Below are 57,671 nucleotides of genomic sequence, written 5' to 3' on the forward strand. Positions count from 1 at the left end.
TCAACCACTTCGGCGGGCGTCACGTGGTTGAGGGGTGCACAAAGTGGGGCGTCCGCCGGACCTTGAGCACGGTTCAACCACTTCGGCGGGCGTCGCGTGGTCGAGGGGTGCACAAAGTGGGGCGTCCGCCGGACCTTGAGCACGGTTCAACCACTTCGGCGGGCGTCACGTGGTCGAGGGGTGCTCAAGGTGCCTCGCCTTGGGCGGTCGGCCGCGTTGTGGGTGAGTTTTTCGTCGCCTGGACCCGAAAAACTCACCGCTAGCGCAAGCTCCGGGCATCACGGACCTCAGCCACAACCCGTCAGCCGCAGGCAACGTGCACCTCGGTCGCCGACCGCACCATCCCCCTCAGCCATCTGCTTGGCGCGCGCGAAGCTTTCAGTCGACCGCCGGAGGCGGTCGAGGTGGCGCGGCGGGCCAGGTGAGCGACTCGGCCGGCCACGTCGCGCTGTGGCTGGGCGATGCGGTGGCTGAGGGGGATGGTGCGGCCGGCGACCGCGTTCTCCGTTGCTTGGGGCTGACGGGTTGTGGTTGCGGTCCGGGAAAGGCGCCGCGACGGTGGGCCGTTGCTTGTGGCTGGCTGGCTGGTGGGTTGTGGTTGCCGTCCGGGAGCGACACCGGCGGGCTCGCAGTTGCTGGGGGTGACGGGCATTGGGTGCGGCGAAAATAGGGCGCTTCGGTGATCGGGCTGTACAGACCGACTGTTAGTACGCGGACGGAGCGGGCGTGCTGCAGCGTGACGGAGGCGCCGAAAAGGGCTGCTGGTAGGCGTAGTAACAGTCGGTGTGTACGCAACCGGCGGATCCAACTCATACGCCGGAGCGGCCGCAGCCCCGGCGTCACCCACACATCGAGCAGGAGAGCCTCATTTGATGGGCTGACCCATCCCCCTGCGGGCCAACCCACCGCATGCAGCTAGCTCACCCGCCCTTTCGCTGGCCGGCCCACCGCGCGCCCCCCTCCCAGCCACCCGCCAGCCCCGTCCCGCCCACCGCGCGCCCCCTCGCAGCCAACCACCAACCCCGTCCCCACCCCCTCCGCCATTTCGACGGATATCCACTCAAGTCCGCCCCGGTTCTCCCCTCAAAATACGAGGGGAGAAGGGACCATCTTCGGGGATATCCGTTCAAATTGCCCTCGGCCGGTACGACGGTGTGGGCGCGCCGGGGTGGACGAGGCGGCAGATGCGCGGGCGCTCGGGAGGGCAGTGTGGGTCGGCAGGTGGGCGAGGGTCGGCGGGTGGAACCGGGGCGGTGGGTGGAACCGGGGACCGTGGGTGGAACCGGGGACGGCGGGTGGGACGGGGGCGGGGGGGGTGGGACGGGGTTAGGGTCGGGGGGTGGCTAAGAGCAGGCAGGGGGCGGGGACGCCGGCGACGGTGGCTTTGACGAAGGCGAAGATCGAGTTCAGTACGCACGCTTATGACCACGATCCGGCGGCCAAGTCGTACGGGCTGGAGGCGGCCGAGGCGCTGGGGCTGGAGTCGGAGCAGGTGTTCAAGACGCTGCTGGTCGAGGTCGACGGCAAGCTGACGGTCGGCGTCGTACCGGTGGACAAGCAGCTCGATCTCAAGGCGATCGCCGCCGCGGCCGGTGGGAAGAAGGCCGTGATGGCCGACCCGGCCGCTGCCGAACGCACCACCGGGTACGTCGTCGGTGGGATCAGCCCGATCGGTCAGAAGCGCCCGCTGCCAACGGTCGTCGACCGTACGGCGGCCGACCACACGACCGTCTATGTGTCGGGCGGCCGGCGGGGACTCGACATCGGCCTCTCCCCCGCCGACCTCATCACGGTCACGAACGCCCGTACGGCGGCTATCGCACGCTGACGTTCTGGACCAGCGCGGTCCCGTTGTAGACGTTCATCCCGAACTGGCCGGATTTGTGCTCGGTGTCGACGGCGTCGATGAGCTGCTTACCGTCGAGCGCCACCTTGATGTTCGACCCGGCGGTCTGCACCGTGAAGTGGTAGGTCCGCCCATGCTCGACCTGCAGTGGAGCCGTCGCAATGTCGCGACCCGGCCGCCAGAGCTTCACCACGTTGGCCGCCGCATCGACGTTGACCGTGTAGTGCTGCGAGGCGTCCTTGGTCGCCCGGAAGGTGAGTGCGGCCGCGACGCCGTCGACCAGCTGGACGTCCCCATCCAGCGTGAAGTCCGAGCCGGTCGCCGTACTGAGGTAGAAGGCGTCACCGGGTGACTTGCCTTGTTTGCCATCGGCAACGTCTGCCCACTGACCACGGGCGGCATACCAGGGACCGTCCAGGTTGGTGTGGAGCGTCGCCTCACCGAGCGGCCGCCAGATCGAGGCGAGCTCGTGGATGGTCAGCGAGTCGAGCCGGAGCCGGCCCTCGGTGAACAGTTCGAGGCCGTCTCCACCAGGCAGGCCGTCGAAGTTCACGTTGTAGCTCTGGTAGACGTCACCATCGTTGCCGAAGACATCGAGTTGCCCACGGTCAACGAGCAACCGCACCCGAACCTTGCCGCCGCTCGGCTTCAGCGCGACCCCGTTCAGCTGCTGCGACCGAGCGTCGTACGCGATGTCGCGATCGAACCACCCATCAGGCCCGGTGTGCAGCCGGAACCCGAACCGCTGCACATCCCGTACGTCGACCACCGCTTCGAGCTCGTAGGTGTTGACCCGCACCCCGGACAGCAGCTCGCGGGCAGCCTTCGCGTCGAGACTCAGGTTCTTCCAGGTCCGCGTGTTCTCCCGCAATGTGTCGATCTCGGGGACCGGGTTGGCGACGACGCGGATGCCGTCAGCGCTTCGGCGCAGTTTGAGATCCACCGGGAACGAGGCGTTGCCCGTCCAGATCGAGCCGTAGTTCTCGCCCTGCCAGGCCATCGACACAACGCGGTCGCCCTTGAGGTTGGAGAAGTTGAGAGCCGCGTAATACCCAGCTCCAGCGTGAGTGTCGGTCTGGTTGATCTTCTGCGGCACACTCCAGTCGGAGTGGAACGCCGTACCGTCCCAGTCACCGACGTAGTACTCGCCGCTGCCGGCATGCAGGACCCAGTGGTACTCACCCTCGAGCGGCATCCGGATCATGTTCGGGCACTCGAACAGCCAGCCGGCCTTGAACCGCGAGGCAAAGGACCAATGCAGCAGATCGGTCGAGACGAAGAAGTCGACTCCGTTGCCGCCGGCATCGGACCAGACGACCATCCCCCAGTGCTGCGACACCGGGTCCCAGAACACCTTCGGATCGCGACTGTCCCCATCCGGTACGACGACCTTCCGGCCACCGTCGTACGTCTGGAAGGTGTTTCCGCCGTCCAGACTGTAGAAAACGGTCACCCCGCGAGTCCCGGAGTACACGAGGACCGGGTCGTGGTCGCCGTTCTTGAGGCCGCTCACGTTGCCGCAGTCAACGACTCCGCCACCCGACCACAGGTCGCCTGGATGGATCGAAGGGTCGAGCGCGATCGGCCGCTGCTGCCAGTGCACGAGATCGGTGCTGGTCGCATGCCCCCAATGCATCGTGTCCCAGTGCAAGGCATTCGGGGCGTGCTGGAAGTACAGGTGATACACGCCGCGGTAGTACAGCGGCGCGTTCGGGTCGTTCATCCAGCCGCTCCGTGGGCTGAAGTGAAACTGCCCGCGGTTGTCCTCTTGGTAGTTCGTACCGGCGTAAGGGAAAGAGGTCATGAGTCCACCAGGTTGGGCGGGGCGTCTGGGTCGCCGGGGCGCAGGGCCCCGGTCATGAGAGAGACCACCTGGCTCATCGACGCGTCCTCCGGGCGTACGACGGCAGCGCGGCGACCGAGCCGGTGGACGTGGATACGGTCAGCGATCTCGAACACCTGCGGCATGTCGTGACTGATCAGAACCACCGGCAGTCCGCGGTCACGGATCCGCCGGATCAGGTCGAGCACCTGGCGCGACTCCTTCACACCGAGCGCGGCCGTCGGCTCGTCCATGATGACCATCTTGCTGCCGAACATCGCGGCCCGGGCGACCGCGACGGCCTGCCGCTGGCCTCCGGACAACGTCTCGACGAGTTGGCCGATGTGCTGCACGGTTTCGATGCCCAAGGCATCGAGTTGCAGCTGTGCCTGTTCCCGCATCGCACTCCGGTCGAGCAGCCGGAACACCGATCCCAAAGGCCCGGTACGGCGTACCTCCCGGCCGAGGAAGAGGTTCGTGGCAATGTCCATCGCGGGGGCCAGGGCGAGCGTCTGATGGACGGTCTCGATCCCGGCGTGCCGAGCGTCGAGTGGTGAATGGAAATGCGTCTCGGAACCGTCGAGCAGGATCGTGCCCTCGTCCGGGATCAACGCTCCCGAGAGTGCCTTGATCAGACTGGACTTGCCGGCGCCGTTGTCGCCGACCACGGCGAGCACCTCACCGCCGTACAGGTCGAAGTCGGCACCGTCGATGGCGGTCACCCGGCCGTACCGCTTGACCAGGCCACGGGCCTGCAGAGCGGGCGTGGTCATCGCGACCTCCTACGGACGACCTGGTCGAAGGCAACGGCCGCGATCACGAGCACGCCGGTGGCGACGTCCTGGTAGAGGCTGTCGATCCCGGCCTGGGTCAGACCGCTGCGCAGAACCGCGACGATCAGCGCACCGACCACCGTGCCCATCACGCTGCCGCGACCGCCGAAGAGGCTGGTGCCACCGATGACGACGGCGGTGATGCTGTCCAGGTTGCCGGTCTGAAAGGCGTTCGGGTCCGCGTTCGGGATCCGGCCGAGGGCCTGCCAGGCAGCGAAGGCGTAGATGACGCCTGCCACCAGGTAGACGCTGAACCGGGTCCGGCCGACGTGGATACCGGTCAGCCGGGCTGCCTCCGGATCGTTGCCCAGGGCATAGACATGTCGACCCCAGGCTGTCCGGGTGAGCGCGTACCAGGTGATCGCGAACATCACCACGGCCAGCGTCATCCCATGCGTCACCTTGATCTGGCCGAACAGGTAACCACCCTCACCGAGGATGCCGAGCAGGTTGTCGGTGACCGGGTAGGAGTTACCTTCGGAGTACAGCCGACCCGCTGCCAGTACGACGGTCAGCATGCCGAGGGTGACGATGAACGGCGGCAGGTTCAGCATCGTGACCAGACCACCGGAGATCGCGCCGAGTGCCGCGCACACGATGAAGCCTGCGATCAGAGCCACCACCGAGTTGCTGCCATCGGTCACCAGCCGCGCGAGCACCATCGTGCCGAGCACCATGATCGCCGCGTTCGCCAGGTCGATCCCACCGGTCAGCACAATCAACGTCTGCCCCAGCGCAAGCGTCGCCACCACCAACGACTGCTGCACCACAAGCGAAAGGTTGTCCACAGTAAGGAACGTCGACGTCGTCACCGCGAACACGATGATCGCCAGGATCAGCGCGGCCAGTGGTCCTAGCGCTGGGTTGTGCAGGAGCGCGTCGGTCGAGCGGTTCCGAAGCGATGGTGCCGCGTTGTCGCTCACCTCAGCCCCAGCAGTTCTGGGCGCCCCAGGTGGTGTCCTTGCTGTCCAAGCCGGGGAGGGGCTTGTCGGTGATCAGCTGGGCACCGGTGTCCTGGAAGCCGGTCGGCTTCTTGCCGTCCTTGGCGAAGGCAACGACTGCGTCGACACCTTGCTCGGCCATCTTCTTGGGGAACTGCATGACGGTGGCCAGGTACTTGCCGGCCTTCACGTCTGCGACGCCCTGGCAACCGCCGTCGATCGAACCGACCGCCACCTTGCCGGCCAGGCCCTTCGCGGTCAGCGCGGCGACGGCACCGCGAGCGGCGGGCTCATTCAGGGTGTAGACCGAGTTCACCGTCGCGTCGCGCTGGAGCAGGTTCTCCATCGCGGCCTGGGCTTTGTTCTGGTCACCGTTGGTCGGCGCCGCGCCGATGATCGCGGGATCGCCGTCCTTCAGGCCCATCCCCTGCAGGAAGCCCTTGTGGCGCTGCTCGTCCACCGTGCCACCCGGCGTACCGTCCATCATCAGCAGCCGCGGCGCGGTCGGGCCGAGCGTCGCCTTGATGTACTTGCCCTCGAGCTCACCCGCGGTCGTGTTGTTGGTCGCGTACGTCGCGTCGACGGCATCCTTCGGATCGGTCTCGGTGTCGAGGGCGATCACCAGAACGCCCTTCTCCTTGGCCTGTTTGAGCGCACCGAGGATGCCGGTCGAGTTGCTCGGCGTGATCAGGATGCCCTTCACGCCCTGCTGGACGAGGTTCTCGATCGCGGCGACCTGGCCCTCGTTGTCGCCGTCGAACTTGCCGGCCACCGCGATCACCTCGGCGCCGGACTGCGCGGCGTGCGCCTTGGCCGACTCGCGCAGCTTCACGAAGTACGGGTTGGTGTCGGTCTTGGTGACGAGCCCGATCTTGACCGGGCCGCTGCTGTCACCGCCGCCGCCACTCCCGGACTTGGTCTGCGTACACGCCGCCGTGGCCAGCACGGCCACGGTCAGTAGGACAGCGGGGACGGTTCTTCTCACGGGTCAGCCCTCCCGAGCAATGTGTCAGCCCGCGTCGCAGGACCCGGGCGCCGGTCTGACACCGGAAGGTAGACCGGTCCGATCACTGGTTTCCTGCTTTGCGCAAACACTTGCGCAAAGCACTCTGGGCAACGACCATACGACGGATGGTCACCATGACCGAGGTCGCCCGCGCCGCCGGAGTGTCGGTCAGTACGGTCTCGCATGTCGTCAACGGCACCCGCCTGGTCGCCCCGGCGACCCGTGAGCGGGTCCAGCACGCGATGGACCTGCTCGGCTACCGGCACCAGCCGACCGCGCGCTCCCTCTCCGCGGGCACCAACCGGACGATCGGCCTCGCCATCACGGTGGCCACGAACCCGTACTGGGTCGAGCTCATCCAGGGCATCGACCGCGAGGCCACCCGAGCCGGCCTGAACCTGATCATCGTCGACACCCGCGACGACGCCCGGCACGAGTCGGTGGCCGTCGCGAACCTACTGGCGCACCGCATCGAGGGCCTGATCACCGCCCCGGCCGACGGCTGGCGTGAGCTGACCCTGCCGATGCTCCGCGACCATGCGCTGCCCTACGTCCTGGTGGACCGGATCACGCCCGAGCTCCGCGTCGACCAGGTCGGCGTCGAGAACGAGGCGGCCACCACCGCGATCATCGACCACCTGATCTCGCTCGGCCACACCCGGATCGCGATGCTCAGCGGGATCCCCGGACTATCGACGAGCGCCGAACGCGTGCACGGCTATCACTTGGCCCATCAGCGAGCCGGCCTGCCGGTCGATCCGGAGCTGATCCGGTGCGGCTCGTCCACGAGTGACGGCGGCCGGAAGGCGACCTGGGAGCTACTGCAGCTCGACGACCGGCCGACCGCGTTGTTTGCCGCGAACAACAGTATGACGATCGGCGCGCTCGCGGCCCTGAACGCCGCGGGCGTCGACGTCCCCAAGGACATGGCGCTCACGGCCTTCGACGACTTCACCTGGGCCGATCTCTTCAGCCCGGGCCTGACCACCGTGGCCCAACCGTCCGCGGCAATCGGTGCCCGGGCTGTCCAGTTACTGCTGCGCCGGATGAACGATCCCGATGCACCTCCGCAGACCATCCGGTTGCCTGCGGAGATCATGCATCGTCAGTCCTGCGGTTGCGTCAGCCGGTGACGCCGGCGTGGCCGGTCTCCAGATGCCCGCTCAGCCTGCGCCGGTACGTCGTGTCCTCGACGACCGTGACCTCGACGTCGTACCAGCCGTGATCGGTCGGCCAGTCGACCTCGCGAGTCTGCTTGCCGCGCAGCGTGACGGTGACCCCCTTGCTGCCGTAGCCACGCGCCTTCAGCTTGAGCGTGAGCGGCTTGCGTGAGGTGTTGACGAGCGCAAACTCCAGGCCGCTCCCCCGCTGGCAGATTCGCACGTCCAGTCCGGCCGCGACGCCGTCGGTGGATCCGGCCAGCTCGACCCAGAACCGGTTCGGCCCCTGTACGGCGATCTCGTACGGACCGGAGACCGCGATGGCCTCGGCGTGATCCCGCCGTACGTCGACGTGGGCCGGCGCGGGCAGCTCACCGCCGTACGGGTAGATCGCGAAGTGGACCGGCGCGTCGCCTTCGTTGCTGAGGGCCACCTTCAGTTTGCCGTCGGCAACGAAGCCGGAAACCGCAGGCCGGTAAGGCAACGGGCGAGCGGGCCGTCGGCCGGTCTCCTGCTGCGGGATCGCCTGGTCGACCGGCGGGGTCGGCTTCCAGCGCGCGATCGGCGCCGGAATCGGACCGGGCGCATCGACCTTCGGCTGCCGGTAGGAGCGGTCGAAGTCGAACGCCGACGTGAGGTCGCCGAGTGCGGTCCGTCGCCAGCTGCTGATGTTCGGCTCCTGGACGCCGGTCCAGCGCTCGAGGAAACGGATCACCGAGGTGTGGTCGAAGGCCTGCGAGTTCACGTGGCCGCCGACAGTCCACGGTGAGACCACGGTCATCGGGACGCGCGGACCCGGTCCGATCGGCTGACCGGCGTACCAGTCGTCGCCGTTGCCCGACTCGGGGCGCGGCGCGACCGGCGGCGGGACGTGGTCGAAGTAGCCGTCGTTCTCGTCGAAGTTGATGAACAGCGCGGTCTTCGACCAGGTCTCCGGATCGGAGGCGATCGCGTCGAGCAGTTCGTAGACGAGGTTCGCGCTGGCCACCGGCGTCGACGAACCGGGGTGCTCGGAATCGACCGCGGACGGGACCAGCCAGCTCACCCGCGGCAGCTTGCCGGCCTTGATGTCCGCCTTCACCCGCGGGATCAGCGACTCCGGCTCCGAGCGGTACATCGCCTTGTGGAACAGGTCCTGGTCGGCCTTCGGCTGCTTGGCCACGGCATCCGCGAGCTGCTTCAGCGCCTCGGCCTGCTGCTCGGGGGTCTTCTCGAAGAGCTTGTCGTAGAACTCCTCGGTGGTGCGGTAGCCGCCCGGCACCGACGCGAGGATGCGCGTCCCGATGTCCTTGAAGGTCCGGAAGTACTCGACCGCGTTGTCGGTGAAGTTGTCCCACTCCTGGTAGATCTGCCAGGAGACGCCGGCCTTCTCCAGCCGCTCCGGGTACGCCGTCCAGTCGTAGCCCTTGTGGTTGTAGTCGTACGCCGCGTTGGTCACCGCGCGCTGCGTCGTACCTGGCTCGTAGCCGACAGTGCCGGACCACAGGTAGGTGCGGTTCGGGTTCGTGGAGCCGTTGACCGAGCAGTGGTAGGCGTCGCAGATCGTGAAGGTCTCGGCCAGCTCGTACTGCAGCGGGATGTCGCGACGGTCGTAGTGCGTCATCGTCGCGGCCGTCTTGGCCTGCACCCAGTTGTCGTTCCAGCCGTTGCTCCAGGCCTGGGTCGCGTCGGTGAAGCCGTGCGCGAGGGCACCGAGGTACTGGATGTCGTCGGGGTTGCGGCCGGCCGCGGCGGCGGCTGCCCGGATCGAGAACGGCAGCACCTCACCGCCGGCGGTCTTCGGCTGGTGGAAGACGCTCTGGCCGTTGCGCAGCCGCAGTGGCTGGCGATCGCCGTACCCGCGAACTCCGCGCAGCGTCCCGTAGTAGTGGTCGAACGAGCGGTTCTCCTGCATCAGCACGATGACGTGCTCGATGGCCCGCAGTCCGCCACGCCTCACTGGTTGCGCCATGGCGGTGTGCAGCGACGGCGGGAGCAGCGACAACGCTGCCCCGCCGGCCGCCGAACCGAGAACAAGGCGCCTGGAGATCTCAGTCATGGTCCGGACCTTATGAGGGGTCCATGACCACCGCAAGACCCCCGGGTGAACTCCCGAGACTGCTCAGAACTGTTCAGCCGCGCCGCTTCAGGGCAGCGTCACGCAGTTCGGTCAGCACAGCCTCGGTCGTCTCCCAGCCCATGCAGGCGTCGGTGATCGACTGGCCGTAGGCGAGCTCGCGAGTGGGTTCGAGATCCTGGCGGCCTTCCTGCAGGAACGACTCGAGCATCACGCCGACGATCGCCTTGTTCCCGGCCGCGATCTGCTCCCCGATCTCCCCCGCAACGACCGGCTGGCGACGGTGATCCTTGCGGCTGTTGCCGTGGCTCGCGTCCACGACCACGCGCTCCGGCAGGCCCGCCGTACGGAGAAGGTCTGTCGCAGCGGCCACTGACTCGGCGTCGTAGTTCGGGCCGGAGTCGGAGCCGCGCAGGACGAGGTGGCAGTCGGGGTTGCCGCGGGTGTGCAGGATCGCGGGTGCGCCGTCGTGGTCGATACCGGTGAAGACATGCGGTACGGCGGCAGCCTTGATCGCGTCGACCGCGGTCGCGATCGAACCGTCGGGGCGGTTCTTCATCCCGATCGGCATCGACAACCCCGACGACAGCTGCCGGTGCACCTGGGACTCGACCGTCCGAGCGCCGATCGCGCCCCAGCCAACCGTGTCGGCGATGTACTGCGGCGTGATCGGGTCGAGGAACTCACACCCGACCGGCAACCCCAGCTCGGTCACCTGCAGCAGGAGCTTGCGCGCCAGCCGCAGCCCGCGGTTCACATCACCCGAACCATCCAGACCCGGGTCGTTGATGAGACCCTTCCAGCCCAGCGTCGAGCGCGGCTTCTCGAAGTACACCCGCATCACCACCAGCAGCCCGTCGGACAGCCGCTCAGCCACCGGCCGCAGCCGCTCGGCGTACTCAAGCGCCGCATCAGCATCGTGCACCGAACACGGACCGACAACGACCAGCAACCGGTCGTCAACGCCGTTCAGTACGTCGACCACCGCCTGCCGACCGTCGACAACCGTCTTGGCGAGGGCATCGCTCAGCGGCAGCTCGTCGTGCAACGCGAGCGGCGTGATCAACGGGACGGTCTTCTCGATCCGGCGGTCGACGACTGCCGTCTGATCGGATCGTCGCGGGAGGGTGTTCATGATGGTGGGACCTTTCCGCCGGAGCACCGCGGAAGGTCGCAGTCAGCCGGCTGGGAACAAGAAAAGGCAAGGACGGTTTGTCCTTGCCTTAGGGCCGGCTGCGGTACGGAGGCGAGCGTCAGCGATCAACTGAGCTGCCCGGCACCAAAGCCGGCCACTCAAAAAATCGCCAATAGCAACGCTTCACGGGACCGAGAGTACCACTGCCCCAAATCCCGTGGCGCCCATCCCTCGGTCGTGGTTGTCTCAGCCGGTGACGATCCGCACGGCCACGGCCGCCGAACTCCCCGACCTGCGTGCCCTCGAAGTTGCCGCGGGCGTGCTCTTCCGCGACATCGGCATGACGGACATCGCCGAGCATCCGGCGCCGCCGCTCGAGGTGTTCGAGCGGGCCCGGTACGACGGCCGCCTGTGGGTCGCGGTCGATGACGAGGACCGGCCGATCGGGTTCGTCCTGGTCGAGATCGTGGACGGCGCCGCACACATCGAGCAGCTCAGCGTGCATCCGGATCAGCAAGGGCGCGGGCTAGGGCGTGTGCTGATCGACCACGTCGGATCTTGGGCGACTGAGCAGGGCCTCGCCGGGTTGACGCTCAGCACGTTCCGGAGCGTGCCGTGGAATGCGCCGTACTACGCGCGGCTCGGGTTCGTGGAGTTCCCGCCGGGCGAGCTGACGACCGGGTTGCTCGCCGTACAGGCCGCGGAGACCGCCTTCGGCCTGGACCCGGAGGCACGGGTGTTCATGCGCCGACCGGAGCGCGACCAGTAACCAACCTCACCTCGGGCTCGTTGAGGGCTGCAACAACGGGTCGACATCTGAGGGGTGCTGGACAGTGAGGCCGCGGGTCTTCGAGCTGGTGCGGTACCGGGATCCGAGTGGGGTTTCCGGGACCGGTGTGGTCGCGGAGGGCTGCGAGTTCAGCGACGGGTCAGTTGCTTTGCGGTGGCGGGGTGCGAACCCGGCGACCGCGGTCTGGCCAGGGCTCGAGGCCGTGCTCGCCGTGCACGGCCACCAGGGCGCCACCGAGGTGCGCTGGCTCGACACCCAACCCCCGACGACAAGCCCCCAACCGCCCGGAGGCATCGATCAACTCTTCGACGAGCTTCATCAGATCCGACCCCCGTCCGCTCCTCAGGGGTGGGCCGGGGCCAGACATCTTCGCTAGGCCCATGCCGGTCACGCAGATCTACCTGATTCGGAACGGAGAGCCCGACTACGCCAGAGTCGACGGTCAGGGGCTGCGCGGAGCCGCGGCCGACTCGGCCCCGCTGACACCGGACGGGGTGCGGCAGGCCGAGGATCTGGCGGACATTCTGAGCGGCATCGGCGCGAACTACCTGGTCAGTTCGCCGTTCACGCGGGCGTTGCAGTTCGCGGCGATCGTCGGGCATCGGCTGGCGCTGGGCGTGCGGGTCGATCACGACCTGCGGGACTGGCTGCCGGATCAATCCGGGTCGTGGCGCGGACATGCCGACGTACAGGCTGCCAAGGCCGAGTTCGAGACGTACGGCGGTGAGTGGCCCGATGGCATCCAGAGGTCGTGGGAGCCGTTGTCGAAGGTGCGGGAGCGAGCGGAGACGGCGCTCGCCCGGCACGCGGCCGGCACGGACGGGCCGGTGCTCGCGATCACCCATGCGACAGTGATCCGCGCGCTGACCGGCGAGACCGGGACTGCACACGGAGCGCATGAGTACTACCGCTACGCTCCGGCGGTGTGACTGAAGCTGGTCAGCCAAGGCTCCCCAAGGTCCTGGGCATCGTGGCCCTCGGCGGAATCGTCGGCTCGCTCGCCCGCTACGGGCTGGCAGAGGCGATTCCGCACGCCGCGGGTACTTTTCCGTGGGCCACCTTCGTCACGAACGTGGCGGGCTGTCTGGCGATCGGGATCCTGTTCGCCCGGCTCACCCCGCAGTCGCATCCGCTGCTCCGCCCGTTCCTCGGCACCGGCATCCTCGGCGGCTTCACGACCTTCTCGACGTACGCGGTCGATACGGAGAAGTTGTTGCACGCGCAGATGCACGCGCATCTGGTGATTGCCTTCGCCTACTACTTCGGCACGGTCGCTGCAGCGTTGCTGGCGGCAACGCTCGGCGAGTACCTCGGTCGCGTTTGGGGCCGGCGTCGATGAACCTCTTGCTCGTCGCCCTCGGTGCCGCGATCGGCGCACCGCTGCGGTTTATTGTGGACAAAGTCCTTGTGGCACGGCTGTTGCGGACCAGTGGCGAACAGGTCCCGTTGCCGTGGGGAACCTTCACGGTCAACGTCGTCGGCAGTTTCGTCCTCGGCCTGATGACCGGCGTGACCGATCAGAACTGGACCCTGCTGATCGGCGTCGGGTTCTGCGGCGCCTTCACGACGTACAGCACGTTCGCGGCCGAGACGACCGCGCAGCTGAGTTCGGGGCATCGGGCAAGAGCTTTGCTCACCGTGCTGCTCAACCTCGGGATCGGCTTACTGGCAGCGCTTTTGGGTGCATCGCTCACTAAGTGATCCATGTCACAGTCGGTAAGTCCATGATCACGCTCTCCGCGTGAAACAGCGTGATCACAGGCTGCAACGCCACGCGCCGATAACGAATACGCCGAAGTTCGAGACAACAAGGGTTGAACTCGGCAGGAGTTGAGCATAGTTTTCACCGAGCGCCCGTCCGCGCTCACGGTGAGTCATAGGAGGTTGCCATGTCGAGAGGGATGCCTCGCCTACCCCGCCCGCTCATGGATCTGTGGGACTGGCAGTCGCAGGCCGCGTGCCGCGACGTCAACCCGGAGCTGTTCTTCTCGCCCGAATCGGAGCGTGGCGTCCGTAAACGCGCCCGCGAGATGGTGGCGAAGTCGCTCTGTGGGACCTGCCCGGTCCAGCCAGAGTGCCGTCAGCACGCCCTTGCGGTCGGAGAACCGTACGGCGTCTGGGGCGGCACCACGGAATCCGAGCGTGACAACGCCCCCCTGGAGCACCGCAAGTCGGCCTGAGAAACCGCGCCCCCGTACCTCGCGTACCCGGGGCGCGGTCTCACGATTTACCGTCGTCGGTCTCGGCTGACGGCGCGTCACCGGTCGGGGTCTCATCGACCGGCGTCTCCGGATCCTTGGGACGCGGTGTGTCCTCCGGCGGCTTCATCGTCGTGCGCGGGTCCCGGTAGCGATCCAGTGACTGGAGAAAGTCCGGATCGTCATCGGGCGCCAGTGAGCGCGGCGCCGGGCGCGCCGGCCGGACCGGACGTTCACGCCCCACGCGAGAGCTGCGCTGCGCGAGCAGCCAGACGATCGGCCCGACGAACGGGACGAACACGATGATGACGATCCACACCAGCTTGGGCAGATGGGGAACCTCGTCGTCGGGCGTCTGGATGCAGGAGAACAGCGCATACACGCTGAGCACCAGGCTGATCAGGAACGGCAGGAATCGGACCACGTCCCCACAGTACGGCCGATGACCGAACCGGGCCCGCGACGCGGGCCCGAGTAGCTAAGCCGTAACCGTCAGGTGGTCGCGCTGGTCAGGCCGCGCGCCTTCAGTACGGCGTTCTCCAGCGGGCGGAAGACCGCCAGCTCGATCCCGACGCCGACCACGAAGATCAGCAGGATGCCGGCGAACACCATCGAGATGTCCGACAGCGACATGCCGTCGTGCAGGAACTGGCCGAGGCCCTTCCCGAGATCCGGCGAGGTCGCGATCAGCTCCGCGGCCATCAGCGACCGCCACGAGAACGCCCAGCCCTGCTTGAGTCCGCCGAGGAATCCGGGCAGTGCGGCCGGCAGCAGGATGTACCTGATCCCGCCCAGCCGCCCGGCGCCGAGCGCCTTGCCGACCCGCGGCAGGATCGGCGGCACCTGGTCCAGACCGGACACCAGCCCGTTCGCGATCGACGGCACCGCACCGAGCAGCACGACCCAGTAGATGGCGCCGTCGGTCAGCCCGAACCACAGCACCGCGGCCGGCACCCAGGCCACGGACGGCAGGCTCTGCAGACCCGAGACCAGCGGCCCGATCCCCCGCCGTACGAAGCGGATGTTGGCGATCGCAAGCCCGAGCGGTACGGCGATCAGCAGCGAGATCGCGAATCCGATCACCGCCCGGTGCACCGATACCCAGAACAGGTCGACGATCTCGCCAGTGGTGACCAGCTGCCAGATCTGCGTCCACACAGCAGCCGGAGCAGGCAGTTTGTACTCGGGCCAGAACGCGGCTGCCCACAGCACCTGCCAGATGACAACCAGCAGCACGACCGCACCGATCGGCGGCAGCGCGCGGGCCGCGATCCGGCGGGCCAGTGACCCCTCGCTCGCAACTACTGGGGTATCGAGCGCATCCAGCCCAGCCTCGACCGAACCCTCGCGGACATCAAGCTGCGGCATGGCTGCTGATCACCTTGCGCAGTTCGGCGTTGATCTCGTCGACTGCACCGGCTTCGTCGGCCCCGGCCAGCTCGCGAACATCCCACTCCCGCACAACCCGGCCGGGCCGCGACGACAGCAGTACGACGCGTTGCCCGAGCCGCACTGCCTCCCGGACATCGTGAGTCACGAACAGGATCGCCGTACCGGTGGCCTGCCAGATCCGGAGCAGTTCACCCTGCAGGACGTCGCGAGTGATCGCATCGAGCGCAGAAAACGGCTCGTCCATCAGCAGCAGCGACGGCTTGCCCGCGCCGGAGCCAGTGTTGTCCGTGGTCGACGCGAGCGCCCGTGCGAGCGCGACCCGCTGCCGCATCCCGCCGGACAGCTCGTGCGGACGCTTGTCACCGAGCCCCGCGAGCCGAACCAGCTCCAGCAGCTCGGCAGCCTTCGCCCGGCGCTGCGCCTTCGGTACGCCGGCCAATCGCAACGGTAGCTCGACATTCCCGGCCGCCGTCAGCCACGGCATCAACGCGGCCTCCTGGAACACCACCGCCGGCCGGGACGAGCTGAGCTCGATCCGGCCGGTGGTCGGCTCGTCCAGACCCGCGACCAGGTTCAGCAGCGTGCTCTTGCCGCACCCGGACGCGCCAAGGAGGCAGACGAACTCACCCGCACGCACGTCCAGGTTCACCCCGTCCAGCGCCACGACTGCGTTACGCCCAGTCCCAAAAGCCTTCCCTACTTGGTGAAAACGCACCGGACGCACCACGTTCTCGCTCACCGTGCGGGCTGCCTCGACTGTTGCGGTCATGGTCTGCCTCCTCGTCTAGCTTGCGGAACTACTTGGTGTCCAGGCCGGCGGCGTCGACCGTCGGCTTCCCGGCTTTGGTCAGTACGTCGTTCAGCGGGCCGAGGTCGGCGAAGCCGGAGACCTTCGGGGCCTCCTTGGCGATCCCGGCGGTGACCTGGTCCTTCGCCAGCTGCGGGAAGGTCGCGGCGAGCGGGTCGGCGGTGATCTCGATGTTGCTGAAGGCGCGGTCGATCACGGCCGGCTTCAGGTCCTTGCCGGTGGCTGCCTTCAACTGCTTGTTCACCGCGGTCTTGGCGGCAGCCTGGTCCTTGTTCGCGAAGTCGATCGACGCGACCAGCCCGCTGAGCAGGGCCTTCACCGTCTCCGGGTGCTCCTGCAGGAACTGCGTGCGCACGATCAGCACGGTGGTCGGGAACTTGCCGTCCGGCCACAGGGTCTTCTCGTCGAGCAGGACCTTCGCACCGGCATCGAGGACGAGCCGCGACGACCAGGGCTCGGGCAGCCAGGCGGCATCCACCTTGCCCTCCTTGAACGCGTCCAGCGTCTGCGCGTTCTCCAGGTTGGTGACCTTCACCTTGCCGGTCAGCCCCTTGTCGGCCAGCCACTTCTTCAGCGCCACGTCCTGGGTGTTGCCGAGCTGCGGGGTCACCACGGTCTTGCCGACCAGGTCCTCCGGCTTGGTGATGGTCGGCTTCACCACGAGCTGCGCGCCGCCGGACGTCGTACCGGCGATCAGGCGGACGGCTTCACCGTTGGACTTGGCGTAGGCGTTGATGGCCGGGCCGGAGCCGATGAAGGTCGCGTCCAGCGAGCCGCCGAGCAGTGCGCCGACCGCCTCCGGGCCCGCGTTGAACTTGGTCGGCACCAGCTTCGTGCTGCCGAGGTCCTTGGTGAACAGGCCCTGATCGAGGCCGATCAGCGCGGCGGCATGGGTGACGTTCGGGAAGTAGCCGAGCCGGAGCTCGGTGGCCGGACCCTTGCCGGCCGCAGGGGCCGGGGAGTCGTTCCCCTCGGCCCGGCTGCAGCCGGCGGCCGCGACTGCCAGGGACAGGGCGACGACGAGCACACGAGAAATACGCACAGGAGACCTTCAGTGGATGCGGGTGACCGCGAGGGCCACGGGCGAGCGTGGATCAGCGAGAGTTCACAACGGGCTGAGTGCGACGCTGAAGGTCAACAGGTTGCGGAGGCGACTCGGAGCAGGTCGACGTGCCGACGGCGCGTAAGCGCGTCGGCGGGCCGGTTGGCGGTGACCTGCATGAGTCCATGAAAGCGGACAAAGTCCATCAACAGCCTCGTATTTCGCGATCTGAGACGACAAATCACGAAGTGAGACGGATTGGCCAGGAAAGGGCAGTGCCGTTCCGTCCCGCCGCGCTCCTGTCACGATGGGTATCGCCCCGTAGACGTTTGCTGAGGAGCCGCCGCCGATGCTGGTCCGATCGTTGAAGGTCGAGTACGCCGTTCGCCCCCTCGGAACCGATATCGACCGACCCCGGTTCAGCTGGATCGCCAGTGCTCCCGGGTACGGCGCGGTCCAGACGGCGTACCAGCTCCGGGTCGGGTCGTGGGACTCCGGCAAGGTGGCCTCCTCCCGGTGCTTCGGGATCGAGTACGACGGTCCCGCACTCGCGCCGCGGACGCGGTATCAGTGGAGCGTCCGGGTGTGGGACGGCGAGGATCGCGAGAGCGAGTGGGCCGCGGACGAATGGTTCGAGACCGGGCTGCTCGGTGAGGGCTTCGGCGACGCGCAGTGGATCGGCGGGGACGTTGACAGCGCGCCCCTGCTCCGGCGTGCCTTCACCGTCGACGGGACTGTCCGGAGTGCGCGGCTCTATGCGAGCGGCCTCGGGTACGCCGATCTGCGGGTCAACGGTCAGGCGGTGACCGACGCCGTACTGGATCCCGGCTTCACCGACTACGGCCGCACTGTTCTCTATGTGACCCACGATGTGACGGGGTTGCTGGAGCCGGGCGAGAACGCGGTGGGCGCTGCGCTCGGTCGCGGGTTCTTCGGGATGAACACTCCGAACGTCTGGCGTTGGCACACCGCGCCGTGGACCGCTGAGCCCCGGCTGATCGCGCGGCTCGTCATCGAGTACGACGACGGCCGGGTCGCCGAGGTGGTGACAGACCCGTCGTGGCGCATCACGGGCGGTCCGACCGTCTCCGATTCGCTCTACACGGGAGAGACGTACGACGCTCGCCGCGCGCTCCCGGGCTGGGACACCGCCGACTTCGACGACTCGTTGTGGTCTGCGGCGACGGTGGTTGAGGCGCCGGCCGGTCGGCTGCGGGCGCAGGAGCATGAGCCGATCCGGGTGATCGACGCGGTGAACGCGATCGCGCTGGACGAGGTCCGACCCGGCGTCTGGATCGCGGACTTCGGCCGAACGACGGCCGGCTGGGTGCGGCTCGGCGTCACCGCGCCGACCGGGACCACCATCAGCCTGACGTACGGCGAGACGGTTGCCGACGGCAACGTGGTCGCGGTGAACGGACATGTCGAGGGTGACCGGATCCAGCGCGACGAATACGTTGCGGCCGGCAACGGTTTCGAGGAGTGGGAACCACGCTTCTCCTACAAGGGTTTCCGCTACGTCCAGATCGAGAGTCCGTCGAAGCCTGATGTACAGCTCAGGGTCGTCCACTCCGACGTACGGTCGGTGACCAGCTTCGAGTCGACCGAACCGGCGTACGAACAACTCGAGCAGGCCATGCGTCGTACCGTGCTGAGCAATCTGCACGGGATCCCCACCGACACACCGTTCTACGAGAAGAACGGCTGGACCGGCGACGCCCAGGTGGGGGCACCGACGATGCTGGCCACGCTGGATCTGGCGCGGTTCTTCACCAAGTGGCTGGGCGACATCCGTGACAGCCAGGCCGAATCCGGGCAGCTGCCGGTGATCATCCCGAGCAGCGGCTGGGGCTTCACCGAGCTCTCCCCCGCGACCGAATGGCCGACCGTCTACCCGATCCTGCTGCACGAGCTGCATCGCGCGTACGGCGACGAGCGGCTACTGCGCGATCACTGGGACTCGCTGACCCGCTACCTGGCTTGGGAACTCGACCGGGTTTCAGACGGACTGTCCGTCAGCGTGCTCGGCGACTGGCTCCCACCCGGGTACGGCGACGGCCCGGCCCCGGAGGACCGCCGGCTGACCGGTACGGCGTACCTGTATCGCGCACTGCTCGTGGCCGCGGAGATCGGGGACCTCATCGGCGAGTCCCACGAGTACCGGAAGGCAGCGGCCGAGTTGGCCGATGGGCTGAACCGTACCTTCCTGGATCGGGAGGCGGGGGTCTACCGAAGCGCCGACGATCCGGACTACCGGCAGACGTCGAACGTCGTACCGCTTGCCTTTGGCATCGTTCCCGAGGAGTTCACCGAGCGCGTCGCGGCCAATCTCGCGGCGGATGTCGAGGCGCGCGGGTTCCACCTCAACACCGGATGTCTTGGGGTCGGCCTGCTGCTGCCGGTACTGACGTCGTACGGATATGGCGACGCGGCAACCAAGGTGGCGCTGCAGCGGAGTTATCCCAGCTGGGGCTACTGGTTCGACCTCGGCGCGGACACGATGTGGGAGATGTGGGAGGCGAACTCGCGGTCCCGCAACCACTACTTCCAGGGCACGGTCGTGCAGTGGATCCTCGAGAACGTCGCGGGTCTGCGCAACGTGGGATCGGGCTGGGAGCGGATCGTGGTGCGGCCGGACGCGCGCGGCGAGACGGGGTCGGCGAGTGTCCGGACTTCCACGATCCGTGGGCAGGTGGCGGTGATGTGGCGACGGAAGAGCCGGGTGTTCGCGCTGGAGGTGCACGTGCCGGTCGGGATGACGGCGTCGGTGCACGTGCCGTCGGAATCCGCCGCCGACGTTTCCGCCGTACCGCAGTCTTCTGCGGGCGAGCCGGCGTACGAGGACGGGTTCACGATCTACACGGTGGGTGCCGGGATCTGGAGCTTCACGAGTCGGACCGCTTGACGTAGATCAGGTCACGCACCTCGCGCCCTTCCGCCTGTGCCCGCGACTCGAACTTGGTGACCGGTCGCCATTCGGGTCGCGGGGCCCAGCCGTCGTACTGGTTCCGCAGCGTCGGTTCGGCATCGCAGACCGCCAGCATCTGGTCGGCGTAATGCGCCCAGTCCGTTGCCAGGTGCAACGTCCCGCCGGGGCGCAACCGCGAGGCGACAAGCGCGATGAACCCCGGCGCGACCAGCCGCCGCTTGTGGTGCTTCTTCTTCGGCCACGGGTCCGGGAAATAGATCCGGACGCCGTCCAACCCCGCGGGCTCGACGTGATCGGTCAGGAACGCGATCGCGTCACCCTGCAACAGCCGCAGGTTCTCCAGGTCGTACTTCTCGGCCAGCATCATCAGCTGGCCGAGACCGGCCGTGTACACCTCGGCCGCGATGTGGTTCACCTCCGGCGCCGCGACCGCGAGCTGCGCGGTCCCCTCGCCCATCCCCGAGCCGATCTCCAGCACGGTGGGCGCCTCGCGACCGAACCACGCCACCAGATCGGTCGGCCCAGCGGCCAGATCCTCCAGCTTCGACCCCAGCTCGGACCAGTGCGCATCCCAGGCACGTCGCTGCCCGGCCGTCATCCGCACCCCACGCTGCGTGGTGCTCAGCACACCCCGCCGCTGTTTCCGAGCTGTCGTCTCCACCAGCGTGATTCTAAGAGAACTGGCCGGTTTTCCGAGAATTGGCCAGCTCTACGAGACCTGGCTGGCGTTAGGAGAGCTGGCTAGCTCTTTACGAGAGCTGGATGGCCAGGGTGCGGCCGGTCTCCAGGTACGTCTTGAGGTTGGCCAGGATCGGGCCCCAGCCGTTCCGCCAGCCCTCGACCTCGTCGGCGGCGATCTCGTCGTGTACGACCTGCAGTTTCACCACGGTCGGACCGGCCGGTTCGATCGTGAACGTGACCCGGCCGACCGGGCGATCCGCGTGCGCTTCGAGAAACTCGTTCTTGAAGGTATAGGCGAGTGTCTTCGGCTCGTCGTACACGAGCACCTCGCCGGAGTCGGTCAGGCTGTCGTCCGCGCTGTCGTAGAACGCAACGCGAGCCCCGACCGACCACTCGGACTCGATCCGCCGGCCGAACCAGTACAGCTTGGTGAACTCACCCTCGGTGAGCGCCGCCCACAGCTTCTGCGGCGTGGTCTCGATGTAGGTGACGTGAATCATCGCAGCCTTGCTCATCACTTCTCCTTGTCTTCATCAACACGGTCTTCAACGGCACGGTCTTCAACGGCACGGTCTTCAACGGCACGGTCTTCAACGGCACGGTTCTCCAGCGCGGCCTTGAGCGCACTGAGCGCGGTCAGCTTGTCGCGCTCGTAGTTGCTCAGCCAGCGCTCGGCGATCTCGTTGATCGGCACCGGGTTCAGGTAGTGGAGCTTGTTCCGGCCCTGCTTCACGGTCACCACCAGATTCGCGTCCTCGAGAATCCGCAGATGCTTCGTCACACCCTGCCGACTCAACTCAGGAAGCAACTCACACAACTCCAGTAGCGTCTGCCCGTTCCGCTCCCGCAACCCGTCCAGCAACGCCCGGCGCCCCCCGTCCGCCAACGCCCTGAACACCAACTCCACACGGAGATAATAGGCAACCAAAAGGTTGCCCGTCAACACCACCCCACGTCCCAACGCGGTCGACGAGCACCCAAACTCCCGCCCACCTTGAGCACCCCTCAACCACCTGAACGCCCGCAGCCTGGTCGACCCGTGCACAAAGTCCCGCCACCCACCTCTCCCCAACCCGTTTTCGGCCTGGGGCCTGGGGCAACCCTCGAGCTGAGGGGATATCCCTCCACCTGGAGGGTTGCCCATCGCGATTTTCGGGGGGCAACCCTCCAGCTCGATGGGCATCCCCTGAGTTGAGGGGTTGCGCGGCCAAAGAGTGGGTTGCCCATTCACTTGGGGGGTTGCCCACTCAGAATTTCGGGGGGCAACCCTCCAACTCGATGGGCATCCCCTGAGCTGGAGGGTTGCCCGCTCAGGCAGGGGGTTGCCCGCTCAGGCAGGGGGTTGCCCACGCAGGTGGGGGGTTGCCCGCTCAGGTGGGGGGTTGGCCACTCGAGTGGGGGTGCCCGCGCATGTGGGGGTTGGTCACTCGGGTGGGGGGCTGCGCGCGGGGGTGGAGGGGTAGGTGCGGGCGGGGGTGGGGGTTAGTCGTCCCAGAAGAGGTGGGCGACGGTGTTGTGGGCTCGGCGGGTGATGCGGAGGTAGTCGTCGGAGAAGCGGCTGGACTCGCCTGGTGGGTAGCCGCAGATCTGGGCTACGGCGGCCAGGTCGCGGGGGTCGGTGGGGAGGGAGTCGCCGGGGCGGGCGCGGACGAGCATGATCGCGTTGCGGATGCGGGAGGCGAATTCCCAGGCGATCTCCAGGGTCTCGGCCTGGGTGGGGTCGACGAGGTTGGCTTCGACGCCGGCGCGGAGGGCTGCGAGGGTGCGGGTGGTGCGCAGGCCGGGGATGCGGTGGGCTTCGCGGAGCTGGAGGAGCTGGACTGTCCACTCGATGTCGGCGAGGCCGCCGCGGCCGAGTTTGGTGTGGGTACTGCGATTCGCCCCGCGCGGCAGGCGTTCGGCGTCGACTCGGGCTTTGATGCGGCGGATCTCCATCACGTCGCGCTCGTTGATGCCGTCGGCCGGGTAGCGCAGCGGGTCGATCAGCGCACGGAACGCCGTACAGAGCTCGTCGTCGCCGCAGAGTGGGTCAGCGCGCAGCAGCGCCTGGGCTTCCCAGACTGCCGACCAGCGGGCGTAGTAGGACGCGTACGACGCCAGCGTGCGAACAAGTGGTCCCTGGCGACCCTCGGGCCGCAGGTCCGCATCGATTGCGACCGCGGGGTCGGCACCCGGGAGCGCAAGCAGGCGGCGAAGTTCAGTGGCGGCCTGGGTGGCGAAGTCGGTCGCCGCCTTCTCGGAGGCGCCGGGCAGCGGGTCGTGGACGAACATCACGTCGGCGTCGCTGCCGTACCCGAGCTCGTGTCCGCCGAAGCGCCCCATCGCCACGATCGCCATCCGCGTCGGCTCCGGCTGTCCCTTGGCGACGGCCTTCCGGGCGACCTCAAGCGCAGTCGTCAATGTGCCGATCGAGATCCCGGTCAACGCATTGCCGACCGCCTCGACATCAAGCAGACCGGACAGATCCGCGGCGGCAACCCGGAACAGCTCGCGCCGCCGGACCGCCCGGATCGCGGCCACCCCAGCCTCCGGCTGATCCTGACGACCCGCGGCCGCCGACATCTCGGTCCGCAACCCATCCGGCGTACGCGGGACGAGCTCGCGCTCATCGGCCAACATCGCGGTCGCTTCCGGAGCACGCTGCAACAGATCAACGGCGTACCGGCCGCTGGCGAGCAGGTGCGCGAGCCGCTCAGCCGACGCGCCCTCATCACGCAACTGGCGTAGGTACCACGGGGTCGAGCCGAGGCTGTCCGAGATGGTCCGGAACGCGAGCAGGCCGGCATCCGGATCCGGCGACTCCGCGAACCAGCCGAGCATCGCGGGCAGCAGCGCCTTCTGGATCGACGACCGACGCGACACCCCCTCGGACAACGCCTCGATATGCCGCAGCGCCGACGCCGGATCGGCGTACCCGAGCGCAGTCAGCCGCTGCCGCGCCGCCTCGGGCGTCAGCCGGACCTCGCCGCCAGGGATGCGCGCAACCGCCGCGAGCAGCGGCCGGTAGAAGAGCTTCTCGTGCAACCGCCGCACCTCGAGCGCATGCTTCTTCCAGGCAGCAGTCAGATCAGCGACCGGATTCTTGGTGAAGCCGAGTGAGCGCCCGAGCCGCCGCAGATCAGCCTCGTCCTCAGGGACCTGATGGGTACGGCGCAACCGGTAGAGCTGGATGCGGTGCTCCATCGAGCGCAGGAAGCGATAAGCATCAGCCAGTACGGCGCCATCCGTGCGACCGACATACCCGCTCGTCGTGAGTGACTCCAGCGCGATCAGCGTCGTACCGCTGCGAACCGCCTCATCACTCCGACCGTGCACAAGCTGCAGCAGCTGTACGGCGAACTCGACATCACGCAGTCCCCCGGGCCCGAGCTTGAGCTGCCGATCGACATCGGCGGCCGGAATGTGGTCGATCACCCGGCGCCGCATCGCCTGCACATCACTGACGAAACCCTCACGATCGGCCGCGGACCAGACCAGCTTGCCGATCCGTTCGACGTACTCGTTGCCGAGGGCAACATCTCCGGCGACCGGCCGCGCCTTGAGCAGCGCCTGGAACTCCCACGTCTTCGCCCACCGCTGGTAATAGGCCAGGTGGCTCTCGAGAGTACGGACGAGCGGCCCCGATTTGCCTTCCGGACGCAGTGCCGCATCGACCGGCCAGAGCGTGCCCTCGCCGGTGTGATCGGAGCAGATCCGCATCGCGGCCGCGGCCAGTTGCGAGGCGGTCTTGAGCGCCGGCAACTCGGGTTCACCCTCGAGCGGCTCGGCGACGAACAGGACGTCGACATCGCTGACATAGTTGAGCTCGCGGCCACCACACTTGCCCATGGCAATGATCGCGAGCCGGCAATCAGCAGCATCCGGGTGCGCAGCGAAGTAGTTGTTGCGCGCAATCCGCAGCGCGGTCTCCAACGCTCCCCCAGCAAGATCAGCCAGTACGGCGGCAGTCTCGTCGACGAGCAGTCCCTCAGCCAGATCGCGGGCCGCGAGCCGGAGCAGCAACCGGCGGTACTCGACACGCAGCGCATCGACCGGATTCTCCGCATCTACCGCGGAGGCGAGCTTCGCCGCGACATCCTCGATCGACGGGCGGGAGCCGGTCAGCTTCGGGTCGGCCAGGTCGTACCAGTGCCGCGGATGGACGCTGAGGTGCCGACCGAAGGCCTCGCTCGCGCCGAGCACGAAGATCAGCCGGCGGCGGAAGTCGTCGTCCATCTCGAGTGTGCGGGCGAACGCGCCCACGTCGTACTGGTGCCGATCGAGCGCCTCGACCATGCCGAGCAGGCTGAGCAGCGCCAGATCGGGATCGGCCGACTCGGACAGCGTCGTGATCAGCGGCTCGGTAGCGATCGGGCCGTGCGGGTGGAGTGCGTCGAGCTGCTGCAGCAACTGGGCCGCGCGCTGCGGATCCCCGAACCCCAGCCGAACCAGTCGTCCTTCTCCGGACCCGCGCGCCTCAGCCACGACCGCCACGTTACCCAGTCCACAGCGTGCCGCTACCCATCCATCGGCCACGTCGACTGACAGAATCTCGGCAGAGTCGCGAGCAGGTTGCGGCGAGGTCTGAAGGGGATTGCAATCAACACTCGGAGTTGCCTGGCGTATTCAGGCTGTAGTCGGCATGATGAGTCTTCATGGTCATGATGACGGGGTCGCTCGCCGTTCGGGGCACGGTGGTCTGGTTGACGCCCCAGCAGGGTGGGCGAGTGTCCGGGCCCCCCGAGCCGGACTACGACTACGACTACACCGGTACGGCGTTCCTGCCGCCGCGGACCGCGGAGGACGGGCAGGCGGGGGTCTGCCTGCGCCGCTTCGCGCCGGGCGCCTGGCGGACGCCGATCGAGGGAATTCTCGTTCCTGGACCAGGGAATCGGGCTCAGCAGGTGATCCCCGGCTGTCTGGTGGTGATCACCGAAGGGGTCCGGCCGGTCGCGTTCCTTACGGTGGAAGAGGTGCACGCGGTGGCGGACGACGGTACGCCGGTGTTCCCGCCACCACCGGTGATCGAGCCGGCCGAGCCGGTGCCAGTGATCGCGGCTCCGATCGAGACGCCGTACCGGCACTCGACGGCGACGGCGCGGTTCACCTCGACGCACGCGTCCGACGACTCGACCGAACCTCTCACGGCCGAGCCCGCCCCGGACGAACTGCTCAAGGCAGCCAACTCCCTTTAACCACACTCTGTCGCAGGACAGCTACTCAGTGTTATTTTCAGACGCATGGGCCACTGGAAACGCATTGTTGCCATTCTGCTGGTAGCCGCTGTGGTTCTCGTGCTCGAGAGCTGGACCGTGCACGCGACGCCGACGCTCTGCAAGAACTGCACCTACGAGTGCGGCGGCGGGCGACCCGGTACCGGATCCCAGCCGATCAGCCCCTAACGTCCGAAGAACCGGAAGGCCCGTCTCCGATCTTTCGGACGTTACGCAACTCGAAGGCGGCGAGCGGCGGTTAAAGAACCGGCAGTAGCTTGTTGAGCTCGAACGGCGTGACCTGGCGGCGGTAGTCCTGCCACTCGGCGCGCTTGTTCCGCAGGAAGAAGTCGAAGACGTGCTCGCCGAGGGTCTCGGCGACCAGCTCGCTGTCCTCCATCGCGCTGATGGCCTCAGCGAGGCTGCCCGGCAGCGGCTTGATGCCGAGTGCCTTGCGCTCGCGCGGCGTCAGCGACCAGACGTCTTCCTCGACCTCGCGCGGCAGCTCGTACCCCTCCTCGATGCCCTTCAGCCCGGCCGCGAGCATCAGCGCGAAGGCGAGGTACGGGTTCGCGGCCGAGTCAAGCGAGCGGAACTCGACCCGCGACGACTGACCCTTGTGCGGCTTGTACATCGGCACGCGGACCAGCGCGGAGCGGTTGTTGTGGCCCCAGGAGACGAACGACGGTGCTTCGTCACCGACGGCGAGCCGCTTGTAGGAGTTCACCCACTGGTTCGTCACCGCGGTGATCTCGGCCGCGTGGTGCAGCAGGCCGGCGATGAACGCGCGGCCGGTCTTGGAGAGCTGGTACTGCGCGCCGCCCTCGAAGAACGCGTTCCGGTCCCCCTCGAACAGAGACATGTGGGTGTGCATCCCGGACCCGGGCTGGTCGCTCAGCGGCTTCGGCATGAAGGACGCGTAGATGCCCTGCGACAGCGCGACCTCCTTCACCACGACGCGGAACGTCATGATGTTGTCCGCGGTCGACAGCGCATCGGCGTACCGCAGGTCGATCTCCTGCTGGCCAGGACCGCCCTCGTGGTGGCTGAACTCGACCGAGATGCCCATCGACTCCAGCATCGTGATCGCCTCGCGGCGGAAGTCGTTGCCGATCCCCTGCGGGGTGTGGTCGAAGTACCCCGACGAGTCGACCGGCTCCGGCGTCGTACCGGGTGAGCCGACCAGGGACTTGAACAGGTAGAACTCGATCTCGGGGTGCGTGTAGAAGGTGAAGCCGAGGTCGGCCGCCTTCGACAGCGAGCGCTTCAGCACGTTCCGCGGGTCGGCGAACGACGCGGAGCCGTCCGGCATGTTGATGTCGCAGAACATCCGCGCCGTGCCCATGGTCTCGCCGCGCCACGGCAGGATCTGGAACGTCGACGGGTCCGGCTTGGCCAGCATGTCCGCCTCGGTCACCCGGGCGAACCCCTCGATCGCGGAGCCGTCGAACCCGATCCCCTCGGAGAACGCGCCCTCCAGCTCGGCCGGCGCCACTGCCACCGACTTCAGGAACCCGAGCACATCGGTGAACCAGAGCCGCACGAAGCGTACGTCGCGCTCCTCGAGTGCGCGCAGTACGAACTCCTGCTGCTTGTCCATTACGGTCCACCTCGCTCGTCAGGTTGTGCGGCCTCACACAGTGTGCCCCGCCTCTGTTAAGCGAACGTTACGTGCTGACAGCTCTTCGATGCGTGCCAGGCCCTACCGTGTCTTCGTGCAGATGACATTCCGGGTCGCGTTGGTGATCGCAGCGATCCTGTGCTTGAGCGATCTGCTGCTGTCGACGGCCCGGTTCGTGCAGTCGGTCCGGCATCGCCGGCCGGCCGAGCGGGACGTGCTCGGGCGGCGCTGGCTGCCGCTGCCGGAGATCGGTTTCGGGATGTGCGCCTTCTGCTTCCCCGGGCTGATCACGCTCGGGTTGACGCATCACGACGCCGACAACCTGCCGACGAAGCAGATCCTGCTGGTCGCGTTCGTCTTCGGGTACGCCGGTGCGGTGCTGTCCCGAGTGGTCCGGACCCCCGGGCCCGGTGGTCGCCGGTTCCGGCTACGCGCCGGCCTGCTGCTCGGCCTGCCGGCTGCCTTCGGGCTGGTCTTCGGCCTCGCGGGCATCGCGGCCTGAGCGACGCCGCCACCACGGCACGATCCGCTCCAGCGGGGCGAAGGCGAGCCAGCAGACCACGGTCGGCAGGAAGTGGATCAGCAGGATCGCCGTGTTCGCCACGTGGAAACCGAGGAAGAACAGCGCCCCGAGCAGTTGCCACCGGCCCTTGAGCCAGAGGATCACCGGCGAGCAGAACTCCCCGATGAACCCGACCCACTGCATTACGTGCAGCATCCAGGGGTGGTGCAGCAGCCACTCCCCGACCGGGTGCGGGCGCCGGACGATCGCCCAGGTCATCACGGCGCTGCCCGGCCAGGTGAACTTCCACCCCGGGCTGCGCACCTTCGCCACCCAGGACAGGAAGTACGTCGCGATCACGCAGATCTGCACGCAGCGGACAGCCCATCCTGCCGCCTCGGAACGGGTTTGATCCCCGTACGACGCTCGCCCGCGAACCGTGGACTTCACGGTCGGAAGGACCCAGAGGGCGATCACGAGGGCGAGGTGATCGTGGTCGACCTTGCCGTCGCTCATCCCGATCAGCACCCACCAGGTGAACGCCGGGGCGACGATCCAGCCGGCGACCCGCGGGAACCAGTTCGTCGCGCCGACCAGGCAAGCCACGATCAGAACGACGTACAGGGCGGTGGTGTTCGCGACCGACGGCTTGGGGAGGTCGAAGATGCGGGCGAGCAGGAGCGGTTGGTAGAGACCGGGGTGCTCGCCTTTGAGACGCGTGTCGCGGACGAACGCGTGCATGTCGAGGATGACGAAGAGGTAGAGGACCGTCCGCAGCCAGGCGACCCGGGCCAGGGCGATCTTCGGGGTGAACCAGTTGGCGATCCTGCTGGTCAGCGGCTGAACCTCGGTGGCGCTCATCGGCGGACCTGCCAGGTCGCGAGCACCTCGGGCGTCGGCGGGCCTTCGACCCGGCCCTTCACCAGTTGGGTGGTGTCGCGGATCAGTTCGAGCTTCACGTACTGCGGCTGGTCGGGGTGCTTCTTCTTCCAGCCGTCCGCGACCTGCTGCAGCAGCGACGGGTCCTTCTCGATCTCGCCGGTGCGGGCCTCGATCTCGGCCCGGGCCACGCCTGCGCCCTCGATGTTCAGCGGTACGTCGACCGTCGTACCGGCATCGGTCTGGGCACTGATCCGCGTGAAGGTGACGGAGGCGTCGTCGGCGACACTTCCGGCGTACTGCGACATCGGGCCGAACGGCCACGCGTCGTCGGACGCCCGCGCCGAGCCGTTGACCAGCAACACGATGCCGACCACCGCGATCGCCACCCGGACCGTCTTGCCGACCCGCCCGAGTTTGAGCTCACCTTCCGTCACCCGACGTATTAGACCAGAACGGTTTGACGGACCCCTCAGTAGGGGATTTTCTCAGACATGACCGCCCCCGAAAGTTTCCAACCCACCCGGCGGACCCTGCTGCGCGGCGCTGCCGCCTCCGGGGTCCTGCTCGGCGGGCTCACGCTCCCCACGACCGCGGCGTACGGCGCCCCGGCCCCGCGCTGCTACACCCGCTCCGAATGGTCGGCCCGGCCGCCGAAGTCCGCGACCTCGGTGATCGCCAAGCCCGACCACATCGTCATCCATCACACCGCCTCGCCCAATGTCACCGACTACTCGCTCGCGGCGGCGTACAAGGTCTCGCACTGGATCCAGGACCTGCACATGGACACCAACGGCTGGATCGACAGCGGGCAGCAGTTGACGATCAGCCGCGGCGGGTTCCTGATGGAGGGCCGGAGCAAGTCCCTGTCGTCGATCAACAACGGGCAGAACGTGCTCGGCGCCCAGACCGCCAATCACAACAGCCACACGATCGGGATCGAGCACGAAGGGATCTACGTGAGCGAGAACGTGACGGTCGCGTTGTTCGACACCTCCGTGCTGACCTGTGCGTGGCTGTGCACGAAGTACGGTCTCGATCCGCACGTGGCGATCGTCGGGCACCGGGACTACAACGCGACCCAGTGCCCGGGGGACGTCTTCTATGCAAGGCTCCCGGAATTGCGGGACCGGGTTGCCGCGGTCCTGTAGGTGAACCAGCGGATCAGCTTCTCGAACGGTCCGCGGTAGTTGGCTTTGCGCATCCGGTCGGCCATCAGTACGGTTGCGAGCCAGGTGGCGATGGCCAGTAGCGCCGTTGTGGCGGTCGTCAGAGTGCCCGAGAGGTCTAGTAGGTAGGGCGTGAAGACGATCGCCCAGACGACGGACTGGCTGAGGTAGCAGGTCAGCGACCGCTGGCCGACTGCAGCGATCGCCTGGGTGACGCGGCCGGTGGTGATTCGGCCGGCGGTGATTCGGTGGGCGATCAGGACGATCAGCGCGGCGTAGCCGAAACCACCGAAGGCACCGGTCGCATCGTGGATCGGGCCAATGAGGTTGAGGACGTGATCACTCGGTACGGCGATGATGCCGCCGACAACCAATGAGACCGGCAGCGCGCCGATGATCGCGATCGGGAGTCCGACGGCGACCGTCGTACGGAGCAGGATGAGGTGTTCCGCCGGCCGCTCGAGGACGCGTCGGCGGCCCGCCCACAGGCCGATCAGGAACGGTGTCATGAAGCCGATCGGGCCGAGGAGCGCGATGAACGGCTGGACGACGATCCGGTCGGCGAACTGGTCGAGCAGGTTGTGCGGCAGCATCGACGGATCGGTCCCGTCCATCAGCGAGGTGTCCGTCGGCAAGGCCGTCAGCACCAGCACGAAGGCAGCCACCCCGAACAGCCAGCCCGTCTTCCATCGGATCGCCCACACGCCCAGGAAGAGCAGGACGCCGTACGCCGCGAGGATGTCGCCGACGTACAGCAACATGCAGTGCACGAACCCCAGCACCACCAGCACCAAACTCCGCCGCCACAACAGTTTTCGGATCGGCCACCACTCCCGACCGGCCTCGCGCTGCCGCCGCACGATCTGCGCCACGCCGTACCCGAACAACAACCCGAACATCGGAAACGCCCGCCCGTCCACGAACGTCGAGATCACCATGCCCACCGCGCGATCCACCCCCGACGCCCCCGTCGGAAACCCCGCGAACCCCTGCGTCCCCGCCACGAAGTAGTGCGAGTTCGCGAGCGCGATGAAGGCCAGCATCACCCCCCGCGCCAGATCCGGCCCCAGCGCCCGCTCCGCCACCTCAGTCGGCCCACCCGTCGTCGTCATACGACCAGTCAACCGGCGACCGCCGTACCGGACATCCACCCAAAGTCCCCGCCCCATGAACCTTCGTCGCTGGTTCCATGGCAGGCATGCACGAACTACTCGCGCGCTGGCAACGCGGCTGGTCCCGCTCCCGCGGCTGGACCAATTACACCGAGACCGACCACGTCATCGCCGTACAGATCGGTGAACCGGATCGGCAGGTCGAGTACTTCACCACCGACCAGTACGCCGAAGGCGCAGCCCGCATGACGTTGGCCGCCCCACACCCACCGGGGAGTGCACGCTTGGCCGTCATCACCCCTGACCCGGTGCGCGTCGCGGAGGCGCTGCATCCATTGAAGATCGTCCGCACCTTGTGGCTGATGTCCACTCCCCTGGCCGATCACCCGCAGCACCCGATCCCACCGGAGTACGAACTCCACCAGACGACCAGCGCCGGCCTGATCCACGCAGAACTGCGTCACCACGGCCCACGAAATCCAGGTCGAGTCGCCGCGACCGGACGCATCGCCATCGACGGAACCGACGCCGTCGCCGACATGATCCGCACCGAGCCGGCCCACCGCCGCCGCGGCCTCGCCCAAGCCCTCATGAGCACGCTCACCACCCAGGCCCAACTCCAAGGCGCCACCACCGGCCTCCTCCTCGCCTCCCCCGAAGGCCACCTCCTCTACACCTCTCTCCACTGGACCCCACAACACCAACTGGTCTTCGCCACCACCTAGCCCCATTTCGCTGGCTAGGCACTCATATCGGGGGTTCCGCACCGTGAACGCGAGTGCTTAACCCCCCAGTTGCGTGCTGAGCCAGGGAAATGGCGGTCCGTGGGGGCAGAGTGTGGGGATGGAACGGGTTGTGGTCTTCACCGGTTTGCCGGGGACGGGGAAGTCGACCCTCGCTGAGGAGGTGGGGCGGCGGGCGGGGGTGCCGGTGTTTGCCGGGGACTGGCTGCTCGGGGCGATAGTGCCGCACGGGGTGTTGACGGGGGTGGAACGGCCGCGGTTGCTGGCGATGTTCTACGACCTGCTCGGGACGTTGGTGACGCGGCAGTTGATGCTCGGGCAGTCGGCGATCGTGGATGCGGTGGTGGACGACGTACAGGCTGAGCGGTGGGAACGGACGGCTGTCCAGTACGGCGCTGAGTTCCGGCTGATCGAGTGTGTTTGTCGTGACGAGGCGGTGCATCGGGAGCGGCTCGAGGGGCGCCGGCGCGGGATCCCGGGCTGGCATGAGGTGGGGTGGAATCACGTCGAGCGGATGCGGGCGGAGTTCCCCGGAGTGACCCGCGAACACCTCACGATCGACGCGATGGATCCGCTCGCGGAGAACGTCGAAAGCGTGTGTCGGTCGATCGGGGTCTTGGAGTAACCGCGGAAACCAGTAGTGTGCTCTCGTGTCTCAGCTTCGGGTGGCTCTTGCTCAGCTCAATGTGACTGTCGGTGATGTGGACGGGAACGCCGAGAAGATCGTTGCCTGGACGCGAAACGCTGTCGAGCGCGGTGCGCACGTCGTCGCCTTTCCGGAACTGGCGCTGACCGGATATCCGGTCGAGGACCTCGCGTTGCGCGGATCGTTCGTCGACGCGTCGCAGGCCAAGATCAAGAGCCTGGCCGAACGGCTGGCCGCCGACGGTCTCGGCGACATCGTGGTGGTGTGTGGGTACCTGGACCGCGCCACCGGTACGGCGATGGGCGTCGACCGGCTCGGTCGCCCGAAGGGTTCGCCGACGAACGCAGCGGCGGTTATCCACCAGGGTCGCGTCGTCACCAGCGCGGTCAAGCATCACCTGCCGAACTACGGAGTGTTCGACGAGTTCCGGCACTTCGTCCCGGGCAGCACCTTGCAGGTGGTTCGGATCCACGGCGTCGATGTCGCGCTCGCGATCTGCGAGGACCTGTGGCAGGACGGCGGCCCGGTCGCAGTGGCGCGAGCCGCGGGTGCGGGACTCCTGCTGGTGGTCAACAGTTCGCCGTACGAGGCAAACAAGGACGACGTTCGCGGCGAACTCGTCACGCGGCGTGCTCGCGAGGCCGGTTGTGCCCTCGCCTACGTGAACCTGATCGGCGGCCAGGACGAGCTGGTCTTCGACGGCGACTCGCTGATCTCCGACGCCGAGGGCAACATTTTCGCGCGGGCCCCGCAGTTCGAGCAGGGCAGCATGGTCGTCGACCTCGAACTGCCTGCCGCGACCGGTACGCCGTCCGGTACCCACGAGGGCATCGAGATCGTGCACACGGTCATCCACGAGGACGCGCTCCCGTCGTACGAGCCGATCGCGGCCGCCGTCGCACCGCGGCTCGCGGACGAGGCCGAGATGTACGGCGCGATCGTCACCGGGCTGCGCGACTATGTGCAGAAGAACGGCTTCAAGTCGGTGCTGCTCGGACTGTCCGGCGGCATCGACTCGTCGCTGGTCGCCGCGATCGCCTGCGACGCGATCGGCGCCGAGCATGTCTTCGGCATCTCCAACCCGAGCGTCTACTCCAGTGAGCACTCCAAGGACGACGCGGCCGAGCTCGCCGCGCGCACCGGCCTCAACTACCGGGTGATCCCGATCCAGCCGATGGTGCAGCCGTTCATCGACACGCTCGGTCTGACCGGGCTCGCCGAGGAGAACCTGCAGGCCCGCGTCCGGGCCGTCGTCTGGATGGGCTTGTCGAACGCCGACGGCCACCTGGTACTTGCCTGCGGCAACAAATCTGAACTCTCGGTCGGTTACTCCACCATCTACGGTGACGCGGTCGGTGGGTACGCACCGCTCAAGGACGTCCCGAAGACTGTGGTCTGGCGGCTCGCCAAGTGGCGCAACGCGGACGCCGCCGCGCACGGCAAGCAGCCGCCGATCCCGGAGAACTCGATCGCCAAACCTCCGTCGGCAGAACTCCGGCCGGGGCAGCAGGACACCGATTCGCTGCCGCCGTACGACCTGCTCGACGACATGCTGGACGACTACGTCGAACTGGACCGCGGCAGCGCAGAGCTGGTCGCGGCCGGGTTCGAGACCGAGCTGGTGAGCAAGGTGATCCAGCTGGTCGACCGCGCGGAGTACAAGCGCCGGCAGTACCCACCGGGCCCGAAGATCACCCACAAGGCCTTCGGCCGGGACCGCCGGTTGCCGATCACCAATGCATGGCGTGAGGACGCACGGAAGGCAGCCGAGCACTGAGCGACTCCTGGCGGTACCGCCCATCCGAGGACACACCGTGGGGCTCTTCCGAAGAGCTCGACGGCGACTCCGGCCTGCGCCGCGACAATGTGACTGACAACTCAGGCACAGCCGATGGCGCTTACCCTCCGCATCGGTGGGACGATGAGCCCATGGTTGACAACTTCAGGTCGGCCGGTACCCAGGACGACGAGGAGATGCCCTCGCCGTACGGGACCGGACCGTCGAACCGGACAACCGAAGAGCACCGCCGTTCGGACTACGACAGCGAGCCCTGGCGGGACCGGCCCAACGGGCTCGGTCTCGACCCTGCGCCGTCGTTGCCGAACGCACCCCGGCAGTTCGAGCGCGGCCCGGTGCCGCAGCAGCCGTACGTGCCGAAGCCGCCGTACCTGCCCGGCTCCCTGCCGGCGCCGCCGCCACCCCAGCAGCGGTACGGCGAGCAGCCGCCTGCACCTCCTGCACCTCCGCAGGGCCAGCCGCGGCCGCCGTACGGTGAACCGCCGCAGCGGCCTGAGTACTACGGCGAGCGTGAGCAGCAGGCGCGGAACGAAGAGCAGTCGTACGGACAGCCGTCGTACCCGCAGGAGAGCCCGTTCCGTCCGCAGCAGCCACCGGCCCAGCCACCTGCTGCCCCGAATCGGCAGAACCCGTTCGCACCGTCGAACGGGAGCAACGGCGTACCGCCGAACCGGCAGGGCGCACCGTCCCAGCAGCCGCCTCCGCAGCCACCGCGGCCCCCGGCCGCGCCGCAGAGCAGCAACGGGCTGACGCAGCACGCACCGCCGCCTGCTTCCAACGGGTCGTCCAACTGGAGCAGCCAGGCGCCGCAGCAGAACGGCACGCCGCCGAACACCGGTGCGTTGCCGCTGCCTCCGCAGGCGCCTAGCAATGGGCTGAGCCCGCTGCAGCCGCCATCCCAGCAACCGCCCGTGCAGTCGCAGTCGCCTTTGCAGCCGCCGACGCCCCCGCAGGGTCCGCCGCCGGCACCTGCGCCGCAGCAGAATCAGGCTCCGGCTCCGCAGCCGACGTCGTCTGCACAGGCGCCCGCCCCGCAGCCGCCTTCTCCGTCGCCGTCGGAAAAGGTTGTTCCGTCGGGACCGAGTTATCTGTCGGATCCCAGCGCGGAGTACGAAAGCAACGCACCCGTGAGCGAACCGCGGTCGCGGATCGGCGCGCGGCGACGAGCGGACGTCCAGCAGGACGCCCCCAGCCAGGTGCCGGCCGAGCACATCGCCTCGCACCGCGCTGCACGTCGCGCCCAGCCGGGCGGAACCGCCGGTACGCCGGAGGCCGCCGACTCGTCTGTGCCGTCCTCACCTTCATCTGCTTCATCGCCTTCGTCGTCGTTGCCGTCTTCGTCGTCGCCCTCGTCGTCTCCCTCGTCCTCGTCGTCGTCGTCGGAGAAGCGTCCGCCTGAGGGTGGCGGTTCCGGTGACGCTCCGGCGCGGCCGCGGCGCTACCGCATCCACCACCTGCGGGACATGAAGAACCGTGGCGAGAAGTGGGCGATGCTGACGGCGTACGACCAGTACACCGCCGAGATCTTCGACCAGGCCGGGATCCCGGTCCTGCTGGTCGGCGACTCCGCCGCCAACAACGTCTTCGGCTACGACACCACTCTGCGCGTCACGGTCGACGAGCTGATCCCGCTCGCGCGGGCAGTTGCGAACGCGGTCGACCGCGCGCTGGTCGTCGCCGACCTGCCGTTCGGTTCATACCAGGCGTCGCCGGAACAGGCCTTCCACACCGCGGTCCGGTTCATGAAGGAAGCCGGCGTGCACGCGGTCAAGCTCGAGGGCGGCCGAACCGTCGTACCGATGGTCGAGAAGCTGACGCAGTCCGGCATCCCCGTGATGGCGCACATCGGCTTCACCCCGCAGAGCGAACACAGCATCGGCGGCTACCGAGTCCAAGGCCGCGGCGACCAAGCCGCCGGCCTCATCGACGACGCGGTCGCACTGGCCGAAGCCGGCGCCTTCTCCCTGGTCCTCGAGATGGTCCCCGGCGACGTAGCCGCCGAGATCACCAAACGAGTCCCCATTCCCACCGTAGGCATCGGCGCCGGCCGCGACACCGACGCCCAGGTCCTCGTCTGGCAGGACATGGCCGGCCTACGCTCCGGCGCCATGCCCCGCTTCGTCAAGCAGTACGCCGACCTCCGAGGCATCCTCACCGGAGCCGCCACCGCCTACGCCGCCGACGTAGCCACCGGCGCCTTCCCCACCGACAACCACACCTTCTAAATCCCCCCGCACTCCCCCTTGCAGGCGTTAATGGTTAGCGCTCACGGCCGCCCACCTGCGAGGGTGCCGGTATGGCCGAGGTCGTCGTACCACTGACCCCGTTTGGGGGGTGGAGACAACAAGTGGGGGCCGGGAACAAGAAGTGGGGACCGGGGACATGGTGTGCGTTGTCCCCGGCCACCACTTCCTGTCCCCGGTCACCACGGTGGTCACGCCTAACGTCCGAATGAACGGAGGGCGTGGTCGGCGTGTTTTCGGACGTTGGCGGCTGTGGATGCGACCAGCGGCGTCGGCGAGTGCTTGCTCGCCGCCAGGCCGACGGACACCGTGGCGAGGGCCATCGGACCAGGGGGGTTCTCCCCTCATATGGTCCCTTCTCCTGCCGAAATTTGGGGGGAGAAGGGGCACTTTGAACGGATATCCCGTGAGATTGCGGGCGATCCAGCCCGCCGGCGACGCGGGGTGGTGGGCATGGGGCTCGGCGGGAGGGGGACCATCCTGTAGTATCGGGATTCTTCGATGTGTTTCGTCCGATCTGGGTCGGAGGCCAATGACGACCAACGACGCCCCCTCGCTCGACAGTGCGCAGCTGCTTGAGATCTTCAAGGCGCTGGGGAATCCGGTGCGCCTGCAGATTCTGCAGTGGTTGCGGGATCCGGACGGGAACTTCTGGCCTGAGCAGGCGATCGTGGACCAGAACGAGATCGGTGTCTGCGTCAGTCATATCCAGGCGAAGAGTGGCTTGGCCCAGTCGACCGTGTCGGCTTACATGTCGACGCTGGAGCACGCGGGCCTGGTGCGCTCGACGCGGGTCGGCAAGTGGACGCACTACAAGCGCGACGAGGACCGCATTGCGCGGCTCGTCGACGTACTCGGACATGCCCTCTAACCACTGACGGCACCCACTTCTGATCAGCTGGGCGAATCGCTTTGACTCATATCGATCTTCTGCGATACTTCGATATGTCGATACCTCGGAGCGTATCGAGCTGCTGACAGAAGGAGACGGAACATGCCAATCGGGCTTCTCGCCCTAGCTCTCGGAGGGTTCGGGATCGGGCTTACCGAGTTCGGGATCGTCGGGTTGCTGCCGGAGGTGGCGTCGGACTTCACCGTCTCCGTGTCGGTGGCCGGCTACCTGGTCTCGGGCTACGCGCTGAGTGTCGCGATCGGGGCGATCCTGCTGACCCTCGCGCTCACCAAGGTGGACCGCAAGCAGGCCCTCGTCGGGCTGATGGTGCTGTTCATCATCGGCAACCTCGTCTCGGCGGTCGCCCCCACGTACGGCGTTCTGCTGGCCGGGCGAATCATTGCCGCGCTGTGTCACGGCGCGTTCTTCAGCGTCGGTGCGGTGGTTGCCTCGGACATGGTTGCCGCGAACAAGAAGGCCGGCGCGATCTCGCTGATGTTCGGCGGACTCACGGTCGCCAACGTGCTCGGCGTACCGCTGGGAACTTTCCTCGGGCAGCAGCTCGGCTGGCGCTCGACCTTCTGGGCGATCACCGTGATCGGTGTTGTCGCACTCGCCGGTATCGCCCTGCTCGTACCGAAGACCGAGCGAGCCGCCGCGACCAGCCTGCGCACTGAGCTCGGTGCGTTCAAGCGTGGTCAGGTGTGGATCACGATCGCAATCAGTGTGCTCGCATTCGGCGGTGTCATCGGTGGCTTCACCTACATCGCGTTCACGCTGACCGAGGTCAGTGGTTTCGCGACCGCCACCGTCCCGTGGCTGCTCGTCCTGTTCGGGCTCGGCACCTTCGCCGGCAACCTGATCGGCGGCAAGGCGGCCGACCGCGGACTGAACAAGGCACTCACGACCTTCCTGGCCGGGCTGACCGTGATCCTCGCGGCCTTCGCCCTGGTCGCCGAGAACAAGATCCTCACCGTCATCGCCCTGCTCCTGATGGGCGGCATCGGTCTTGCCACTGCGCCCGGCCTGCAGATGCGGTCGATGAAGTATGCCCCGGACGCCCCGACTCTCGCCTCAGGCGCGAACATCGCGGCCTTCAACATCGGCAACGCCCTCGGCGCCTGGATCGGTGGACTCACCCTGGCCGCGGGCTACGGGTTCACGTCACCGCTGTGGGTCGGCGCGGGCTTGAGCCTGCTCGGACTCATCGTGGTCGCAGCGGGCTCCATCCGCTCGGCCGCCCCCGCCGCCGCCTCCGAGCCGGAGCCCGTCGCGGTGCAGTAGTTCTTCCCACCCCTCGGGAAAGAAAGGCCATTCGGCCCGGTAGACCAACCGGGCCGGGTGGTCTTTTCCCTTGAGGTTTAATTTATCGATCGATTCAACCTTGGCATTCCATGGAAACGATCCATTTCGCCATGAGATCGATCTCATGAACCAGTGTGAAATTACTTGAACGGGCAGCAGCAGCGAGTTTCAATGGCTGAGCGATAGTTCTCGCCAGAGGAGCCCCGCCCATGCTGGAATCAACCGCCCATTCGCTGACCGCGCCGATCCGCCGGTCATTGCTCCAGACCTACCCGAGGGGTCATGTCACCCTCGAGGCGGCGATCATCGAGGCCGGCCCGCCCGGGGTCACCGACCTCGAGGTCCATGCCGACCGGCTCCGGCTGCGCGCTCCGACCGGAGTGACCGAGATCCCCTTCGACATCAGTGGATTGACCACTACACAAGGGGATTACGACTTCGTTCCGGACGCCGCCGACCAGGCCATGCTGATGGTCGCGGCCGACCGGCAGAGCGAGGTGCTGGCCGTCCTGCGGCCGCACTACTGGCTCGTGCTGGGCGTCGAGGAGGCCGGTGTCAGCCCACTGCTGTTCGGCACCCGCGAGGTCCGGCAATTACTCGGAGAAATCCTCGAAAAGCCCGGTCTGGCCGCATTTCATCGCCATGTCGCCGGTATTGCGCAAGCCCTTGACGAAGGCCGCCGGCCGAGTACGACGGAACTCCTGGAAAGCCTCCATGACATCTGTCACGGATTACGGGATTCCGGCACCGAGCCAGAATTGCGCAGTACCCTCGAAGCCACCCTCGCCATTCGTGGTGTCCGTCCGGTGCTCGCCATTCGCCGGGCTGCCCGGGCGATGATCCTGCACCGGCTCGGCCTGGACGACGCGGCCTCTCTCCGCGAGACGCTGATGCAGCCGCGGAACCTCCCCCGGCTGACCCGATCACACGGGATCACCGCCGAGACACTCAAAGAGCTGGACCGCGGCCGGATGCTCGATCTCGTCGACGAGCTGCGCGAGTTCGAGTTCCTCGACCTGTTCCTGATCCACCGGACCGCACGGCCCGGCACGATCGGCGAGGTTCTCTCCCGGCACGGCCTGCCGGCCAGCACGGTGACCACCCCGGACAGCCTGCGCGAGACGATCACGATGGCGCGCTCGATCTCGCCGATCAGTTCGTACCTCTTCGCCCATGAGCGCAAGCGCCGCGCCCTCGCCGATCCAGACGCAACCCAGCCGGTACGGCGAGGCCGGCCGGCCGGTTTCTTCCCCGGGCTCGGGAGCCGGGCCGCGTACCAGGACCTCGGCCGTGGGCTCTTCGACAGCGGCATCCCCGAGGTCACCGAGATCTACGAAACCGGCGCCCGCGCACTCGGTTTCGACGACCCGGCCAGGATCCTGCTCGAGCCGGCCAACCTGCCCACCGGCCGGATGGCGAGGCAGGGCTTCATCGGCGCGGCCTTCGTCGTACACAACCTGGCGCTCGAAGCCCAGCTGCGCGCGCTCGCCCACGACCACGGCGTACCGCTGGGGTTCGTCGCCTACACCGGCGAGAGCTTCGGCATCATCGCGGCCGCGATCGCAGCGGGCTCGTTGTCGGTCGGCGACGGCATCAAGATCGCGCAGGCCTTCACACCGCTCGTGCTGGTCGCGGCCGAAGGCGCCGATGACGAGCCGTTCGCCCAGCAGATGACTGCCTACCTGCCGCAGGCCGAGCCACTCGTACCGGAGCCCTTCCACGTGATGGGTCTGCAAGGCGACCCGGACCGGCTGACCGACGTACTGCGGGAGATTCAGGAGACGTGGTCCGCCGATGACGTCGAGGTGCACAAGCTGTACTCCGCCCGCCAGGCCAACGTGTACGTCCGTGGTGGCGCGAAGACCAAGTTCGAAGAGTTCGTCGCCGAGTTTCCCGCGGTCCAGGCCGTCGAGCTCAAGGACCCGACGACGTTCCTGGCCCACTCGGCAAGGATGCGCGGTGTCCGAGCAGCACTGGACCGGTTCATCTCCGCGCAGGGCATCGTCTTCCGCAAGCCGCGTGTCCCCGTCGTCTCGAACAGCACCGCCGGGTTGCTGACCACGGCCGCCGAGGTCCACGACGCCGTACTGGCGACGATCGACGAGGTGATGGCGTCCCAGGCCACTGCCGAGACACTCGACGCCCTCCGGCCTGATCTGATCATCGAACTCGGACTCGGGCACAAGTCGGTGCGGCTGCTGAAGGACAACAACCTGGAGACGCCGGTACTAGCGTTCACCGGCGATGGTCAGGAGACCAAGGAGTTCTTCGATGCACTCCAGCTGGTCGACCACGTGCTCGCCGAGTTGACCGAGCTCACGGCCGGCGACCACTTGTCCGACCGGCATCACGATCTGCTCCGCGATCTCTTCCGGGTGGTGGCCGCGAACCAGTTCGCCCAGCCCTACCTGGCCAGCACGATGGAGCGCGTCATCACCCAGGAGATGCTGAACTCCGAACGCCGCGACATCGAGGCCGTCGGCCGCTTCCTGGAGATCTTCCAGCACACCTCCGCCCACCGCGACAGCATCGACGTCGCGAGCGGTGAGCTGGTTCTCCAAGCCCGCTTGAAGAAACGCATCGTCGGGCCCGCCGAACAGCTAGGTCAGGTGTACGCCGAGCTGACCGTGCTGGACGCCACGGGGTGCATCTCCAGTCGCAGCCTGCTGGCCGGGAAGCAGCCCGAGGTCGTCGTGGTCCACTTCGACCGGCCGGCCGATCTCGACCCGGTCGACCTGGCCCGCCGTACCAGGTTGTTGCTCGACACCCAGCCGCTGGCCCGCCAGATCTACGCACAGGTCCCGGAGGTCACCCCAGAGGCCACGGGCGGCGAGGACCTTGAGCTCGCGTTGCTCGTCCACCAGTTCACGTTGTTCCACGTGCTGCACCGACACCGCCCGGCGATGTTCGCGCAGACCGACTACTACCTCGAGGGCAGCGACCCGATGGGCTGGCTGGTCGCCCTCGCCGCCTCCGGCGCGACCACGCTCGCGCGGATCGTCCGCGTCTATCGCGCCCTGCTTCGCGGAGAGACCGGTATGGCGCTCGACGACCTCCTCGCGTCGCTGCAGAACGCCGTCGTACCGGTGCTGTCTCCCGAAGGAATTCCCGTCCAGAACGTCAAAGACCTGGAGGCTGCAAGCCATGTCACCATCCACTGAAAACGCAGTAGCCGACATCGCGAGCAGCCTCATCGGAGCGGTGATCGCGAGCACCGGTCTCGTCGAGACGACCGAGGTCGCGCGCCGCCCGCTCCAGCTGAACGGCAACTGCCAGATCCTCTCGCTCGGCTCGGTCCTCGACCCGGCCCGGATGAACGCCGGCCCGTACCGGACCGATGTGATCTCGATGGTCTCCCCCGCCGACATCTGGAAGAAGGGCCTCAATCCCGCCCTCGACGCCTTCGAGGACCGATCGGTCCTGCGGCTCTCCCCCGAGAACGAACGCGTACTTCGGCACGCCCAAGGCCGGCGGCTGCTGAGCAGTACCGTCAACGCCTACATCGGCGTCGGCGAACGCGTGACGGGGTTCGGCGCCGGTGGCAGTGAGTCGATGACGATCTTCCTGCACCGCGACGGCGACACCCGGACGATCGTCCGCAAGATCCTCAGTGAGGCGCTGACGACGGCGCACTGGAATCCCGAGGGCGAAGGCGTGATGCTGCCGCCGTTCGCCAAGGCGCGCAAGCAGGCCGAGTACCTGCAGGCGCTGCCCGAGTCGGTCCGCGAGATCTTCCCCGAGGTGTACGACGTCCTGGAACGCGACATCCCGGTTCCACCGCATCTGCAGGCGGACGGCAAAGCGTCGTACCGGGAGGTCATCTACGAGATGAGCTACGTGACCGGCGAGGAGGTCAGCCGGTACATCGAGAAGTACTCACCGCCGCCGGCCGTGATCGCCCGGCTGTACGAGCAGATCTTCGGGATCCTCTACCGCAACGTGCACTCGGTGAACCGGGTACCGGCCGACGGCGAGACGCTGGAGGCGTCGTACTTCCGCAAGATCGAGGACCGGCTCGCGCTCTGCCGCCTGACCGCGCCGAACACCTTCGGGCCGGATCTGCTGGACAGCGAGCAGATCGTCATCAACGGCACGCCTTATCTCAATGCCGGCGCTCTGCTGAGCCGATTCCGCGCGCACCCGGAGTGGCTCGAGGTTCTGGAGCCGCGGTCGCACTCGCTGGTGATGGGCGATACCAACACCGAGAACATCAAGCTGGCCGACATAACAACGTTGCAGCAGGCGCAGGACGTGATCGAGTCCGGTGCTTCACAGGCAGCGATCGACCAGGCGATCGCCGCGATCACGCCGGAAGCTCTGGGGATCAAGTTCCTCGACCCGCGCGCGATCGGTTTCGAGAGCGACGGGGCCGGGACCCGCGACGACGCGATGTACGACAACAAGCCGTGGCACAACTCGATCGGGCACTACGACGAGATCCACTTCGAGCAGTTCCGGCTCCAGGTCGCCACTGCCCCCGGTACGACGCCATCGGTCGGCATCGAGTTCTTCGAGGGCAACCCGTATCAGCGCGCGTACCAGGTCCGCGACGTGACACCGGCCGGTGCGCCCGTCGACAACGCCAGCCCGCGCGGCATGGAGGACTACTTCAAGCCGGTGATGACCGCGGCCTACGATCTCGACGACCCCGACTCGCGATACCTGGCCGAGGACCCGTACTGGCTGGTGCGGTTCGTGTTCGTGATGGGCACGCACTTCACCGCGATGCCGCCGTTCCACTTCCAGGCCGAGCTCGACGGCTCGCTCCGCGACACGTACGGCGCGCAGCGGCGACCGGTCGCGATCTACTGCGAGGGCATCAAGTGGCTGAACTGGGCGCTGGAGATGCTCGAAGGGACCCGCACAACCTTCCTCGGGTTCGACGTTCCGCCGATCGGGGTGGACGCATGATCGAGCTGTCGAACGAGTCGCGGATGATCGCGACGCCGTGGAGCCGGATGGTGCGCGGGATCGGCCTGGGTCAGTACCCGGTCGACTACGACCCGGTCGCGGCCGAGTGGGTACGGCGTACCTTCGACCAGCTGTCGCGACGGGTCTCCCCCGCGAACTCCTACACGCTGTTCGCCCGGCACCTGTCGGAACTGATCCTGCAGGTCAACGACCCGAACGCCTTCGCGGATGTGAATGCGCTCCTCGATCCGGTGCTGGCCGCCGTACGGGCCGAGCAGAATCCGTACTACCGCCTGATGGCCGGCTGCATCCTGCTGGACTCGTTCGCCAAGCTGCAACTCGACGTACCGGCGGACTTTCCGGCCGAGGTGCTGGCCGGGCTCGATGCCATCGAGCCGAATGCGATCAAGGATGAGAACAGCGGCCGCCATGGCGAATACGAACGCCTGTCTGCCTGTACGGCGGTCTTCCTCGCGCTGGGCCAACTCGGGCTGGCTGATCGGCTGGTCACGGCTGAGCGCAATTACATCGTGGAAGCGCTCGGACTACTCGAACAGATCCCGGCACCGTTCTTCCGCGGTCGCGGCGGCTCGATGCTGCTCTCGGTCTGCTACCTGCTCGGGTACGGCGAATACGTTCGCACTGCTGAACGCGATCACGTGGAAGAACTGCTCGAGTATCTCGACCGCGCCGACGAACTCGAGCTCGAACCATCGTTCCCCAGCGCGATGTCGGCACTCTTTCCACGGATCTATCCGCTCGTCACACTGATGAACGCGATCGCGATGTCCGGCCGGGCGGAGTACCTGACCTATCGCAAGGACCGGCTGGCCGAGCTGCGCTGGCTGATGGGCGGGATCACCGACACCGAGCGGACCCACATGGGTCTCTACTACATCGTTGCCCTGCACAACCTTGGGCGCCTGGACGAGCAACTGCCGGATCTGAACGGCTTCGTCGACTCGCTGGTCGGCCAGTGGAAGGAGATCGATCCGGGCGAGGACTACTTCCTGCGCGGCATCTCGTACCCGTACCTGATCTCGACCGCGATGGTCACCGGCCGGCTCGACCTGCTGACCGAGGAGACGTTCGACCGGCTGGCCGACGCGTACCCCGATCTCGAGCGCGCCGACGCGGACCGCGACAACCGCCCCTACCCGGTCAGCTACGCGCTCAACATGCTCGGCGAGATCGGCGAGGCCGGGCGTCTGTTCAGACCACGACTCCGGTACGACGGTCGCGCGCCCCTGCAATGGGTGATCGAGCGAGTGTCGGAGGACGGCGTACGGGAAGGTAACCGGCTCTACATGCTGGACCACTCGCTCATCAGCTATGCACTACGGCTGCGGGGCGCGAACGCTCCGGAGAGCGAGCTGTTCAGGGATTGGAAGTGGCAGCTCGCCTGACAGGAGGTGGAACGGGCCGGTCATATAAGCCGGATCCTGTCGAGTGCGATCATCTATCTACGACGGCTGTTGCCAGCCGCCTCTAGCAGCCTACCCGCGAGCTCGGGCGGGCAGCCCTCGAACGCTCACGCGGACGGCGGTTGCCCGCCGTCCTTCTTGGCCTTGCTCCACGTGGGGTTTACCGAGCCTCCCCAGTCACCTGGGGAGCTGGTGGTCTCTTACACCACCGTTTCACCCTCACCCGCACTTCCATGAACCACGGGGTTCACCGAAGCCGCTGGCGGTCTGTTCTCTGTGGCACTGTCCCGCGGGTTACCCCGGGTGGGCGTTACCCACCACGTTGCCCTGTGGAGTCCGGACTTTCCTCGGCAGCCACTCACGTGGCCGACGCGATCGCCCGACCGACCCGTTCCTCGATCAGGATACGGCTTCCGGAGCTGCATCACGAACGGAGTGAGTGATCATCCAGCACTGTGGGCCATCGGCCGTCCGCGCCCCGCTCGTACGGCCGGTCGTCGAGCACGGCGTCGAGGTTCAGCGGCCCGTAGATGTGCGGGAAGCTGATCCCGATCCCGTCCAGATCCTCGTCACACAGCGCCGACACCAGCCGCTCGGTGTCGATCACCAGCAAGGTCAGCGGACCCGGCACATCGTCGTACACGAAGTTCGCCACCATCGCGACCTGGTCATGCCGCGAGCAATGAATGAACGTCGCCCCGGCATCCAAGGACTTCCCCCGCGTCGACCACCGGTAACACCCGGCCTCCACCGCCGCCGCCCACTGCTCCGGAATCGCGATATGAAAAATCGTCGCCATCCGCCCACCCTAAATCCCCATCCTCCCCCACCCCGGCAGCACCGCCGTACGCCGCTCCCCACCCCCGCCCCGCCCCCGCTCAGGCGCCAACCCTCCGGCTCAGGGGCCAACCCTCCAACTCAGGGGATATCCCTCCAGTTGGGGGGTTGCCCATTGAAAATCTCAGCGGGCAACCCCCCGGCTCAGGGGATATCCCTCCACATGGAAGGTTGCCCATTGAAAATCTCAGCGGGCACCCCCCCCCCCGGCTCAGGGGATATCCCTCCGCTTAGGGGGTTGCCCATCGAAAATCTCGGGGGGGCAACCCTCCAGCTCAGGGGACAACCCTCCGGCTCCGGGGATATCCGTCCAGTTGGGGGGGTGCGGGCCAGCGGTCGGTGGGCGAGGGCGCGGGGTGGGTCGGCGGAGAGTAGGAGTGGGGTGAGGGCAAGGCGCACGCGGTAGAGGCGGCCGTCAGTGGGAGTGGGATGCAAGAAATGGGTGGGCGGGGCGTAAGAAGTTGGCAATGAGTTTGGATGGTCGCCCAACGAAGTCTTGACGTGACGCTCCGGGGCAGGAAATATCCGATAGCACCCAGGGTTCTCCGCGCCCGGCCGATGGGTCCGCCCCCAAGCTCATCAGTGAGGTCCGATGCACGCCCCCGTGCGCTTACCCCTGCCCAGAATTCGGCCGAAAACCCGCTCCCGTCCCCCGTCCGGGCCAGCCCGCGCGCTGCTCGCACTTGCGCTCGTGGCCGGTCTGCTCACCACCGGCGCTCCACCTGCAGTCGCGGCCGGTACGACGGCGTGGCAGAACGGCTCGTTTGTCGTCGATACCCCGAACGTCGTGCGGCGGTCGGACGTCGTCGTCCAGCGACCTAACACCGCCCCGGCCGAATCCCTCCCGCTCGGCAATGGTGCCCTCGGCGCGGCCGTTTGGGCCGCCGACGGCTTTACCGCCCAGCTCAACCGCACCGACACGTTCCCCGACCGCAAGTCCCTTGGCCAGTTGGTGATTCCCGGCTTATCGCGGCTCACGACCGCGGCCGACTTCACTGGGACACTCGACCTGTACGACGGGATGTTGCGCCAATCCGGCGGCGGCATGACCCTGACCGCGTTCGTCCGGGCCGATACCCAGCAACTGGTCGTCGACGTCACCGGCGCTGACCCGAACAGCACGCAGACCGCTCAGGTGAAGCTGTGGAGCGGACGTTCACCACAAGCACGAGCATCAGGCGGTACGGCGGCGCTCGCCGAGACCTGGGTGGACAACAACGGCGCCGGCGCATCCGGTCGCACGTTCGGCTCGCTCGCCGGGCTCACCGCGGGCGGTCGCAACGTCACCGCGTCCACCCCGAACAATCTCACCGGTCAGGTCAGCTTCCAGCCCAACACCGACGGTTCGTTCCGCGTCGTCGTCGCCGCACCGACCTGGACCGGTGGCGACTCGATCGCCACGACCAACGCCGTACTGAACGGTGCAGCACAAGGCGAGGTGCGGAATGCGCATCTGCAGTGGTGGCACAACTACTGGAACTCGGCCGGCCTGATCAAGATCAGCTCGGCGGACGGTTCCGGTGACTACGTCGAGAACCTGCGGACGATCTTCCTGTATGCGAGTGCCGCACAGAGTCGTGGCGTCCTGCCAGGATCGCAGGCCGGTGTCGCGGACCTGTTCACGTTCTCGCAGGACAAACGCGACTGGTTCCCGGCCGGCTACTGGTTCTGGAACCTGCGGATGCAAGTCGCCGCCAACCTGTCAGCGGGTCTGCCGGGCCTCAACGATCCGATGTTCCGCCTGTACCGCGACAATCTGGACGCGATCGCATCCTGGACAAGCGTTCATATGCCTGGCCGCCAAGGCCTATGCGTTCCGGAGACGATGCGGTTCAACGGCAACGGCACGTACAACGGCGGAACCAGCAATTCCTCCTGCGACCAGGCCAGCTCCCCCAGCTACAACGCGCTCACGGTCACCACGGGTGCCGAGGTCGGGCTCTGGGTCTGGGAGCACTACCGGATGACCGACGACCAGGCGTTCCTGACCGCGCACTACCCCCTGATCAAGGGTGCCGCGCAGTTCCTGCTCTCGCACGCGACGACCGGTTCCGACGGCAAGCTGCACACGCGGTCCAACGCGCACGAGACGCAGTGGGACGTCACCGACCCGACCACGGACATCGCCGCGATGACGGCGTTCTTCCCGGTCGCGGTCAAGGCCGCGCAGAACCAGAACGACAGCGCACTGGTCACCCAACTCAATGCCGCGATCCCGAAACTGCAGCAACTCCCCCGCACCGACACCGCGACCCAGACGCAGCTCCTGAGTCCGGCAAACGATGCCAACGGCAACACCATGATCGGCCTCTCGACGCAGCCGACGGCCGAGCGGCATAACAGCGAGAACATCGGTCTCGAAGCGGTTTGGCCGTTCAACTTGATCGGTGACAACTCCGCACTCGGTCGGCGCACCTACACCTCGCGCAGCTACGTCAACGCCGCCGACTGGAGCTACGACCCGCTGCAGGCCGCGCGGCTGGGCCTCGCCTCCGAGGTGAAGTCCACGCTCCTCAACGCCACCCTGAAGTACCAGGTCTACCCCTCCGGGATGGCGAGCTTCACGGGTGCTCAAGCCTCCGAGCCCTACATCGAGCAGTCCGGCGTACTCGCCGCGACCGTGCCCGAAGCCCTCGCTCAGGACTACGACGGCCTGCTCCGGATCGCCCCCGCCTGGCCGAGCGACTGGACCGGCGAAGGAACCGTTGCCATCGGCCACAAATCCAAGGTCCACGTCCAGATCACCGCCGGTACGCCGACCACGGTCGCAATCACCTCCGGCGCCAACCAACAGCTCGCCGTACGGAGCCCGTGGCCCGGTCAAAGCGTGACGGTCCTCGACGGGCAGACCCGGGCGACCGTCGTACCGGCTCAGTCCAACGCGACGTTCACGATTCCGGCACAGTCCGGCCGGTCCTACCTGGTGGAGAAGACCGGCTCGGCCATCCAACCGTTCCAAGCACTGACCGGTACGCCGGCCACGGCGGCGCGGCGGTATGACAAGGCAACCATTGGCTTGCCCAAGGCAACACCAGGGACCGGCACGATCAGCCTGCGGGCGCGGGCCAACGGCAAGTACGTCACCGCCGGAACCGGTACGCCGCTGATCGCGGACAGCACCACGATCGGCACGGCGCAGCAGTTCGACATGGCGGATCTGGGCGGCGGCAACGTGTCGCTGAAGGCCCGGGCCAACGGCCTGTTCGTTGCCGCCGACAACGCCGGTGCGGCACCACTGCTCGCCAAGAACGCGGCCGTCGGGTCGTGGGAGACGTTCCAGCTGATCCGCAATCCCGACGGCACGGTCAGCTTCCGCGCGCAGATCAACAACAACCTGGTCTGTGCCGAGAACGGCGGTGCGGCCGCGCTGATCGCCAACCGGACGGCGATCGGTCCCTGGGAATCGTTCGACTTGATCAACAACTGAAGGAGTGCCCCATGAGCACAAAAGGTGTCCGGCGGATCTCCTTACTGATCACCGCCGTCCTGACCGCCGCGCTGGGTCTCAACGCATCCACTGCGCAAGCGGGTTCGACCATCCCACCCGGCGACTACCAGCAGATCTCGCTCGCCAGCGGCGCGAACGAACTCGGCGAAGCGATGTCACTCGCCGTCCTGCCGAACCGGTCCGTCATCCACACCGCTCGCGACGGCTCGGTCCGGATCACGGATGTGAACGGCACCACCTCGCTGGCCGGCAAGCTCAACGTCTACACGCATGACGAGGAAGGGCTGCAAGGCGTCGCGGTCGACCCGAACTTCGCGACGAACCGCTTTGTCTACTTGTACTTTTCCCCGCGCCTGAGCACCCCGGACGGCGATGCGCCGACCGATGGCACGCAGGCAGACTGGGACGCCTGGAAGGGTGAGCTGCATCTGTCGCGGTTCACCCTCGCGGCCAACAACACGCTCGACCTGGCCAGCGAGAAGATCGTTCTGCGGGTGCCGAACGATCGCGGTCAGTGCTGCCACGTCGGTGGCGATCTCGACTTCGATGCTGCTGGCAACCTCTATCTGACCACCGGCGACGACAGCAACCCGTTCCAGTCCGACAGCTACACGCCGATCGACGAGCGGACCACCCGCAACCCGCAGTTCGACGCGCAGCGCACCGCGGGCAATACCAACGACCTGCGCGGCAAGCTGCTGCGGATCAAGCCACAAGCCGACGGCACCTACACGATCCCGTCCGGCAACATGTTCGCCCCGGGGACCGCGCAGACCCGCCCGGAGATCTACGCGATGGGATTCCGGAACCCCTTCCGGATGAGCGTCGACAAAGCGACCGGCATCGTCTACCTGGGCGACTACGGCCCGGACGCCGGCGTCACCGACCCGAACCGCGGCCCCAACGGACAGGTCGAGTTCGACCGGATCACGGCCCCGGGCAACTTCGGCTGGCCCTACTGCACCGGCACCAACACCACCACCGAGACCTACAACGACTACCAGTTCCCGAGCGGCCCGTCCGGCGCCAAGTTCAACTGCGCGGCCGGAGTCACCAACAATTCGTTCCGCAACACCGGCCGGACCACACTGCCGCCCGCACAGCCGGCCTGGATCCGGTACGCCGGTGATGCCGGTACGCCGCCTGAGTTCGGCAACGGTGGTTCCGAGTCGCCGATGGGCGGCCCGGTCTACCGGTACGACGCCAATCTCAACTCGCCGGTCAAGTTCCCGGCCTCGCTCGACGGGCGCTACTTCGCCGGTGAACTCGGTCGCCAGTGGATCAAGGCGATCGAGGTAACCAGCAGCGGTGGCGTCGGCGACATCGGCGCGTTCCCGTGGAACGGCACCCAGGTGATGGACATGGCCTTCGGACCGGACGGCGCTCTCTACGTGCTCGACTACGGCACCGGTTCGAACAACCAAGCACTGTGGCGGATCGAGTACATCGGCGCCCAGAACCGCAACCCGGTCGCCAAAGCAGCCGGTACGCCGACCTCGGGCGGGCGGCCGCTCACAGTCGCGTTCTCATCCGCGGGCAGCTCGGATCCCGAGGGTGGCGCGTTGACCTACCGCTGGACGTTCGGTGACGGCGGCACCTCGACGCAGGCCAACCCGTCGTACACCTACAACACGGCAGGCAACTTCACCGCGACGCTGACCGTCACCGACCCGACCGGGTTGACGGGTTCGGCGAATGTGCAGATCAGCGTCGGCAACACCGCGCCGACCGTCAATCTGACCTCGCCGGTTGACGGCCAGCTGTTCTCGTTCGGGGACACGGTTCCGTTTCAGGTATCTGTCAGCGATCCAGAGGACGGAACGATCGACTGTTCGCGGGTGAAGGTGACCTACTTCCTCGGGCACGACGTCCACCAGCACCAGATCACCTCCAAGAACGGTTGCAGCGGGTCGATCGCCGTACCGGTGGATGGCGAGCATGATCCAGCGGCGAACGTGTACGGCGTGTTCGATGCGGAGTACACCGACAACGGCGGCCTGACCACGCACAGCGTCCACAAGCTGCAGCCGCGACACCGGCAGGCGGAGCACTTCTCGGCGCAGTCCGGCATCCAGTTGGCCGACCACGCGACGGCAGAGGGCGGAAAGACCGCCGGGTATGTGGACAACGGCGACTGGATCTCGTTCACGCCGTACGCGGTCAGCAATGCGACATCGTTCACAGCTCGGGTCTCGTCCGCCGGTCCTGGCGGCACGCTAGAGGTGCGCGCCGGTTCAGCGACCGGAACGCTGCTAGGTACGGCGACCGTGGCATCCACCGGAAGCTGGGACACATTCACGAACGTGTCCGCCAACCTGAACAACCGCCCGGCCGGGACCACCACGTTGTTCCTGGTCTTCAAGGGTGTCACTGGTCAGGGCAACCTGTTCGACCTGGACGCGTTCACGCTGAACACCTCCGCGACCGGCGGGAGCACAACCGAGGGCGAGGCGTTCACCTCGCAGTCCGGCGTACAGGTCGCTGCTCATGCGGCAGCCAGTGGTGGCGCCACGGTCGGCTTCATCGAGAACGGCGACTGGGCCGGGTACTCCGGTGTCAGCACCGCCGGCATGCACGGGTTCAGCGCGCGCGTCTCGTCGGCCGGATCCGGCGGCACGCTTCAGGTCCGCGCCGGCTCGGCGACCGGCACGTTGCTGGGATCGGTCGCCGTACCGGTCACTGGCGGCTGGGAGACCTTCCAGACGGTGTCCACCACCTTGAACGCGTCCGCGAGTGGTCCGTTGTTCCTGTCCTTTGTCGGCGGCGCCGGAAATCTGTACGACGTCGACACCTTCACCGTGACTCCCTGAGGGGCTTGCCATGACTACTTTCACGCGACGTACCGCACTGATCGCCGGTGGACTCGTGGTCGCCGGCCTGAACAACCTCCCCGCGTTCGGGGCGCCGTACCAGGTGCTGGTGTTCAGCAAGACGGCCGGATTCCGGCATGACTCGATCCCGGCCGGCATCCAGGCGATCCGGGACCTCGGCGCCGCGAACGGATTCACCGTCACCGCGAGCGAGGACAGCAACGTGTTCACCACGTCGTCGTTGGCGGCGTACAAGGCAGTGATCTTCTTGAGCACGACGGGCGACATTCTGAACGACACTCAGCAGGCGGCCTTCGAGTCGTACGTCAACGGCGGCGGTGGGTACGTCGGCGTCCACGCGGCCGCGGACACGGAGTACGACTGGCCGTACTACGGGCAGCTGTGTGGCGCGTGGTTCCACAGTCACCCCGCGATCCAGCAGGTGACCGCGCGTGTCGAGGACCGCACCCATCCGTCGACCGCACACCTCGGTACGACGTGGGTGCGGACCGACGAGCTGTACAACTACCGCACCAACCCGCGCCCGAACGTGCACGTGCTGATCAACTTGGACGAGTCGACCTACACCGGCGGCAACATGGGTGATCATCCGATCGCCTGGTACCACGCGCAGGGCTCCGGCCGCTCGTTCTACACCGGTTTCGGGCACACCATCGAGTCGTACTCCGACCCGGTGTTCCGGCAGCACCTGCTCGGTGGGATCCAGTACGCCGCTGGTGCCGGGTCGACGCCTCCAGTCACCCAGATCGAGGGTGAGGCGTTCACGTCACAGTCCGGCGTTCAGGTGGCTGCACACAACGGAGCCAGCGGTGGTCGGACACTCGGCTACATCGACAACGGTGACTGGGCTGGATACGCGCAGGTGAACACAGCCGGCAAGACGTCGTTCAGTGCCCGGATCTCGTCGGGTGGCGCGGGTGGAACGATCCGCGTCCGCTCCGGCTCAGCGACTGGACCAGTGCTCGGCACAGTCGCCGTACCGGTCACTGGCGGTTGGGAGAACTTCCAGACCGTCTCAACCACCCTCACCCCAGGTACAGGTCCGCTCTTCCTCACCTTCAGTGGCGGGTCAGGTTCGCTGTTCGACATCGACAGCTTCACCCTGAGCTAGCCAGCAAACGAACCCGCCCGTGCCACCAGTGGTGGCTGGAGACAGCAAGTGGGGGCCGGAGACCTGTGCCACGGGGTCCCCGGCCCTCACAGCCTGTCTCACGCCCCAATAGCCCTTCCCGTGCCACCAGTGGTGGCGCGGGCCGCGGGGTGGGGGCGGATGGGGGGGAAATCCGGTTCGGGGGTGATCTAGGGTGCTGGGCATGGCGACGGACGAGAGCACCAAGGCGACCACCGAAGAGACCAAGCTGGCCTCTCAGGACAAGAAGCCGGCGGCGCCGGTGGACGATCTGGTGGCGACCCGGCACACGCTGACCATCGGCGGGCGCGAGCTGAAGTACACCGCGACCACCGGGCGGATCGTGCTGCGGGAGGAGGTGCTGACCGACGGCAAGTTCGACGGGCACCAGCCGAAGGCGGAGGTGTTCGTGACCGCCTACACGCTGGACGACGCCGAGGCGGCCGACCGGCCCGTCACGTTCGCGTTCAACGGTGGGCCGGGGTCCTCGAGCATCTGGCTGCACCTCGGGCTGCTCGGTCCGCGCCGCGTCGTCTCGGGTGACGCCGGTTCGGTGGCAGCACCGCCGTACCGGCTGGTGGACAACGACGAGAGCCTGCTGCTGCACAGCGACCTGGTCTTCATCGACCCGATCTCGACCGGGTACTCGCGGGCCGCGGAGGGTGAGAAGCCGGGTGAGTACCACGGCTTCACGCGCGACCTGGAGTCCGTGGGTGAAGTGATCCGGCTGTGGACCTCGCGGAACGGGCGATGGATCTCGCCGAAGTTCCTCGCCGGTGAGTCCTACGGTACGACGCGCGCCGCCGGACTGGCCGCCCATCTGCAGACGCGGTACGGGATGTACCTGAACGGCGTGATGCTGATCTCGGCCGTGCTGGAGTTCGGCACCCTCGACTTCACGCCCGGCAACGACCTGCCGTACACGCTGTTCCTCCCCACGTACGCCGCGATCGCGCACTACCACGGCCTGATCCCGGACCGGACGCTCGAGGAGCTGCTCGCCGACGCCGAGCGGTTCGCGGCCGGCCGCTATCCGAATGCGCTTGCCCAGGGCAACCGTATCCCCGACGACTTCCGCGCCGAGGTGATCGGCCGGATCGCCGCGCTGACCGGGCTGAGCGAGGACTACATCGACCGCGTCAACCTGCGGATCGAGCACCAGCGCTTCTACACCGAGCTGCTCCGTTCACAGCGCCGTACCGTCGGTCGCCTGGACGGCCGCTTCACCGGCTGGGAGGCCGACTACGCGATCGATGCGACCGGCAACGATCCTTCGTTCGCCGCGATCATCGGGCCCTACAGCGCGGCCCTGAACCACTACGTCCGCGCCGAGCTCGGCTACGAGAACGACCTGCCGTACGAGACGCTCAGCTGGGAAGCCGCGAAGAACTGGTCCTACAAGGAGTTCGAGGGCCAGCAGATCACCGTCGCCGACAAGCTCGCCGAGGCCCTCCGCACCAACCCGCACCTGAAGGTGCACGTTGCCTCCGGCCACTACGACGGCGCCACCCCGTACTTCGCCACCGAGCACACCCTCGCGCGCCTGCAGATCCCGCGCGAACTGACCGGCAACATCGAGGTCAAGTACTACGCCGCCGGCCACATGATGTACGTCCACGACGAGTCCCGCGTCCAGCAATCCGCCGACCTGGCCGCCTTCATCGCCGCCTCCTCCAACCGCTGACCCGCAGGTACGGGCGAGCTACGGGCAGCGACGCGAGCACGCCGGCTCCTAGGGTCCCTGCTGACCGCTCAACCGACGGTCGAACCAGGGAGAAGCGAATGTTCACCAACAGACCAATCCGACCGCGTCGATCAGTTCCGGCGATACTGCTCGCGGCGCTGGCATTCCTTGCCGCCGGCCTCGTCGTGGCCTCCCCGGCCGCGGCCGCACCGATCAGCAACCCGAGCCTCGAGATCCCGGTGGCCTGCCCGGGTGCTCGCGCCGTCATCCAGGTCACGTGGGAGGGCACCCGCTCCGCCAGGGTGCACTGGGAACTGACCGACTCGGGCGCGGACCGCGAATCACCGGTGATCAAGATGGTGGCCAGGGACCCGTCCGGCGCCGGCGCGAGCTGGGTCTTCCCGGACGGCGCAAAGGCGTTCACGCTCAGCGGCGGTAAGGGCAGCTCCGCCAGCGGTGTCGACAGCTGGGACCCGGCCGGTATCGCCCAGTTCAACCACCTCGAGATCTCGGTCAGAAACGGCGCGGACGCCGAGACGGCGGAATGCTCGGTCGTGCGGAAGATCTACAACTTCAGCCGACTTGCTTACGCGGACGCGCTCAGCCAGAGCGACAAGTCCTACGTCCTGAATACGGCCGGCCCCAACACGTTCGACTGCTCCGGCCTCGTTCACTTCACCTACAACCGCGTAGCGAACTTTCCCAACTGGTCGCGTATGTCGTCGGCGCAGCAGCACAGCTGGGCGTCGTCGGCCGCCAGCGACAACAACTCGGATCTGAGCAATCTCCACAGCCGCGATGCCATCAAGGTCAGCCGCGGTGAGCTACAGACCGGGGACCTGATCTTCTACGACGGCCATGTCGGCTACTACGCCGGTGATGGGCGGATGTACTCGGCCTTGAACCCGACTCTGGACATCGGCTACACCGACGTCGACTACACAACCCCCTTGGGCTACTACCGCGTCGTTGGCGTCACCAGCTAGCCACCAAGCCTTTGTGTGGATCTACTGCCTCTCAGAGGCAGTAGATCCCCGCTGATCGACAATTTTCGCAGAGCCAGCGGCTCAGCTGCCCACCATCATCTGCCTTCGCCCTCGTACATCGAGTTGATGTCGAACAGCCCGCGCAGTACACGAGACGGTCACAGCGTTCGCCTGGTCCGCACCCTCGTTCACGCGGCAGAGTGACAGCTGAGGGGTTGTCGGCTACGGGTAGATGCGGAAGCCTGAGAACGTGCGGTGGTGCTCGTAGGACTTGTAGAAGTCCTCGGCGGTGTCGGTGATGAGATCGATGCGTTGAGCACCGGTGAGGGGGTGCGCGAACTCGATGAGCGCGCGCCCCACGCCCTTGCGGCGGTAGTCCACGTGCGTGGCCATCATCGACAGGTACGACGCGATGTGGCCGTCGCTCAACAGGTACGCGAACCCGATCACCAGCTCGCCGTCGAGCGCCACCACGCTCGTCACACCCGGCGCGGTCAGCGTCGCGTGCGCACGGTCGAGGTCCGCACCGAAGCTCGACCAGCCCTCGGCCTCGCACAACGCGACGACGCCGGACAGATGCGATTGCTCGTACGGCGTGATGTTCACGGCAAGGTGAGGATCTCGGCGCCGGTGTCGGTCACGACGAGGGTGTGCTCGAACTGCGCCGTACGGGACTTGTCTTTGGTGGTGGCGGTCCAGCCGTCATCCCACAGGTCGTAGTCGTACGTGCCGAGCGTCAGCATCGGCTCGATGGTGAACGTCATGCCGGGCTCGATGACGTCGTCGAACCGCTCGTCGTCGTAGTGCGGAATGATCAGACCGGAGTGGAACGACGTCGCGATTCCGTGACCCGTGAAGTCGCGGACGACGCCGTACCCGAAGCGCTTGGCGTAGGACTCGATGACGCGGCCGATGATGCTGACCTGGCGACCGGGCTTCACGGCCTTGATGCCGCGCATCAGCGCCTCGTGCGTGCGCTCGACCAGCAGGCGGCTCTCCTCGTCGACGTCGCCGACCAGGAACGTCGCGTTGGTGTCGCCGTGCACGCCGTCGAGGAACGCGGTGATGTCGACGTTGAGGATGTCGCCGTCCTCGAGCGGACGGTCGTCCGGGATGCCGTGGCAGATCACCTCGTTCACCGAGGTGCACAACGACTTCGGATAGCCGCGGTAGCCCAGCGTCGACGGGTACGCACCGCGCTCGACCAGGTATTCGTGGCCGACGACATCGAGCTCGTCGGTCGTCACACCCGGCTTCGCGGCGTCACCGACCGCCTGCAGCGCTTGTGCGGCGAGTTTGCTCGCCACCCGCATCTTCTCGATCAGGTCCGGCGACGTGACGTAGGAGCCGTCGTACGGCGTCGGGGCGGGCTTGCCGACGTATTCGGGACGCGGAATGGCGGCAGGAACTTCGCGGCGCGGCGAGATGGTGCCGGGAGTAAGGATCGACATGGTGGGAACATCTTAGTGAGCGACGCCAAGAACCCCGGGAGGTGGTCATGCCGAACAGCGACGATCACAGCAACGAGTGGTACTACAACACCAAGACCGGCCAGGTCGAGCCGTACCAGGGCGCCAAGTCCGGTGACCGGCTCGGTCCCTACAGTTCCCCCGAAGAAGCGGCCCGGGCGTTGGAAATAGCCCAGGAACGCAATGAGGCCTGGGACAAGCAGGACCAGGA

At 67.3% G+C, this 57,671-nt stretch carries 49 protein-coding genes and 1 other RNA gene (1 of these 50 only partly in view); 27 read left to right on the forward strand and 23 right to left on the reverse strand.

Features of this window, described 5'->3' with window-relative positions; genetic code table 11:
* Positions 1-1,339 precede the first annotated feature (1,339 nt).
* Complete coding sequence (ybaK, locus tag ACFVWG_RS38080; protein ID WP_391548366.1) at positions 1,340-1,828, forward strand: Cys-tRNA(Pro) deacylase; 489 nt, start codon at positions 1,340-1,342, stop codon at positions 1,826-1,828.
* On the opposite strand, the gene ACFVWG_RS38085 is transcribed toward ybaK, so the two are convergent.
* The 4 genes from ACFVWG_RS38085 to ACFVWG_RS38100 are packed head-to-tail and all read right to left on the reverse strand — an operon-like array spanning position 1,815 to position 6,427.
* Positions 1,815-3,650: a glycoside hydrolase family 32 protein gene (locus tag ACFVWG_RS38085; protein ID WP_391548367.1), complete on the reverse strand. Its 1,836-nt coding sequence runs from the start codon at positions 3,648-3,650 to the stop codon at positions 1,815-1,817. The two genes, ybaK and ACFVWG_RS38085, sit on opposite strands and share 14 nt — an antisense overlap.
* Positions 3,647-4,441, reverse strand: coding sequence for an ATP-binding cassette domain-containing protein (locus ACFVWG_RS38090; RefSeq protein ID WP_391548368.1), 795 nt, complete (start codon positions 4,439-4,441; stop codon positions 3,647-3,649). The genes ACFVWG_RS38085 and ACFVWG_RS38090 overlap by 4 nt, the downstream gene beginning before the upstream one ends.
* Complete coding sequence (locus tag ACFVWG_RS38095) at positions 4,438-5,424, reverse strand: ABC transporter permease (protein ID WP_391548369.1); 987 nt, start codon at positions 5,422-5,424, stop codon at positions 4,438-4,440. Before ACFVWG_RS38095 ends, ACFVWG_RS38090 begins: the two co-directional genes overlap by 4 nt.
* 1 nt (position 5,425) lies before the next feature.
* Positions 5,426-6,427: a substrate-binding domain-containing protein gene (locus ACFVWG_RS38100; RefSeq protein WP_391548370.1), complete on the reverse strand. Its 1,002-nt coding sequence runs from the start codon at positions 6,425-6,427 to the stop codon at positions 5,426-5,428.
* A 146-nt stretch (positions 6,428-6,573) separates the two neighbouring features.
* Here ACFVWG_RS38100 and ACFVWG_RS38105 point away from each other — a divergent pair, with 146 nt between their 5' ends.
* The gene (locus tag ACFVWG_RS38105) at positions 6,574-7,581 is read left to right on the forward strand and encodes a LacI family DNA-binding transcriptional regulator (RefSeq protein ID WP_391548371.1); all 1,008 of its coding nucleotides are present in this window, start codon (positions 6,574-6,576) and stop codon (positions 7,579-7,581) included.
* On the opposite strand, the gene ACFVWG_RS38110 is transcribed toward ACFVWG_RS38105, so the two are convergent.
* The gene (locus tag ACFVWG_RS38110; protein WP_391548372.1) at positions 7,571-9,646 is read right to left on the reverse strand and encodes a phosphocholine-specific phospholipase C; all 2,076 of its coding nucleotides are present in this window, start codon (positions 9,644-9,646) and stop codon (positions 7,571-7,573) included. The genes ACFVWG_RS38105 and ACFVWG_RS38110 overlap by 11 nt on opposite strands.
* A 73-nt stretch (positions 9,647-9,719) precedes the next feature.
* Positions 9,720-10,799, reverse strand: coding sequence for a 3-deoxy-7-phosphoheptulonate synthase (locus tag ACFVWG_RS38115; protein WP_391548373.1), 1,080 nt, complete (start codon positions 10,797-10,799; stop codon positions 9,720-9,722).
* Positions 10,800-11,052: 253 nt separating this feature from the next.
* Here ACFVWG_RS38115 and ACFVWG_RS38120 point away from each other — a divergent pair, with 253 nt between their 5' ends.
* The 5 genes from ACFVWG_RS38120 to ACFVWG_RS38140 all read left to right on the forward strand — a co-directional run bounded on the left by ACFVWG_RS38120 (position 11,053) and on the right by ACFVWG_RS38140 (position 13,769).
* A complete protein-coding gene (locus ACFVWG_RS38120) occupies positions 11,053-11,568 on the forward strand; it encodes a GNAT family N-acetyltransferase (protein WP_391548374.1) in 516 nt (171 codons plus the stop codon).
* A 401-nt stretch (positions 11,569-11,969) separates the two neighbouring features.
* Positions 11,970-12,518, forward strand: coding sequence for a histidine phosphatase family protein (locus ACFVWG_RS38125; protein WP_391548375.1), 549 nt, complete (start codon positions 11,970-11,972; stop codon positions 12,516-12,518).
* Positions 12,515-12,928, forward strand: coding sequence for a fluoride efflux transporter FluC (locus ACFVWG_RS38130; protein WP_391548376.1), 414 nt, complete (start codon positions 12,515-12,517; stop codon positions 12,926-12,928). The genes ACFVWG_RS38125 and ACFVWG_RS38130 overlap by 4 nt, the downstream gene beginning before the upstream one ends.
* Positions 12,925-13,290 carry a fluoride efflux transporter CrcB gene (crcB, locus tag ACFVWG_RS38135; protein ID WP_391548377.1) on the forward strand — a complete coding sequence of 122 codons (366 nt, stop codon included), beginning with the start codon at positions 12,925-12,927 and terminating at the stop codon, positions 13,288-13,290. Before ACFVWG_RS38130 ends, crcB begins: the two co-directional genes overlap by 4 nt.
* A gap of 224 nt (positions 13,291-13,514) precedes the next feature.
* Complete coding sequence (locus ACFVWG_RS38140) at positions 13,515-13,769, forward strand: WhiB family transcriptional regulator (RefSeq protein ID WP_391548378.1); 255 nt, start codon at positions 13,515-13,517, stop codon at positions 13,767-13,769.
* A gap of 40 nt (positions 13,770-13,809) precedes the next feature.
* Here ACFVWG_RS38140 and ACFVWG_RS38145 read toward each other — a convergent pair whose 3' ends face one another.
* From ACFVWG_RS38145 to ACFVWG_RS38165, 5 genes are all read right to left on the reverse strand, one after another.
* Positions 13,810-14,211 carry a PLD nuclease N-terminal domain-containing protein gene (locus ACFVWG_RS38145; RefSeq protein ID WP_391548379.1) on the reverse strand — a complete coding sequence of 134 codons (402 nt, stop codon included), beginning with the start codon at positions 14,209-14,211 and terminating at the stop codon, positions 13,810-13,812.
* 68 nt (positions 14,212-14,279) lie between these two features.
* Entirely contained in the window at positions 14,280-15,155 is an 876-nt protein-coding gene (locus ACFVWG_RS38150; protein WP_391548380.1) for an ABC transporter permease, read from the reverse strand.
* A complete protein-coding gene (locus ACFVWG_RS38155) occupies positions 15,142-15,948 on the reverse strand; it encodes an ABC transporter ATP-binding protein (RefSeq protein WP_391548381.1) in 807 nt (268 codons plus the stop codon). The genes ACFVWG_RS38150 and ACFVWG_RS38155 overlap by 14 nt, the downstream gene beginning before the upstream one ends.
* A 28-nt stretch (positions 15,949-15,976) precedes the next feature.
* Entirely contained in the window at positions 15,977-17,029 is a 1,053-nt protein-coding gene (locus ACFVWG_RS38160; protein WP_391548382.1) for an ABC transporter substrate-binding protein, read from the reverse strand.
* Between the two features lie 92 nt (positions 17,030-17,121).
* Positions 17,122-17,235: a putative leader peptide gene (locus ACFVWG_RS38165; protein WP_391548383.1), complete on the reverse strand. Its 114-nt coding sequence runs from the start codon at positions 17,233-17,235 to the stop codon at positions 17,122-17,124.
* 143 nt (positions 17,236-17,378) lie between these two features.
* Here ACFVWG_RS38165 and ACFVWG_RS38170 point away from each other — a divergent pair, with 143 nt between their 5' ends.
* Entirely contained in the window at positions 17,379-19,934 is a 2,556-nt protein-coding gene (locus ACFVWG_RS38170) for a family 78 glycoside hydrolase catalytic domain (RefSeq protein ID WP_391548384.1), read from the forward strand.
* On the opposite strand, the gene trmB is transcribed toward ACFVWG_RS38170, so the two are convergent.
* From trmB to ACFVWG_RS38190, 4 genes are all read right to left on the reverse strand, one after another.
* Complete coding sequence (gene trmB / locus ACFVWG_RS38175) at positions 19,915-20,619, reverse strand: tRNA (guanosine(46)-N7)-methyltransferase TrmB (RefSeq protein ID WP_391548385.1); 705 nt, start codon at positions 20,617-20,619, stop codon at positions 19,915-19,917. The two genes, ACFVWG_RS38170 and trmB, sit on opposite strands and share 20 nt — an antisense overlap.
* Before the next feature lie 88 nt (positions 20,620-20,707).
* On the reverse strand, positions 20,708-21,154 hold the full coding sequence (locus ACFVWG_RS38180) for an SRPBCC family protein (RefSeq protein ID WP_391548386.1): 447 nt from the start codon (positions 21,152-21,154) through the stop codon (positions 20,708-20,710).
* Positions 21,154-21,546, reverse strand: coding sequence for an ArsR/SmtB family transcription factor (locus tag ACFVWG_RS38185; RefSeq protein WP_391548387.1), 393 nt, complete (start codon positions 21,544-21,546; stop codon positions 21,154-21,156). The genes ACFVWG_RS38180 and ACFVWG_RS38185 overlap by 1 nt, the downstream gene beginning before the upstream one ends.
* Positions 21,547-22,121: 575 nt before the next feature.
* Positions 22,122-25,103 carry a bifunctional [glutamine synthetase] adenylyltransferase/[glutamine synthetase]-adenylyl-L-tyrosine phosphorylase gene (locus ACFVWG_RS38190; RefSeq protein ID WP_391548388.1) on the reverse strand — a complete coding sequence of 994 codons (2,982 nt, stop codon included), beginning with the start codon at positions 25,101-25,103 and terminating at the stop codon, positions 22,122-22,124.
* A 242-nt stretch (positions 25,104-25,345) separates the two neighbouring features.
* Between ACFVWG_RS38190 and ACFVWG_RS38195 the strand changes: the two genes are divergently transcribed.
* Positions 25,346-25,813, forward strand: coding sequence for a hypothetical protein (locus ACFVWG_RS38195; protein WP_391548389.1), 468 nt, complete (start codon positions 25,346-25,348; stop codon positions 25,811-25,813).
* A gap of 45 nt (positions 25,814-25,858) precedes the next feature.
* A complete protein-coding gene (locus ACFVWG_RS38200; protein WP_391548390.1) occupies positions 25,859-26,020 on the forward strand; it encodes a hypothetical protein in 162 nt (53 codons plus the stop codon).
* A gap of 70 nt (positions 26,021-26,090) precedes the next feature.
* Here the strand turns inward: ACFVWG_RS38200 and glnA are convergent, their stop codons facing one another.
* Positions 26,091-27,431, reverse strand: coding sequence for a type I glutamate--ammonia ligase (glnA, locus tag ACFVWG_RS38205; protein ID WP_391548391.1), 1,341 nt, complete (start codon positions 27,429-27,431; stop codon positions 26,091-26,093).
* A 121-nt stretch (positions 27,432-27,552) separates the two neighbouring features.
* On the opposite strand from glnA, the gene ACFVWG_RS38210 reads away from it, so the two are divergent.
* The gene (locus ACFVWG_RS38210) at positions 27,553-27,954 is read left to right on the forward strand and encodes a hypothetical protein (RefSeq protein WP_391548431.1); all 402 of its coding nucleotides are present in this window, start codon (positions 27,553-27,555) and stop codon (positions 27,952-27,954) included.
* Here ACFVWG_RS38210 and ACFVWG_RS38215 read toward each other — a convergent pair.
* Both ACFVWG_RS38215 and ACFVWG_RS38220 read right to left on the reverse strand, forming a co-directional pair.
* Positions 27,880-28,815 carry a hypothetical protein gene (locus ACFVWG_RS38215; RefSeq protein WP_391548392.1) on the reverse strand — a complete coding sequence of 312 codons (936 nt, stop codon included), beginning with the start codon at positions 28,813-28,815 and terminating at the stop codon, positions 27,880-27,882. The genes ACFVWG_RS38210 and ACFVWG_RS38215 overlap by 75 nt on opposite strands.
* Positions 28,812-29,270 carry a hypothetical protein gene (locus tag ACFVWG_RS38220; protein WP_391548393.1) on the reverse strand — a complete coding sequence of 153 codons (459 nt, stop codon included), beginning with the start codon at positions 29,268-29,270 and terminating at the stop codon, positions 28,812-28,814. The genes ACFVWG_RS38215 and ACFVWG_RS38220 overlap by 4 nt, the downstream gene beginning before the upstream one ends.
* Positions 29,271-29,327: 57 nt before the next feature.
* On the opposite strand from ACFVWG_RS38220, the gene ACFVWG_RS38225 reads away from it, so the two are divergent.
* Positions 29,328-29,984: a peptidoglycan recognition family protein gene (locus ACFVWG_RS38225; RefSeq protein WP_391548394.1), complete on the forward strand. Its 657-nt coding sequence runs from the start codon at positions 29,328-29,330 to the stop codon at positions 29,982-29,984.
* On the opposite strand, the gene ACFVWG_RS38230 is transcribed toward ACFVWG_RS38225, so the two are convergent.
* Positions 29,936-31,114: a DUF418 domain-containing protein gene (locus tag ACFVWG_RS38230; protein WP_391548395.1), complete on the reverse strand. Its 1,179-nt coding sequence runs from the start codon at positions 31,112-31,114 to the stop codon at positions 29,936-29,938. The genes ACFVWG_RS38225 and ACFVWG_RS38230 overlap by 49 nt on opposite strands.
* A gap of 86 nt (positions 31,115-31,200) precedes the next feature.
* Between ACFVWG_RS38230 and ACFVWG_RS38235 the strand changes: the two genes are divergently transcribed.
* The 9 genes from ACFVWG_RS38235 to ACFVWG_RS38275 all read left to right on the forward strand — a co-directional run bounded on the left by ACFVWG_RS38235 (position 31,201) and on the right by ACFVWG_RS38275 (position 45,058).
* The gene (locus ACFVWG_RS38235; RefSeq protein ID WP_391548396.1) at positions 31,201-31,839 is read left to right on the forward strand and encodes a GNAT family N-acetyltransferase; all 639 of its coding nucleotides are present in this window, start codon (positions 31,201-31,203) and stop codon (positions 31,837-31,839) included.
* Between the two features lie 118 nt (positions 31,840-31,957).
* Positions 31,958-32,482: an AAA family ATPase gene (locus ACFVWG_RS38240; RefSeq protein ID WP_391548397.1), complete on the forward strand. Its 525-nt coding sequence runs from the start codon at positions 31,958-31,960 to the stop codon at positions 32,480-32,482.
* A 25-nt stretch (positions 32,483-32,507) separates the two neighbouring features.
* Entirely contained in the window at positions 32,508-34,280 is a 1,773-nt protein-coding gene (locus ACFVWG_RS38245) for an NAD+ synthase (protein WP_391548398.1), read from the forward strand.
* A 152-nt stretch (positions 34,281-34,432) separates the two neighbouring features.
* Positions 34,433-36,526: a 3-methyl-2-oxobutanoate hydroxymethyltransferase gene (panB, locus tag ACFVWG_RS38250; protein ID WP_391548399.1), complete on the forward strand. Its 2,094-nt coding sequence runs from the start codon at positions 34,433-34,435 to the stop codon at positions 36,524-36,526.
* A gap of 550 nt (positions 36,527-37,076) precedes the next feature.
* On the forward strand, positions 37,077-37,415 hold the full coding sequence (locus tag ACFVWG_RS38255; RefSeq protein WP_391548400.1) for an ArsR/SmtB family transcription factor: 339 nt from the start codon (positions 37,077-37,079) through the stop codon (positions 37,413-37,415).
* A 123-nt stretch (positions 37,416-37,538) separates the two neighbouring features.
* Positions 37,539-38,720, forward strand: a complete 1,182-nt coding sequence (locus tag ACFVWG_RS38260) for an MFS transporter (RefSeq protein WP_391548401.1) — start codon at positions 37,539-37,541, stop codon at positions 38,718-38,720.
* A gap of 230 nt (positions 38,721-38,950) precedes the next feature.
* Positions 38,951-41,902 (forward strand): hypothetical protein, encoded by a 2,952-nt coding sequence (locus ACFVWG_RS38265; protein WP_391548402.1) that lies wholly within the window; start codon positions 38,951-38,953, stop codon positions 41,900-41,902.
* Complete coding sequence (locus ACFVWG_RS38270; RefSeq protein ID WP_391548403.1) at positions 41,886-43,652, forward strand: hypothetical protein; 1,767 nt, start codon at positions 41,886-41,888, stop codon at positions 43,650-43,652. Before ACFVWG_RS38265 ends, ACFVWG_RS38270 begins: the two co-directional genes overlap by 17 nt.
* On the forward strand, positions 43,649-45,058 hold the full coding sequence (locus ACFVWG_RS38275; protein ID WP_391548404.1) for a hypothetical protein: 1,410 nt from the start codon (positions 43,649-43,651) through the stop codon (positions 45,056-45,058). The genes ACFVWG_RS38270 and ACFVWG_RS38275 overlap by 4 nt, the downstream gene beginning before the upstream one ends.
* 8 nt (positions 45,059-45,066) lie before the next feature.
* Here ACFVWG_RS38275 and rnpB read toward each other — a convergent pair.
* An RNA gene (gene rnpB / locus ACFVWG_RS38280) (RNase P RNA component class A) lies at positions 45,067-45,467 on the reverse strand.
* Positions 45,468-45,500: 33 nt separating this feature from the next.
* Positions 45,501-45,875: a DUF952 domain-containing protein gene (locus ACFVWG_RS38285; protein ID WP_391548405.1), complete on the reverse strand. Its 375-nt coding sequence runs from the start codon at positions 45,873-45,875 to the stop codon at positions 45,501-45,503.
* A 729-nt stretch (positions 45,876-46,604) separates the two neighbouring features.
* Between ACFVWG_RS38285 and ACFVWG_RS38290 the strand changes: the two genes are divergently transcribed.
* The 5 genes from ACFVWG_RS38290 to ACFVWG_RS38310 all read left to right on the forward strand — a co-directional run bounded on the left by ACFVWG_RS38290 (position 46,605) and on the right by ACFVWG_RS38310 (position 55,991).
* A complete protein-coding gene (locus tag ACFVWG_RS38290; protein WP_391548406.1) occupies positions 46,605-49,340 on the forward strand; it encodes a DUF5703 domain-containing protein in 2,736 nt (911 codons plus the stop codon).
* 11 nt (positions 49,341-49,351) lie between these two features.
* Positions 49,352-52,171, forward strand: coding sequence for a carbohydrate-binding protein (locus tag ACFVWG_RS38295; protein WP_391548407.1), 2,820 nt, complete (start codon positions 49,352-49,354; stop codon positions 52,169-52,171).
* Positions 52,172-52,181: 10 nt separating this feature from the next.
* Positions 52,182-53,303: a ThuA domain-containing protein gene (locus ACFVWG_RS38300; protein ID WP_391548408.1), complete on the forward strand. Its 1,122-nt coding sequence runs from the start codon at positions 52,182-52,184 to the stop codon at positions 53,301-53,303.
* A 202-nt stretch (positions 53,304-53,505) separates the two neighbouring features.
* Positions 53,506-55,005, forward strand: a complete 1,500-nt coding sequence (locus ACFVWG_RS38305) for a S10 family peptidase (RefSeq protein ID WP_391548409.1) — start codon at positions 53,506-53,508, stop codon at positions 55,003-55,005.
* 98 nt (positions 55,006-55,103) lie between these two features.
* Complete coding sequence (locus tag ACFVWG_RS38310) at positions 55,104-55,991, forward strand: NlpC/P60 family protein (protein WP_391548410.1); 888 nt, start codon at positions 55,104-55,106, stop codon at positions 55,989-55,991.
* Positions 55,992-56,213: 222 nt separating this feature from the next.
* Here the strand turns inward: ACFVWG_RS38310 and ACFVWG_RS38315 are convergent, their stop codons facing one another.
* Positions 56,214-56,597: a GNAT family N-acetyltransferase gene (locus tag ACFVWG_RS38315; RefSeq protein ID WP_391548411.1), complete on the reverse strand. Its 384-nt coding sequence runs from the start codon at positions 56,595-56,597 to the stop codon at positions 56,214-56,216.
* Positions 56,594-57,442: a type I methionyl aminopeptidase gene (map, locus tag ACFVWG_RS38320; RefSeq protein WP_391548412.1), complete on the reverse strand. Its 849-nt coding sequence runs from the start codon at positions 57,440-57,442 to the stop codon at positions 56,594-56,596. The genes ACFVWG_RS38315 and map overlap by 4 nt, the downstream gene beginning before the upstream one ends.
* Before the next feature lie 47 nt (positions 57,443-57,489).
* Here map and ACFVWG_RS38325 point away from each other — a divergent pair, with 47 nt between their 5' ends.
* Positions 57,490-57,671, forward strand: partial view of a hypothetical protein gene (locus ACFVWG_RS38325; RefSeq protein WP_391548413.1) — the 5' portion only. Its footprint extends 10 nt past the window's final position; only the first 182 of its 192 coding nucleotides appear in the window; its start codon is at positions 57,490-57,492; its stop codon lies beyond the right edge, outside the window.

It is taken from the genome of Kribbella sp. NPDC058245, from assembly GCF_042882005.1.
Lineage (GTDB): Bacteria > Actinomycetota > Actinomycetes > Propionibacteriales > Kribbellaceae > Kribbella.

What these genes read in the sequence shown, in the direction of transcription:
- ACFVWG_RS38085 (WP_391548367.1), bottom strand. Translation starts at nt 3,650, where the DNA reads ATGACCTCTTTCCCTTACGCCGGTACGAACTACCAAGAGGACAACCGC.
- ACFVWG_RS38090 (WP_391548368.1), bottom strand. Translation starts at nt 4,441, where the DNA reads ATGACCACGCCCGCTCTGCAGGCCCGTGGCCTGGTCAAGCGGTACGGC.
- ACFVWG_RS38105 (WP_391548371.1), top strand. Translation starts at nt 6,574, where the DNA reads ATGGTCACCATGACCGAGGTCGCCCGCGCCGCCGGAGTGTCGGTCAGT.
- ACFVWG_RS38110 (WP_391548372.1), bottom strand. Translation starts at nt 9,646, where the DNA reads ATGACTGAGATCTCCAGGCGCCTTGTTCTCGGTTCGGCGGCCGGCGGG.
- ACFVWG_RS38115 (WP_391548373.1), bottom strand. Translation starts at nt 10,799, where the DNA reads ATGAACACCCTCCCGCGACGATCCGATCAGACGGCAGTCGTCGACCGC.
- ACFVWG_RS38125 (WP_391548375.1), top strand. Translation starts at nt 11,970, where the DNA reads ATGCCGGTCACGCAGATCTACCTGATTCGGAACGGAGAGCCCGACTAC.
- crcB (WP_391548377.1), top strand. Translation starts at nt 12,925, where the DNA reads ATGAACCTCTTGCTCGTCGCCCTCGGTGCCGCGATCGGCGCACCGCTG.
- ACFVWG_RS38140 (WP_391548378.1), top strand. Translation starts at nt 13,515, where the DNA reads ATGGATCTGTGGGACTGGCAGTCGCAGGCCGCGTGCCGCGACGTCAAC.
- ACFVWG_RS38150 (WP_391548380.1), bottom strand. Translation starts at nt 15,155, where the DNA reads ATGCCGCAGCTTGATGTCCGCGAGGGTTCGGTCGAGGCTGGGCTGGAT.
- ACFVWG_RS38155 (WP_391548381.1), bottom strand. Translation starts at nt 15,948, where the DNA reads ATGACCGCAACAGTCGAGGCAGCCCGCACGGTGAGCGAGAACGTGGTG.
- ACFVWG_RS38165 (WP_391548383.1), bottom strand. Translation starts at nt 17,235, where the DNA reads ATGGACTTTGTCCGCTTTCATGGACTCATGCAGGTCACCGCCAACCGG.
- ACFVWG_RS38170 (WP_391548384.1), top strand. Translation starts at nt 17,379, where the DNA reads ATGCTGGTCCGATCGTTGAAGGTCGAGTACGCCGTTCGCCCCCTCGGA.
- ACFVWG_RS38180 (WP_391548386.1), bottom strand. Translation starts at nt 21,154, where the DNA reads ATGAGCAAGGCTGCGATGATTCACGTCACCTACATCGAGACCACGCCG.
- ACFVWG_RS38200 (WP_391548390.1), top strand. Translation starts at nt 25,859, where the DNA reads ATGGGCCACTGGAAACGCATTGTTGCCATTCTGCTGGTAGCCGCTGTG.
- glnA (WP_391548391.1), bottom strand. Translation starts at nt 27,431, where the DNA reads ATGGACAAGCAGCAGGAGTTCGTACTGCGCGCACTCGAGGAGCGCGAC.
- ACFVWG_RS38210 (WP_391548431.1), top strand. Translation starts at nt 27,553, where the DNA reads ATGACATTCCGGGTCGCGTTGGTGATCGCAGCGATCCTGTGCTTGAGC.
- ACFVWG_RS38215 (WP_391548392.1), bottom strand. Translation starts at nt 28,815, where the DNA reads ATGAGCGCCACCGAGGTTCAGCCGCTGACCAGCAGGATCGCCAACTGG.
- ACFVWG_RS38225 (WP_391548394.1), top strand. Translation starts at nt 29,328, where the DNA reads ATGACCGCCCCCGAAAGTTTCCAACCCACCCGGCGGACCCTGCTGCGC.
- ACFVWG_RS38230 (WP_391548395.1), bottom strand. Translation starts at nt 31,114, where the DNA reads ATGACGACGACGGGTGGGCCGACTGAGGTGGCGGAGCGGGCGCTGGGG.
- ACFVWG_RS38235 (WP_391548396.1), top strand. Translation starts at nt 31,201, where the DNA reads ATGCACGAACTACTCGCGCGCTGGCAACGCGGCTGGTCCCGCTCCCGC.
- ACFVWG_RS38240 (WP_391548397.1), top strand. Translation starts at nt 31,958, where the DNA reads ATGGAACGGGTTGTGGTCTTCACCGGTTTGCCGGGGACGGGGAAGTCG.
- panB (WP_391548399.1), top strand. Translation starts at nt 34,433, where the DNA reads ATGGTTGACAACTTCAGGTCGGCCGGTACCCAGGACGACGAGGAGATG.
- ACFVWG_RS38255 (WP_391548400.1), top strand. Translation starts at nt 37,077, where the DNA reads ATGACGACCAACGACGCCCCCTCGCTCGACAGTGCGCAGCTGCTTGAG.
- ACFVWG_RS38260 (WP_391548401.1), top strand. Translation starts at nt 37,539, where the DNA reads ATGCCAATCGGGCTTCTCGCCCTAGCTCTCGGAGGGTTCGGGATCGGG.
- ACFVWG_RS38265 (WP_391548402.1), top strand. Translation starts at nt 38,951, where the DNA reads ATGCTGGAATCAACCGCCCATTCGCTGACCGCGCCGATCCGCCGGTCA.
- ACFVWG_RS38270 (WP_391548403.1), top strand. Translation starts at nt 41,886, where the DNA reads ATGTCACCATCCACTGAAAACGCAGTAGCCGACATCGCGAGCAGCCTC.
- ACFVWG_RS38275 (WP_391548404.1), top strand. Translation starts at nt 43,649, where the DNA reads ATGATCGAGCTGTCGAACGAGTCGCGGATGATCGCGACGCCGTGGAGC.
- ACFVWG_RS38285 (WP_391548405.1), bottom strand. Translation starts at nt 45,875, where the DNA reads ATGGCGACGATTTTTCATATCGCGATTCCGGAGCAGTGGGCGGCGGCG.
- ACFVWG_RS38295 (WP_391548407.1), top strand. Translation starts at nt 49,352, where the DNA reads ATGAGCACAAAAGGTGTCCGGCGGATCTCCTTACTGATCACCGCCGTC.
- ACFVWG_RS38300 (WP_391548408.1), top strand. Translation starts at nt 52,182, where the DNA reads ATGACTACTTTCACGCGACGTACCGCACTGATCGCCGGTGGACTCGTG.
- ACFVWG_RS38305 (WP_391548409.1), top strand. Translation starts at nt 53,506, where the DNA reads ATGGCGACGGACGAGAGCACCAAGGCGACCACCGAAGAGACCAAGCTG.
- ACFVWG_RS38310 (WP_391548410.1), top strand. Translation starts at nt 55,104, where the DNA reads ATGTTCACCAACAGACCAATCCGACCGCGTCGATCAGTTCCGGCGATA.
- map (WP_391548412.1), bottom strand. Translation starts at nt 57,442, where the DNA reads ATGTCGATCCTTACTCCCGGCACCATCTCGCCGCGCCGCGAAGTTCCT.